We start from the raw sequence: 56,858 nt of genomic DNA, 5'->3' as shown, positions 1-56,858 counted from the left end.
CCGTCTCCCGCGCTATCGGCGAGACGATGATCGTCGTCGTCGCGATGGGCGCGCAGGCGCGGATGCCGGAGGTCCAGCAGGCGATCCTCGGCATCCCGTTCGTCAACCCCGCCGACGTCCTCTTCGAGTCGGGCATGACGATCACCGTCGCGATGGTGCAGATCACCGGCGGCGACCTCACCGGCGGGACGCTCCCGTACAACTCGATGTTCGCGCTCGGCCTCGCGCTGTTCGCGGTGACGCTCGTTATGAACGTGATTAGTGACATTATCGCGGAACGCTACCGGGAGGAGTACTGATGGCGACCGACAACGCCAACGCGGACGGCTTCGGCGAGGTCAGCCGAGTCCGTGGGATCATCTTTGAGTACCTCTCGTTCGGTGCGAGCGTGTTCGGCCTCGTCGCGCTCGGCGTGCTGCTAGTGTACGTCGCGATCGACGCCTTCGACCTGGCGAACGCCAGCCCCGAGTGGCTGTTGACCTACTTCCTCACGCTTGTCGTCCCGTTCCTCGCGTTCTGCCTGTACAGCGCGAGCGACCCCGAGGTCACCCGGCGAGCGCTCGGCGCGCTCGGCGGCGGGCTCGTCGCCGTCGCCGCACTGTTCACCGCGATCGAAACGTTCGTCGCGCCGATACCGCGTCTCAACTGGCAGCTCGCGTACCTCTTCGTCGTCGCCGCTCCCGTCACGGCGTACCTCGCGTACGTCGGGAGCGCCGGTCGCGTCGGCGCGGTCGGCTTCGGGCTCCTCGGGCGGCTCGTCGGCGGGGTCGCCATCGGCCTCGCGGTCGGCACGCTGTTCCTGGTGTTCGATCCGCTGCTGTGGTTCCTCGCGTACACGATCGGTGTCCTCCCCGCCGCGGGGCTGTACGTGTTCGGACGGCGTCGGGCGTCGTCCCGGGCGCAGACGGCGGCGGCCCCGGCCGGCCTTGTCGGACTGGTCGCCGCGGTGTTTCTCCGCAACGTGGTCACGACGTACCCGTCGGACCTCATCATCTACCTCTGGACGATCGCAGTCCCGGTCTCGGCCGCCGGGGCGCTTCTCGTCGCCGACCGCAGCGGGCGAACTGCCGGAGCCCTCGTCGGGGGACTTCCGCTCGCCGTCGCGACCGCGGGGGGATTCCTGGCTGCGGGAGCCGGGCTGCCGGCTCCCACCGTCCTCCTCGTGCTCGTTTTGACCGGCGTGCCGACCGCAGCGTACGTCTCCCGCGTGGTCGACGTCGGCGAGGGCGTCGTCGGACTCGCGCTCCCGTTCCTCATCGCCGCGGGCGTGATAGTCGGGGCGCTGATCGTCGAGGCGTGGGGCGTCCCGGCACCCGATCCGTGGCTCGACGCGTCGTTCCTCACCGAAGCGCCCTCTCGAACCCCGTCGGAAGCCGGACTCTACCCGGCCATCGTCGGGTCCGTGATCATCATCGCGATGGTCGCGGTGCTGTCGTTCGCGCTCGGCGTCGGCACGTCGGTCTTCTTGGAGGAGTACACGCCGGAGACCGGTCCTCTCGGCACGCTGACTCGGATCCTTCAGGTAAACGTCGCGAACCTCGCGGCGGTCCCGTCGGTCGTCTACGGCCTCCTCGGCTTGGGGCTGTTCGCGAACCTCCTCGGGCTCGGGATCGGGACGGCGGTGACCGCGGCGCTGACGCTGTCGCTTCTAATCTTGCCGATCACGATCATCTCCGCGCAGGAGGCGATCCGGTCGGTACCGGACGACCTCCGGCGGGGCTCCGACGCCATGGGCGCGACGCGCTGGCAGACGACGAAGAACGTCGTGCTTCCCGAGGCGATGCCGGGCGTCCTCACCGGGACGATCCTCGCGCTCGGCCGCGCCATCGGCGAGACGGCGCCGCTGATCATGATCGGCGCCGCGACGACGGTGTTCAGAGCGCCGGACAGCCTGTTCAGTCGGTTCGGCGCCATGCCGATGCAGATCTACACGTGGGCCGGCTTCCCGCAGGCCGACTTCCGGTACGGCGTGGTCGCCGCAGGCGTTATCACGCTGCTTATCATCCTCGTCGGCATGAACGGGACGGCCATTCTACTGCGGAACCGCGCGGAACGGGGGAGCTAACATGAGTAACACGACAACAGACGACTCACTGATCACGACGGAGGTACAGGCGGACTCGAACGACGACCGCGCGGCGCCCGCCGCCGGAACCGCGGTGGCGGCCCGAGACCTGAACGTCTTCTACGGCGACGAACAGGCCATCGACGACGTGACGATAGAGATTCCCGAAAAGCGTGTGACCGCGCTGATCGGTCCCTCCGGCTGCGGCAAGTCGACGTTCCTCCGGTGTATCAACCGGATGAACGACATGATCGAGATCTGCCGCGTCGAGGGCGACGTGGAGTTCGGCGGGAAGAACGTATACGGTCCCAACGTGGACCCGGTCGCCTTACGCCGCAAGATCGGGATGGTGTTCCAGAAGCCGAACCCGTTCCCGAAGTCGATCCGCGACAACGTCGCGTACGGCCTGAAGATCCAGGGATACGACGGCGACGTCGACGAGCGCGTCGAGGAATCGCTGAAGGGGGCCGCGCTGTGGGACGAGGTGAAAGACCAACTCGACTCCTCCGGACTCGAACTGTCCGGCGGCCAGCAACAGCGGCTCTGTATCGCTCGCGCGCTCGCGCCGGATCCGGAGGTCATCCTGATGGACGAGCCGACCTCGGCGCTCGACCCCGTCGCGGCCTCGAAGATCGAGGACCTCATCGACGACTTGGCAGAGGAGTACACCGTGATCATCGTCACCCACAACATGCAGCAGGCGGCCCGGATATCCGATAGGACCGCGGTGTTCCTCACCGGCGGTCGGCTCGTCGAGTACGACGACACGACGAAGATATTCGAGGACCCCGAGGAACAGCGCGTCGAGGACTACATCACCGGCAAGTTCGGATAGACGCCCCGCGAGAGCTACCAAGGGCGGCTTGACGACGCGATGAGTCGGACGCCCGCGCCGACGAAGCGTCTCTTCTGTCTCTCCCTGACGACCCGACGGGACGGTCGAGCGGACCGTCCTTCGCCTCGACACCTCCGGAAGCCCTAATCGACTCCGGGCCCAGTGGCGAGACGTGACTGTACTGCAGGAACTCATCGGAGACCAGTCGCTCGCCGTCTGGATCGCGCTGGGCGTGATCGGGTTCCTGCTAACGTGGAAGGGAGCGAACGTCGTCGAGTCGACGACCTCGAAGATCAGCGATCACTTCGGCGTCTCGCAGGCCGTCCAAGGGGGACTCATCGTCGCGGCCGCGACGTCGTTCCCCGAACTCGCGATCATCATTATCTCGGTGCTCGTCCTCGGCGACTTCGGCGTCGGCGCCGGGGCGCTCATCGGGACGGCGGTGTTCAACATTCTCGTCATCCCGGCCGCCGTCGCGGTCACGAGCGGCGACACGACGACGACGCAGGGGATCGTCTACCGCGACGCCATCTTCTACATGGTCGCCGTCCTCGCCCTCTTCGGCGTGATCGCGCTCGGCGTCCTCGGGACCGACGGGCGGGACCTGGCGCGGATCACCCCGCAGATGGGCGTCGGCCTGCTGGTGTTGTACGGCGTGTACGTCATCTTACTCGTCGGGGGGAAAAGCGGCGCGTCGGACCTGAAACGGACCGAATCGACGAACGTCCCGAAGCAGGTCGGACTGTTCGCGGCCGGGCTGGTCGTCGTGCTCGTCGGCGTCGAGTCGATGGTCAGCATGACGGTGCAGATATCGGACGCGCTCGACGCGCCGACGTTCCTCATCTCCGTGACGGTGCTGTCGATTCTGAGTTCGTTTCCCGACCTGCTCGTCGGCGTGAAGATGGGCAAGGCCGGCGACAAGCGGGCGGCGATCGCGAACGTCTTCGGGACGAACACGTTCAACCTCGTCGCGGCGCTGCCGATCGGGGTCATCCTCGCCGGCGGCGTCTCGATCGGCTTCCTCACGTCCGTGCCGCTGATGCTGTTCCTGTTTTACACCACCCTCGTCGTTGTGGTACTCGCCGCGACGGACTTCGAGATCACAATCGAGGAGGGGTACGCCCTCCTCGCGATGTACCTCCTCTTTATCGTCTGGATGACGACCGAGGCGCTCGGGATCACCACGTTCCTGACTGAGTCGACGCTCCGGACGATCGTCGGGTGACTGTTCCGCGCGCCACCCCCTGAACCGCTCCAACCTGAACCGTCTCGCGGAGATCGGCTACGGCGTCCGAACGCGAACCTCGATGCCGTCGGCGTCGGTGATCGCGATCCCGTCGTTCCGGTCGTCGACGGCGAACTCGACCTCGCCGTTGGCCGCGACCGCGTCGAGTCGATCTCGAACCGCGGCGAGCGCGGTCGCGTCGGGGACGACCACCTCGAACCAGTCGAGCCCGCGGCCCGACGCGGGGGCCGTCCGCCCGCGCCACGTGTTCGCGCCCACGTGGTGGTGGTACCCGTCGGCCGCGACGAACCGCACGTCCGGGTCCGACTGTCGGACCTCGAAGCCGATCCCGTCGACGTACACGGACTCGAAGGCGGAGAGCGCGGTGACTTCGAGGTGGACGTGCCCCACGTCGGTCCCCGGCGGAACGCGGTCGGCGACGCCGGCAGCCCCATTCCCCGCCGCCGCGGCGACCGCGTCGAGGTCGAGCGGGTCCGTCGTCATCGCCACCGAGCCGTCCGCCGCGGTCGGCCACTCCTCGCGCGGGCGGTCGCGGTAGATCTCGACGCCGTTCCCCTCGGGGTCCGCGAGGTACAGCGCCTCGCTCACGAGGTGGTCCGAGGCGCCGTCCAGCCGCCATCGGTCTCGCACCCGCGCCAGCGCCTCGCCGAGCGCGGCCCGGCTCGGGACGCGGAACGCGGCGTGGAACAGTCCGGCGTCGGTCGGACTCCGGTCCGGACTGTCGGGGTCGTACCGGAGGACGAGCAACGGCGTTCCGTCGACGCCGAGCACGGCCTCGTCGCCGTCGCGATTGAGCACCGCGAGTCCGACCACGTCGCGGTAGAACGCGGTCGTCTCGCCGAGGTCGGCCACGCGAAGCGAGACACGACCGATCCGGGCACCGTTTCGGCGTCTGTCGCTGCCGCTCTCTCTATCGCCGTCGTCCTCGCGATCGCCGTAGCCGCTCCGATCGCCGTCGTCGTCTGGATCCATGCCCGTTGTGAGGACCGCTCGCGCGATCAATGCGTCGATACCCCTCACGGCGCCGACGTCGCTATATCCCGAACTTCCGTTAGAGTCAAACCGGCACGCGACGCAGTGGTGGACATGAGCGTCGAACAGGAGGAGCGGGCCATCCGCTGTCTGGTGGCGAAGGTCGGGCTCGACGGCCACGACCGTGGTGCACACGTGATCGCGCGGGCGTTCCGCGACGCCGGGTTCGAAGTCGTTTACTCCGGGCTCCATCGCGCGCCGGAAGACATCGTACAGGCGGCGGTTCAGGAGGACGTCGACGTGCTCGGCATATCCATTCTCTCGGGCGCGCACAACACCCTCGTCCCGAAGGTGATAGATGGGCTCAAAGAGTACGACGCGTTCGACGACACCCTCGTGTTGGTCGGCGGGATCATCCCCGACGACGACGAGGCGGACCTCAAGGAACTGGGCGTCGCGGAGGTGTTCGGCCCCGGAACACCGATGGAGGAGACGATCGAGTTCATCCGGAGCAACGTCTCGGAGCGAGCGTAGATGGACGGGTCCGCAGCCACCGCGCTCAGTGACGCCGACGCCGATCTCGTCGCCGAACTCCTCTCCGGGAGTCACCGCGCGCTCGCCCGCGTCATCACGCGCATCGAGAACCGCTCGCCGGGCCACCGCGGGATCGTCTCGCGACTCCACGAACACACCGGCGGTGCGGACGTGATCGGGGTCACGGGCTCGCCCGGCGCGGGCAAGTCGACGCTCGTGGACAAGCTCGCGGCCACCTACCGCGACCGCGGCGACACGGTCGGCGTCGTGGCGGTCGACCCCTCTTCGCCGTACACCGGCGGCGCGGTGCTCGGCGATCGGATCCGGATGGGGTCGAACGTCGGCGACATGGACGTGTTCTTCCGATCGATGAGCGCCCGCGGCCAGCTCGGCGGCCTCTCGATGGCGACTGCGGACGCGGTGAAGGCGCTCGACGCCTTCGGCAAGGACGTGGTGATAATCGAGACGGTCGGGGCCGGCCAAAACGAGATCGACGTGGTCCGCACCGCAGACACCGTCGCCGTGCTCGTCCAGCCCGGCTCCGGCGACGACATCCAGACGCTCAAGGCGGGCATCTTGGAGATCGGTGACGTCTTCGTCGTCAACAAAGCCGACATGGACGGGGCGGAACGCACGCTCGCGGAGCTAGAGGAGATGGTTCACAGGCGCGAGAGCCCGACCGCCGGGCTGGACACGGGCCACCACGGGGTCGACGCGCCGGGCCGTTCGGACGCGCCGGGCCGTTCGGACGCGGCGGGTGAGAACGGCGGAGACGACGCCGATGGGGACGACGCCGACGGCGACGACGGAGGGTGGACGCCCGACGTGACCCGGACCGTCGCGAGCACGGGCGAGGGTGTCGACGACCTGATCGCGGCGTTCGACGCCCACGCGCGGCACCTTCGCGAGTCCGGCGAGATCGAGGAGACGAAACGCCTGCGCTACGCCGAGGAGATCCGGACGCTGGTTCGAGCCGACGTGGGCGCGCTCGCCAGTGCGGAGATCGACCGACACGGCGGAGTCGACGCGCTCGCGGAGTCGGTCAGGCGACGCGAGACCGATCCGTACACCGTCGCGGCCGAGATCGTCGCCCCGATCGAAGCGTGCGTGGAGCGCGCGGAACGCGACGCGGACGAGGCCGAGTGAGCCCCCGCGAACCCCGATCCGTCGCTCGGCCACCGGGTATAAGTCGCCCGCGAACCAACAGTTTTCCATGAGACTCAGGAACCTCGCCGGCGGTCTCCTCCTCGGCACCGGTGCGCTCGCCGCGCTCAACACCGGCCTCCGCTACGAGGGCGAACTGGAGTCCCCGCTCGACGGCGACGACGGGACGTTCCGCTGGCGCGGGATGGACGTGGCGTACACCGAGGCCGGCGACCCCGACGACCCGGATCTGGTCCTGCTCCACGGCGTCAACGCCGCGGGCTCGTCGGGCGAGTGGCGCGCGGTGTTCGACGACCTCGCCGCCGACTACCACGTCGTCGCCCCGGACCTCCCCGGGTTCGGGCGATCCGACCGACCGCCGCTGCGCTACTCCGCCGCGCTGTACGAGGATTTCGTCCGTGACTTCCTCGCTGATTTCGCGGACCCCGCCGTCGTCGCCTCGTCGCTGTCGGCGGCGTACGCGGCCGCCGTGATCGACGCGGACGACCCGACCGCCGACGTGTCGATCCGCGGGTTCGTCGGCGTCTGCCCGACGACGGTGGCCGGGCCGAGCCCGCCGAAGTCGTGGCTACGCGAGCTGTTGCGGTCGCCGGTTCTCGGGGACGCCCTGTTCAACCTCATCGTCTCGAAGCCGTCGATCCGGTATTTCAACGCCGACCACGGGTACGACGACCCGACGAGCCCGAGCGAGGAGTGGACCGACTACGAGTGGCGGACGAGCCACGTCGAGAACGCCCGGTTCGCGCCGGCGTCGTTCGTCTCCGGATACCTCAACAGCGACCTCGACCTGGCGGCCGCGTTCGGCGCGATGGAGACGCCGCCGACGATCGTCTGGGGTCGCGAGGCCGAGGTGAGCCCGCTGTCGGACGGCCGCGAACTCGCCGACGCCGCGGACGCTCGCCTCGTCGTCTTCGACCGGGCCAAGCTGCTCCCGCACGTGGAACACCCGGAGCGGTTCGTCGAGACGGTCGAGGAGGCGTTCGTCGCGGGGGCGACGGCGTAGCACTCGTTCCCGCCCGAAACGGGTATCCGCGCGCGTCCGCAAGCCGACACCGATGGAGTGTGACAAGTGCGGGGCGGACGCGATCCACCACGCCGCCTACTCCGGGGCGCATCTCTGTGGCGAGCACCTCCGCCAGTCGGTCGAAAAGCGCGTGAAACGTCGGATCCGCGAGGACGGGCTGCTCGATCCCGACGCCACGCCCGACGACCCTGACCGGTGGGTGATCGGCCTCTCGGGCGGGAAAGACAGCGTCGCGCTCACGCGGATTCTGGACGACGTGTTCGGCCGGGACCCGCGCGTCGAGATGCTCGCGCTGACGATCCACGAGGGGATCGAGGGGTACCGCGACGCCAGCCTCGACGCCTGCGTCGAACTCGCCGCCGACCTCTCGCTGCGTCACGAGGTCGTCTCCTACGAGGAGGAGTTCGATGTGCGGATGGACGACGTCGTCGAGAGCGATCCGGAGAACATGGCCGCCTGCGCGTACTGCGGCGTGTTCCGTCGCGACCTCCTCGAAACCTACGCCGCCGAGTTCGACGCCGACAAACTGCTCACCGGTCACAACCTCGATGACGAGGCCCAGACGGCGATGATGAACTTCCTCGAAGGCGACGTGCGACAGGTGGCGAAACACTTCGACGCCTCGCTCGGGCCGTTCGACGAGCGCGGAGGGACAGCGGAGTTCGTCCCGCGCGCAAAGCCCCTGCGCGACGTGCCCGAAAAGGAGATCGCGCTGTACTGTCACGTCCGTGACCTCCCGACGCACATGGCGGAGTGTCCCCACTCCGAGGAGGCGTACCGCGGCGAGATCCAGTCGACGATCCACGAGTTGGAGGAGAACCACCCCGGTGCGCGCCACTCGATCATGGCTGGCTACGAGGAGCTGTCGGCGCTCGCGGCCGAGACGTACCGCGGAAGCGGGGAGTCGGCCGGCGACGACGAGAGCGACGCGGACGACGGCGTCGCCGACGTCGCGTCTCCCGACCTCTCCGAGTGCGAGCGTTGCGGCTCGAAGACGAGCCGAGACGTGTGCCGGAAGTGTCGGCTGCTGGCGTCCATCAAGGCGGCGACCTGACTCTCTCCCCTCCGTCGCCTAGATCGGTCCGCGCCCCGGTCACGTCCTGCCGTCGACGCGGCCGAGCAGATCGAGTTGGTGCGTGAGGTAGACGAGTTCGGCCACGTCGACCTGCTGACGACGCTCGCGGAGCCACGCGTCGAGGTCGGCCGTCGAGAGGTTCCCTGCCGCGTCAGACCGCGTCCGTTCCGCTTCGGCGAGCACCTCTCCGACCGCGTCCTCGACGGTGTCGAGGATGTGCCGGAGGAAGTACGCCTCGTCGCCGGGGTATCCGTCCCCGCTATCGCCGGGCCGCACGACCCAGTCCGAGCCGCCGACTCCGAGGAGCGTCGAGTCGTCCGCCTCCCGCAGCCGCGCGAGCGCGTCGCCGCCGGCGCGGCTGGTACCCCCCGGCTTCTCGTCCATGTGTCGGTGGTACAGCCGCTCGATCGCTCGATCGTCCGAACGCGCCGGACGGAAGCGCGTCCCGCCGTCGAAGGTGATCGGAAAGTAGTACGTGCCGCCCGGCGCGAGCGCACCGAGCAGCGGACCGAGCCGATCGAGCCCGAACACGTCGAGTAGCGCCATGCCGATCAGCGCGTCCCACTCGCCCGCGGTCGATTCGGCGTACGCCGCGGCGTCGGCGACGACGGGCTCGACTTCGACGGTGCGCGTCGGCGACTCGACGACGAGCGCCTCACCGTTCGCAGACGACCCCGCGTCCGCGGACGGACCGACGTCGGCGACCGACACGTCGGACCGGTCGGCCGCCCACCCGCGGAGGAAGGGACCGAGCCCGTCGAGCGTGTCGCTATCGCGGTCGACGGCGACATATCGGGTCCGTCCCGGCGGGAGCACGTCCCAGTCGAGGAGCCGAGCGACCATCGTTCCGACGCCGGCACCGACCTCCAGCACGCGGAGGGGGTCGGACGCGGTCGCGCTCTCGAACCGCTCCGTTCCCGACGCCCGCTCGGCCAGCCGCTCGCGGAGCAGTCCGACGAGCCGCCGGTCGAGCGCCCGGTCGTCGACGGTGCGTTTCGCTCGGAGGTACCGCCGGAACGACTCCGTCACGTCGCCACCTCCGCGTCTGGCGGGTGCGGCGCGTCCGGAGCCTCACCGTCGGCGACGGCCGCGAGCAGTTGCCTGACCCGCGCCGTCGTCTCCGTCCAGTCGGGGTGGCTCTCGTACCGTCGTCTGGCGGCTCGACTCATCGCCGCGAGCCGGTCCGGGTCGGTCGCGAGCGTCTCCAGCGCCTCTGCGACCGCGGACGGGTCGTCGGGATCGACGAGCACGCCCGTCTCCCCGTCGGTGACGGCGTCTCTCGCACCGCCGGCGCGCGACGCGATCGCCGGCAGGCCGAACGCCATCCCCTCCAAGTAGACGATCCCGAACCCCTCGTACCGAGAGGGGACGGCGAGGGCGTGGCTCTCGCGGAGCGTCGCGGCGAGGTCGTCGTCCGACAGCCGGCCGGCGAACCGTATCCGGTCGGCGAGCCCGCGCCGATCGACGAGCCGCCTCACGTCGAGGACGTGGGACTCCTCGACCGGTCTTCCGACGACGGTGACCTCGACGTCCGCGTCCGCGGCGGCGACGCCCTCGATCAGCGTGTCGAGCCCTTTCCGCGGCGCGAGGTTGCCGACGAACGCGACCCGAAGGGGGTCGGCCGCGCAGTCGCCGAACCGGTCACCTGGAGTCCACGCTCCGTCGGCGACGCTCTCTGCGGTGTCGCCACCCCCGGAGCCGTCGGGCCCCTCGTGTACATGCCCGTCGAACCGATCGCCTGCGGGCGGTGCGACCACCGTGGCGTCGGGGTCGACGCCGAGGTCCGTCACCGCGTCGCGGGTGACGGTGCTGTTGCAGACGACGCCGTCGAGCGTGTCGAGGTACCGCCGTTCGACGGTTCGGTAGAACCGAGAGAGTCGCCGTGGCTCGCTGGCGCGTAGGTGGTGAACGACGCCCACGATCGGGTACGGCAACGCGGGATTGTGTCGCCACAGCGACGGGTGTGCCAACTCGTCTTGGAGCATCACGTCGACGTCGACGCGGAGTCGGTCACGGAACCGAGGAGAGAGCCCGTCGAGCAGTCCGCGGGGATACGACCGCCACGGGAGTTCGATCACCTCGACGGTGTCGCCCGCGCGCCGGAGCCCCTCGACGAGCTTCCGGTCGTAGCGGAACCCCCCCTGACTGCCCGTCGAGGCTCCCGTACAGCGTGAATCCGATCTTCATACGGGCGCGTCGTACGTCGCCGCGGCGTCGGCGTCCTCCCACACGGTCACCGAAAGCTCGCGCACGGTGTCGTCGGTCACGGCGCCGGTCACGCGCTCGAAGACGACGCGAGCGAAGCGCTCGACGCTCGGGTTGTGCCCCTCGAACTCGGGGAGGTCGTTGAGCAGGGCGTCGCGGTAGCGGTCGGCGAGCGCGTCGAGTGCGGCCTCGGCGTCGTCGATGTCGACGAGGTAATCGTGCTCGTTCAACGCCGGGCCGCGGAACGTGAGTTCCACCTCGAAGCGGTGTGAGTGCGGGACGCTCTCCGGCCCGTCGTCGACGACCGTGAGGTAGTGCTGGGCCACGAAGTCCCCCGTGACCGTCGTCGCGTACATGCACCGATCCACGGACGCGACCCACCTAAATCCGGAGGGCGACGGACGGCCCCGATCGGCTCCGCTCACAGGTACCCGAGCGCGCGCAGCCGGTCCCGGTCCGTCTCACCCTCCCCGTGGACTCGCGACACCGGCAGCGGTTCGGGCGGCGAGAGCGTCGGCTCGCGGGTCTCGCGGTCCTCGCCGTCGATCGTCGCCCACGGGACCGAGAGCAGCGCGGGGACGGGGGTGTACATCGGGTGGCCGTACAGCCCCCACTCGCCGAAGCAGTTCCCGTGGTCGGCGGTGATCGCGATCCGCCCGTCGACGTTCGACGCGAGCGATTCGACCTCGCTCAGGACGTGTCGGAGGTTCGCCTCGTAGGCGTCCCACACGCGGTCGGGATCCACCTCACCGCGCCGCAACAGCACCCACGGGTTTCCGTCGTTGCTGTGGTCGCCGGTCCGGGCCAGCCCATCGTCGCCGGCGAGCGGGTCCGGGACGAACGGGTGGTGCGGCTGCATGTAGTGGACGACGAGCCGGTCGGGGTCCCGCTCCCGCGCGAGCGCGATCGCCCGGTCGGTCACGGCCGCGGCCGGCACCGTCCCGAGCCCGTCGTCCCACGCGTACTTCCAGACCTCGTCGAGCGCGGCGAACGCGTCGGCCTCTAGGTACCGTTCCGTCCACGTGTTGCCGGTGACCATCGCCGTCTGCGCCGTCTCCGGGGCTCCCTCGAACGTCTTCTCTAACCACTCCGAGGAGGAACTCGCCACCGACCGGACCGTCTCGACGGGGCCGAGGAAGTTGTAGTCCGGCGCGACCGCCCGGAGCAGGTCGGCCCGGCAGGCGTCGAGCACGACCAGCACGTCCCACTCGCGCTCGAAGACGCTCGTCCCGTAGGGCACTCGCCGCCCCAGCGCCTGCAGCGCGCGGAGGTAGGCGGTGCCGAGTCGGCTCATCCCGGGCTCTCGTTGCACGCCCGTCGTTCGGGTCGCGCCGACAAAACCGCTCCGCCGGGACACCTATGTGACTCGCCCGCTCGATACGATCGTGAACTGTCTGTTCGTGGGTGCGGGCGCGATCGCCGACGAGTACGCCGCCGGGCTGTCGGCAAGCGACCTGACGCTCGCCGGCGTCGTCGATCTCGACGGCGACCGCGCCGCCGCGCTCGCGGCAGCGGTCGGCGAGGACGGCGCGGCCGTCCCCTCGTTCACCGACGTCGACGCGGCGCTCGCGGCGCTCGACGCGCCGCTCGTCGTGAACCTGACGAGCCACGCCGCACACGCGTCGGTGACGCGGACGGCTCTCGCGGCCGACCGCCACGTCTACTCGCAGAAGCCGCTCGCGCTCGACGCGGACGAGGCCGGCGACCTCCTCGCGCTCGCCCGACGGCGCGGGCTCGCGCTCGGTTGTGCCCCGGACACGCCGCGAGCGCCCTCCCAGCGTCGCGCCGGACGGCTGCTCGCCGACGGGAGGCTCGGCCCCGTCCAACTGGGGTACGCCCACGCGCACGTCGGGCGCGTCACCGACTGGCACGACCGCCCCGACTCGTTCCTGGAGATCGGTCCGCTGTACGACGGGGCGGTGTACCCGCTGACGCTTCTCGTCTCGTGGTTCGGACCCGTCGACCGCGTGCGGGTCGCCGACGCGCTCGACGCTTGGCCCGCACGGGAGATGCGCCGCCCGTCGGTACCGAGCCACGTCGAGGCGACGCTGTCGTTCGCGGCGGGCCCGACGGTGCGGCTCACCGCGAGCTTCTACGCGCCGCACCGCGCCCGCGAGTTCTACGGGCTGGAGCTACACGGCGACGACGGCTCGCTGTACCTCCGGGGAACGGGCGCGATGACGACCGACCGCGACGACGTCCGGTTCGGACGCGTCGGCCGCGAGTACGCGAGCGCGCCGCCGCAGTCACCCCCGGAACCGTACGCGTACGTGGACGCAGTCGAGCGGCTCGCCGCGAGCGCCGCGGCCGGATCGCCCTCGCGCGAGACCGGCCGGCGGGGCGCGCACGTCGTCGCCGTCTGCAACGCGATCGAGACCGCCGCCGACGATGGCGGGCCGGTCCCCGTCGACGACTACGGCGCGACCGCGGATCCGCCCGCAGCGCCGGTCGTCTCGCCGCCGCGAGAGGACGGGTCTGCAGGAACGGTCGGCGGCGCGAGCGCCCTGCGACTCCCGCCGATCGCGTCGTCGAGCGCGCTCGGCTGGCCGGACAGCTCGATCGCGAGGTCCGCGTCGTCTGTGCGGTCGGCGACGGTCTCCGGAGTCGCCGTGCGGTCTGCGCCCATCGCGGCCGCGAGTTCCCGCCGGCGCTCGACGGGATCGACGACGACGAGCGACGACAGCGGGAACGACGCGAGCAGTCGAGTGACACACAGTCCGATGACGCCCGCTCCGAAGACGACCGCCCGTTCGCCGAGTAGCGGGGCCGCATCGAGGACGAGGTTCGTCGCCGTCTCGACGGAGGGCAGGAGCGCGCCGACCGCTGGGGCGGTTCCCTCGGGAAGTGCGACCACGTCGTCGGGCGCGGCCACGAACCGCGTCTGGTGCGGGACGAACCCGAACACCGACCGACCGAGCCAGTCGGAATCGACGCGCTCGCCGACCGCGTCGACGACGCCGCTCGCGGCGTAGCCGTATCGGAGCGGATACGAGAACTCCCCGTCGAGCGCGTCGAGCGTCTTGTCGACGGGTACGTCTGCGGGCGTCTGGTCGCGATAGACGAGCAGCTCCGTGCCGGCGCTTATCGCCGACGCGCGCGTGCTGACGCGGAATTCGTCGGCGTCCGGTGACCCGACGTCGATCTCCCGGCGTTCAACCGTCTCGGGTGCGGTAAAGGAGAGCGCGACGTCGGTCATCGGAACAGACGGAGCGGATCACGGCCGGCGTTCGGTCGAACCCGAACCGGCCGAGGTGGCTGGGTGGGTGACACGTGGATCCGCTAGGCTTGCGCGATGTTAAGTCCTCGCGCCGGGCGAGACGATGCCGGTCAAAAAGCGAGAGCGGTGGTCGAGTGAGGCGGGTCTCAGCGAATGACGTCGAGGCCGTTGTTCTGTTCAACGGGCTCGCTGCCGCCGTCGGACTCCCACGCGCCACGGGTACCGTTGCCGGAGGCAGCCGCGCTGCCCGCGCTGCCGTTCGCCTCGGCCGCCCGAGAGCGTGAGTCGCCGAGGTCGTCGCCGTCGACCGCGGCGCGGGACTTGTCGGCCTGCTTCTGCGTGGAGGGGCCGAGCACCTGTGCGCTCTGGACACCCGTCATGATAGCCATGACACGGACCTTCCCCTTGTACTCGTCCTGGATGCGCGCGCCCCAGATCACGTTGGCGCTCGCCTCCAGCCGCTCGGTGATGTTGTTCGCGATCCCCTCGGCCTCCTTCAACGTGAGGTCCGGGCCGCCCGTGATGTGGACGAGCCCGCCGCTCGCGCCGCGGTAGTCCACGTCCAAGAGCGGGTGGTTCATCGCGTCGTTGACTACCTCCTGGGTCTTGTTCTTGTCTTGGGTCTCGCCCACGAGCATCACCGCGACGCCGCCCTGATTCATGATCGTGGACATGTCGGCGTAGTCGAGGTTGATGAGCGAGGGCTGGGTGATCGTCTCGGAGATCCCCTTCACGGTCTCGGCGATGATCTGGTCCATCACCGAGAACGCCTTCCCGATCGGCAGGTTCGGGACGTAATCGAGCAGCCGGTTGTTGTCGAGGACGATGATCGAGTCGGCCTCGTTGCGGAGGTCCTCTAGCCCCTCCTCGGCTTTCACCGTGCGCGCGCGCTCGACGTTGAACGGCGTCGAGACCATCCCGACGACGATAGCGCCCTGGTCTTTCGCGATCTTCGAGACGACGGGGGCCGCACCGGTACCGGTGCCGCCGCCCATCCCTGCCGTGACGAAGACGAGGTCGGCGTCGCCGAGCACCTCTTTGATCGTTCCCTGGGCCATTTCGGTCGCGCGTTCGCCCATCTTGGGGTCGCCGCCGGCACCGAGTCCCTGCGTGAGCGACTTGCCCACGAGGATCTTGGTGTCGGCCTCGATCATCTTGAGGTGTTGTTTATCGGTGTTGATCGCGACCGTGTCGGCACCGTCGACGCCGATGTTGTACAGACGGTTGATCGTGTTGTTTCCGGCGCCGCCGGCACCGACGATGACGATCCGGGGGTCCCCGAACTCGTCGTCGTCGTCCATGCTGGCGTCCATCTCACGCTTCTCCGCCTCCGCGTTGTCGAGGGCTTCTTGAACGAGATCTTGCATCAGTTTACACCTTCGCCCAGTTGCGGTTGCGGCTGCGCTCTTCGTGCTCGCCGTCCTGTTCGTTTAGCATGTCGCGGACGGCAGAGCGAATCGCCTCGCTCCGGTTCGGGAACTCACCCGTCTCGACCATCTGTTCAACCTCGTCGATCTGCTGTTTCGGGATTCGTAGTGTCACACGCTCCATTGGTATTCCCCCGGTAAGACGGGATATCACGCGACGCGTGTGTCTTACAGCGGAGAATCGCCCGACAGCGGGGATATCCCCGCTTCGGACGGCCTCTGTAAGACGGTCGTCTTACGCAGTCGTATCCACCGAGGCTATCTTTATAAAACTATCGGCCGTTGTAAGACACACCGCGAAAACGCCCGAATTCGGGCGTATACGTCGGTCGATACGGCTGTTATCGATCGTTCAGGACGTCCGCGGCGGGGGTGCGACGACCACATCCGGGGCAAAACGCCCAGTCCGTCCGGAGCTCATCACCACATTCACAGAACGCTCGGTGCGACTGTTTCTCTCCACAATTCGGGCAGTATACGTGGTCAGAAGGGACGTTTTCGCCACATCCGCCACAGAGGTTTTCTCGCGTTTGCACGTCGGTGTCGGCGGGCGTCTTACGTCCCTCCGTTTCGGCGTCAGTCGTCGCCTCCCGTGTCGCTCGCGCGTCGCCGTCGTCGGAACCGAGGGCGTCGAGTGTGACGTTTACGTTGATTTCACCGCCGTTTCCGGGCGTATACACGCGGTTCGTGTGTCCTCTCTCTGCAAGTCGATCGTCCAGCGCGGCGTCGAGTCGATCGGCGATGAGGTCGTCGATCCGGTCGGCTACCGCCGCGCCCAACGTGGCGTCCGACGCGTCAGACCCGGTGCCAGCGTCCCCGAGATGCGTTCGGAGGGCCTCGCGCATCACCTCGCTTTTGGAGGCGTCACACGCTTCCAGCCGCTCGACGAGGTCGTCGTCGGCTCGGAAGGTGATCTTGCTCATGTTCCGGAGATGTCTGTCAGGGTATAAGTATCTTCCCCTCCTGTCAGCCCCGTGGCAGACACGTTTCAGCCGCTCGAAACGTCTTCTGGCGGTGATTTTCGATCATGTACGCAGTCGGGTGATCGCGGTCGACAGTCGCCGAAAGATACGGAATCGGACATGTGTCTCACCGCGTGAGACAGCGAACTGCGGCGGCGACCGAGACGTCGGTGTCACCAGTCCCATTCGTTCGACTCATGGTAACACGTACCTCGGTGTATGATCACACGTGTGTCTGACGCAGATTTATACGGCCCGCGTGGGCATACGTGAGTATATGAGCAATCGCGTCGAAGATCTCGAACGGCAGGTCTCGGAACTACAGGCAGCGGTCAACGGACTCACCGAAGAGCTCGTTGAGATGAAAGAGCGCGTCCGACAGTTGGAAGACGCACAGACGATGGACGCGGAGGCGTCTGAGACGCCGCCCGAGCCGGCCGACTCGGAGCCGCAGCCCGACGAACCGAACCCGGACGCGGACGCCGCCAACGGAGAGCGCCGGACCCACTCGGACGACCACGTCGAGGTCGTCGAGCGGACCGACGACGAGACCGCCTCCTCGGACGCGAACGGCGCGGACGACGCGGGTGACGACGAGGTTCTCGTCCCCGAACAGGAGACGACGACGCCGGATGCAGCGAGCGACGCGGAGACCGAGACGGACGACGACGCGGAGTCGGACAGCGACATCATCGTCGCGTAAGCCGACGACACATCCCCGCGATACATGCACATCACTGAAGTCGTTTTGGACGGGTTCAAGAGCTTCGGGCGGACGACGAGGATCCCCTTTTACGACGACTTCACCGTCGTCACGGGGCCGAACGGCTCCGGGAAGTCGAACATCATCGACGGCGTCCTCTTCGCGCTCGGACTGGCGCGCACCCGCGGGATCAGAGCCCAGAAGCTCACCGACCTGATATACAACCCCGGCCACGACGGCGGCGACGACGCCGACGGACCGAGCGAGGCTTCGGTGACGGTGGTGTTGTCGAACGAGGACGGGACGCTCAACCGCTCGCAGGTCGTCTCCGCGGCGGGCACGGAGAACGTCGGCGACGTCTCCGAGATCACGATCAAACGGCGCGTCAAGGAGACGGAGGACAACTACTACTCGTACTACTACCTCAACGGCCGGTCGGTGAACCTCTCCGACGTACAGGACCTGCTCGCGGCCGCCGGCGTCACGCCGGAGGGATACAACGTCGTGATGCAGGGCGACGTGACGGAGATCATCAACATGACCCCCTACCAGCGGCGGGGGATCATCGACGAGATCGCGGGCGTCGCCGAGTTCGACGAGAAGAAAGACGCCGCCTACGAGGAGCTCGACACGGTCGAAGACCGGATCGGCGAGGCGGACCTCCGGATCGGCGAGAAGGAGGACCGGCTCGATCAACTCGCCGACGAGCGCGAGACGGCGCTCCGGTACCAGGAGTTCCGCGACGAACTGGAGGAGTACCGCGGCTTCCTCAAGGCCTCCGAGTTGGAGGAGAAACGCGAGACGCTCGCGGGCGTGGAAGCCGACATCGACGACGCCGAAGCCGACATCGACGACCTCCGTGACGACCTCGACGCCAAACAGGGGAGGCTGACGCGGCTGGAAGGCGAACTCGCAGATCTCAATCGCGAGATCGAGACCAAAGGCGAGGACGAACAGATCGAGATCCGCTCCGAGATAGAGGAGATCAAAGGCGAGATATCGCGGCTCGAAGACAAGATCGAGGCGGCAGAAGAGCGCGCGGCCGAAGCTGAGACGGAGCGTCGCGACGCGTTCATCCAGATCGATCGAAAAGAGGAGACGATCGACGACCTCGACGCCGAGATCCGCGAGGTGAAAGTCGAGAAGGCGTCGGTCAAATCGGAGATCGCGACGAAGCGCTCCGAGCTGGCGGACGTGGAGGCCGAAATCGAGGGTGCGGACACAGAGTTCGACGAGCTGAAAGCCGATCTCACGGAGAAAAAAGAGCGAGTCGAGTCGCTCCGCGAGGAGAAAAACGAGTTACAGCGCGAGAAGGACCGGCTTCTCGACGAGGCGCGCCGACGCTCGAACGCGGTCAGCGAGACCCGTGAGGAACTGGAGGCGGCCCGCGGGTCGATACCGGATCAGAAGGCTCGCATCTCGGAGCTTCACAGCGAACTGGACAAAGCACAAAAGAATCAGTCGACCATCGAAGACGGCGTCGCGGACCTGTTCGCCGAGAAGGCCGAGGCCGCAGAGCGGTTGGAAGACGTGGAAGACGACCTCCGCGAGAAGCAGAACGAGTACGCGAAACTGGAGGCGGCGGCCGACGAGCGCGGTGACGCCTCGTGGCCCCGCGCGGTGACCGAAGTGAAAAACGGCGGTATCGACGGCGTTCACGGGGCGGTCGGCGAACTCGGCTCCGTCGACGCGGAGTACGCCGAAGCCTGCGAGACGGCCGCCGGCGGACGGCTCGCGAACGTCGTCGTCGACGACGACGGCGTCGGATCGACGTGTATCGACTATCTGAAGCGGCGCAACGCCGGCCGCGCGACGTTCCTGCCGATCACGAAGATGGACGACCGGAGCCTCCCCCGGAAACCCTCACAGCCGGGCGTCGTCGACTTCGCGCGCGACCTCGTCGAGTACGACGCGGCGTACGAGTCGATCTTCTCGTACGTGCTTGGCTCGACGCTCGTCGTCGAGGACATGGCGACTGCCCGCGAGTTGATGGGCGACTACCGGATGGTCACCCTCGACGGCGACCTCGTCGAGAAGTCCGGCGCGATGACCGGCGGCTCCGGCGGCGGCTCCCGATACTCCTTTACCAAGTCTGGCGGCGGCAAGCTCGAACGGCTCGCGGCGGAGATATCGGAGCTGGAAGACGAGCGACAGTCGCTGCAGACCGAGATCGACGAGCTGGAGAGCGATATCGACGACGCCCGCGACCGGAAGGCCGATGCCGCGGAGCGCGTTCGGTCGCTCGAAGCCGACGTGGAACGCGCCGAAGACGAACTCGCGGAGACGAACGCCCGGATCGACGACTTGGAGGCGGAACTCGACGACTTGGAGGCGGAACGCGAGTCGGTCGACGAGCAGATGAGCGACCTTGATGCCGATATCGACGACCTCGACGCCGATATCGCCGAGGTGGAATCCGCGATCGCGGAGATCGAGGCCGAGCTCGCCGACTCGAAGATACCGGAACTCTCCGAGCGCGCCGACGAGATACGCGCCGATATCGACGATCTCGAAGACCGGATGGGATCGCTCGACGGCCGACAGAACGAACTGGAGTTGGAGAAGGGGTACGCCGAGGACGCGCTCTCTGACCTCCACGACACGGTCGAGACGGCGCAGAACCGGAAGGCGGACGCGGAAGACGCGATCGCCGACCACGAGGCGGCCATCGAAGAGAAGGAGGCAGTGCTCGAAACGAAGCGTGAGGCGATCGCGGACCTCGAAGCGGAGCTGACCGAACTGAAGGCGGAGCGCGAGAACCTCCGCGAGACGATCACGGAGGCGACCCGGGAGCGCGACGAACAGCAGTCCCGCGTCGCGGACGCGGAGTCGACCCTGGAGAACCTCACAGACCGCCGGGACCGGCTGGAGTGGGAGATCGACGAACTGGAGTCACAGGTGGGCGCGTACGACCCCGAGGAGATACCCGAACTCGACGCGGTCGAATCGCGGATCGACGAGCTGGAGGCCGAGATGGAGGCGTTAGAGCCGGTGAACATGCTCGCGATCGACGAGTACGACGAGGTCGAGGAGGCGCTCGACCGGCTCCAAGAGCGCCGCGACGTGCTCGTCGAGGAGCGCGACGGGATCGAAGAGCGCATCGAGGGGTACGAGGCGGAGAAAAAGCGAACCTTCATGGAGACGTTCGAGTCGATCAACGACCACTTCGAGGACATCTTCGCGCGCCTGTCGGCCGGCAGTGGTGAGCTCCTCTTAGAGAACCCCGAGGACCCGTTCGAGGAGGGACTGACGATGAAAGCGCAACCGGCGGACAAGCCGGTCCAGCGGCTCGACGCGATGAGCGGCGGCGAGAAGTCGCTGACCGCCCTCTCGTTCATCTTCGCTATCCAGCGGCACAACCCCGCCCCCTTCTACGCGCTCGACGAGATCGACGCGTTCCTCGACGCGGTCAACGCCGAGCGTGTCGGCGAGATGATCGAGGAACTGGCCGCGGACGCGCAGTTCGTCGTCGTCGGTCACCGCTCCGCGCTCTTGGAGCGTTCCGATCGGGCCATCGGCGTCACCATGCAGGGCGACAACCTCTCGGCGGTCACCGGAATGCAGTTCGGTGACGACGGTGACGGAGAGGTGACCGCGGATGACTGACGACGGGTCGGCCGACGCCGGAGCGAGCGGCGGCGTCCCCGACCTCGATCTGACGACCGAGCGCGACGCCGGAGACGATGTCGGCAGTGTCGAGTTCGGCGGCGGAGGCGATACCCCGGACGCGGCGGGCGCGAACGGTGCCGCGGCGGCGTCGGACGACGACGAGGTAGAGCCCGTCGAACTCCTCGTCCAACTCGCCGAGGAAGGCGAGATCGAGCCGTGGGACATCGACATCGTGCAGGTGACAGACGCGTTCTTAGACCGGCTCGACGAGACGGACCTTCGGACCACCGGTCGGGCGCTGTTCTACGCCAGCGTCCTCCTGCGGATGAAAAGCGATGGGATGTTGTCCGACGACGACGCGGACGACGACGCGGAGCCCGAGCCGGAGCCGTGGGAACTCGTGATGGAGGGCGGCGCGCCGGATCCTGCCGCCGGCGACTTCGATCCGGTGGACGAGTTGGAGGCGGAGATGGACCGACGGCTCGACCGGAAGAGCACTCGTGGGTCACCGGAGACGCTCGACGAGCTTGTCCGAGAGCTTCGGGAGGCCGAGCGCGGTTCGTGGTGGAAAGAGTCTCGCGAGTACGACACCTCCGAGTCGCCGAGCGGCTACGCCCGCGGCACGCAGACTCTCGACTACCACACCGGCGACGAGTTCCGCCGGGACGGCGAGCCGACCGCGGGCGAGGCGACCGACCGCACCCACGACGAGGACATCGAAGAGGTCATCGTCGAGATCGACAACGCCCTCCGCACCCACTTCGACCGCGGCCGCACGGAGGTGCTGTTCGCGGAGATCGAGACGGCCGGCGGCCGCCCGTTCATGACGTACCTCGCGCTGCTGTTCATGGCACACCGCGGCACCGTCCGGCTCCAACAGGACGAGCTGTTCGGCGACCTGTGGGTGAAAGACCCCGCGGCCGCGACCGCCGACTCCGAGGCGGTCGCGGACTGAGCGGTCGTTCCGCGGCGCGTCTACCGAGAAATTTTAACACGTTGATGTCGGTTCCGCCAGAGAGGGTCGACAGTGATCGAGTTCTCCGCCGCCAACCTCGCGTTCGCTGCCGTCGTCGCGGCACTGTGGATCGCACTCGTCCTGTACGGGGCGTCGGCGCTCTGGTGGCTCGTCGAGGCGACGGTGCTCGCGCGCGGACTGGATACCTCGGGTCACCTCCGTCAGCCGAGGTCGCCGCTCACTCGCCGTCGGTCCACGCCGAGAACCCGCCGTCGATGAGCGTCTCCGACTGTCGGTCGATGTACTCCCGCTGCGTGTCGGTGACGGCGGTCGCGAAGTCGTCGCCGTCGTCGAGTCGCTCTCGGACGCGGTCGCGCTTCCAGCTCGCGGGCGTGGTGCGGTTCGCGACGCGCCACCGTAGCGGCGCGATCCACTCGGCGGCCTCGTCGTCGGCACAGCCCGCGGTTCGAAGGCCGGCCTCCGCGTGATCGAGAATGTCGGCGAACAGCGCGTCGGTGTCCGTCGTCGGCTCGCCGTCGGGGCCGATCCACTCGATGTCGGCGTCGAGCCCGTCGGCGACCGCGGCGTAGAAGTTGTCGCGCGCGGTCTCCCACTCCAGTCCGATCACCGGATGTTCGCGCTGCGGGAGCGCCTGCATCAGCCCGGCGAACGCCCCCTGAAACGCGATCGAGTCGCGGACCGTCGGCTGGCCGGGGATCGGTCTGAACTCGATGCGAGCGTTCGCGCTCGACCGGCTCGCCCCCTCGAAGACAGGGCGGACCCACCGCCAGTAGCTCCCGTGTTTCGTCCGGAACGTCGCGAACGCGTCGTCGAACCGGTCCGTCCCCTCGGACTCCGGCATCGGGATCAGCGTCTCGTCGCCGGCGATCCGATCGACCGCGGTCTCCACGTCGTGGAACTCCCGCGGGAACCGGACCTTGTCCGCGTCGGTCCGTGCGTTGAGTACGGACTCGAACACGTGGATCCGGTTCTCGGTCGCGCCCTCCGCGAGCACGCGCTCGCCGTCCCAATCGTCGTCGTACAGCTCTGGCGGGAAAAACGGCGAGTTGACGCCGAGCGCGAGCAGCGGCCCGGCGATACGGAGCGCGTATCGGAAGTGCCGCGGCAGCGTCGTCGCCTGCGCGACCTGGAAGTGCGGCTGGATCGAGGTGATGAGGCTCTCCGGCATCACCGTGTCCGCCGACAGCGACACGCCCGGCGCGTCCACTGACACGTCTGCCGCCCCCGCGCCCTCGGTGTTGGCCATCGCGTGGTACCGGACCGAATCGCTCATGTTGACCGCGACAGTCACCCCGTCGACGTCGACGCTGTCGGTGAGGTACCCCGCCGCCGTCTCGCCGGCGGGCGGAATGGTCCAGATCCCGTCGGAGACGAGTCGCATCCCCTCGACGCCCGCGGTGTTCTCCGCGGCCTCCAGTCGCGCTCGGACCTCCGCGAGCTGGGCCATCAGCCCGTGGTCCGAGAGCGGCTGCGGGCTCGTCGACATCTCGGCGTTGTGGAGGCCGAGTTCCTTCTCGAAGCCCATGAGTTCCAGCATCCGCCGGGGGACGCGCATCAGCGCGTAGTCGCCCGCTCGAGACTCCTCGCTCCACCGACCGTCGGCGACGGCGTAGAACTCGTACTCGAAACCGACGATCGACTGGTGGTTGTCGAATGACCCGTCTCGAAGCTCCTGTTTGACGATCTCCGCCTCCTCCTCGGTGCGGGCGGCGAACTCGTCGGGGTCGACGGCGAGCGCCTCGCGGACGCCATCGGCGAGGGCGGACTCGGTGCTCATGCGACGGTCGACGGACCGCCCACGTAAAAAGGGCAACGGCCGATCGGTGGCGTGCGAGCGGTCACCACGCGTCTCCGTCGGCCGTATCGGCGCGCTTTTGCCCGTCGATCGCCGACTCGGCGCATGGAGTTCGCCGCGTTCGCGGAGCGGGCCGAGCGGCTGGCCGACGAGCCGGGAGACATCGAGACCACTCTCGACGTCGCCGACCTGTTCACCGCCGCGAGCGGAGACGATGACGGCGGCGACGACCTCCCGACTGCCGTCCGCTTCCTGCTCGGCCGGGTCTTCCCGGCCCACGACACCCGGACGCTGGACGTCGGACCCGCGCTGTGTCGCGAGGCGATGGCCCGCGCGGCAGGTCCGAACGTCACCGCCGCCGACGTAGAAGACCGGCTCGCGGCCGAAGGCGAGATCGGCGCGGTCGCTGCCGACCTCGACTTCGGGGGACAGCGCGGACTCGCCGCGTTCGGCGGCGGGAAACGCACGGGCGGGTCCGACGGTCGCGACGTGCTCACCGTCAGCGAGGTCGACTCGGCGCTGCGATCGCTCGCCGCGGCGACGGGCGACGGGAGCGAGTCGCGCAAGCTGGACGCGCTGTTCGGGCTGTTCAACCGCTGTGCCCCGGCCGAGGCGAAGCTGCTCGCCCGTCTCGTGCTCGGCGAGATGCGGCTCGGTGCGGGCGAGGGGACCGTCCGCGACGCGATCGCGGAGGCGTTTCTCGCGGACGAGGTCGACACAGCGAGCGATGGCAGCGACGCAGAGAGCGATGGCAGCGACGCAGAGAGCGCTGACGGCGGGGACAGCGACGGTCCGGTCCTCCGAGCCGACGGCGAGGCCGTCGCGGCCGTCGAGCGCGCGCTCCAGGTCACGAACGATTACGGGCACGTTGCCGGGCTCGCGCGCGACGACGGAGTCGCGGGACTCCGCGAGGAGCGCCTCGACGTCGGCCGCCCGGTCCAAGCGATGCTCGCGCAGGCGGGGACCGCGACCGACGCGATCGAGTCGTTCGACGAGGTCGCCGTCGAGACGAAGTTCGACGGGGCGCGTGTGCAGATCCATTACGCGCCCGGAGCCGCGAACGAGGCCGGTGTAGCCGCCGGGGCTGGAGAGCCCACCGGAACCGTCCCCGACGCCGCCGGCCTCGGCCCGCGGATCTACTCGCGCAACATGGACGACGTGACGGACGCGCTCCCGGAGGTCGCGGAGTACGTCGAAGCGCGGGTCGACGCGCCGATCATCGTCGACGGCGAGGTCGTCGCGGTCGACGACGACGGGGATCCCCTCCCGTTTCAGGAGGTGCTCCGACGCTTCCGGCGGAAACACGACGTGGACCGGATGCGCGAGGAGGTGCGGCTCCGCCTGCACGCGTTCGACTGCCTCCACGCCGACGGCACCGACCTCCTCGACGAGCCCCTCCGCGTCCGCCACGAGTGCCTCGTCGAGACGCTCCCGGACGCGGCCGCCGACCTGGAGGTCGCAACCGACGCCGAGGCGATCGCGGCGGCCGAGCGCGCGGCGCTGGATGCGGGCCACGAGGGCGTCATGCTGAAAGACCCTGAGTCGGCGTATACGCCCGGAAACCGCGGGCGCGACTGGCTGAAGCGCAAGCCCGACGTGGAGACGTTCGACGCGGTCGTCGTCGGCGCGGAGTGGGGAGAGGGGCGGCGCGCGGAGCTGTTCGGGACGTTCCTGCTCGGAGTGCGGGAGGCGTCGGACGGCTCCGGGGTCCCCGACTCCGGAGTTGCCCACTCGGGAGACGCCGACTCGGGAGACGCTGACACCGCCGACACCGCCAGTGCCGACCCTCCCGACGGCTACGCGACCGTGGGGAAGGTCGCCACGGGCGTCACCGACGCGGAGCTCGCCGACCTCACGGAGCGGTTGGAGCCGTACGTCGTCCGCGAGGAGGGGACGACCGTCGCGTTCGACCCGGCGCTCGTCGTCGAGGTCGGATACGAGGAGATCCAGCCGTCGCCGACGTATTCGGCCGGCTACGCCCTTCGATTCCCGCGGTTCGTGGGCATCCGAGAGGACAAGGACGTGGCGGACGCCGACTCGCTTGAGCGGGTGGAGCGGCTGGCAGGCGCGGGGATCGATGGAGTCGACAGCGCGGACGACCACAGTGAGCCATAGCCACGCTCAAGGCGGTCGGATTCGGACTCCCCCCATGACCGTTCGATACGACGGGTTCACTGTCGAGTGGCTCGGCTACGCGACGGCGCGGCTGGAGCCCGCGGACGGCCCGGTCGCGTACACCGATCCCGGTCGGTACGGCGTCTTGGACGACTACTGGGCGCGCGACGGCGACCTCGTCGTCGTCACCCACGATCACCACTACGACCCCGCGGGGATCCGGTCGGTCGCCGCCGACCACGCGACGGTCGTGATCTACGACGCCGTCGACCCCGCCGGCATCGACCGAGAGGTGGAGACGATCGAGTCGCTCGCGGCCGACTACGACGTGGTCCGCGTCGACGACGAGGCGCGGGTCGACGTGAACACCCCCGCCGGTGCGGTCACCCTCTGGTCCGTTCCGGCGCACAACGACCCCGAGGGACCGAACGCCGATCCGGACGGATCGGTGGTCCATCCGCCGGGGTTCGGCTGCGGCTTCCTCCTCTCGCTCGGCGGCCGCACCGTGTTCTGGCCCGGCGACTCCGACGCGCTCGACGGGTTCGCCGAGCTCGACGTCTCGATATTCCTCGCGAACATCGCCGGTGGCGGGCTCGCCTCCGATCGCCACGCCGCTGCCGACCTCGCCGAGGAGCTGGATCCCGACTTGGTCGTGCCGATCCACTACGACACCTTCGAGCGGCTGGAGGCCGACGGCGAGGCGTTCGCTGGCGACGTGGCCGCGCGGTCGATCCCGGTCGCGCTCGACGCGCGCTCGGCGAATCAGTAGGCCGCGTCGCCGGCTCTCGGCGTCGGTTCGGGTCCTCAGCGCCGTCTCGCCCGCACCGCGACCGCGAGCGTCGCGAGCACGGCAGCGACGACGCCGAAGCCTGGCGCGGCAGCGCCGGTCTCGTCCCCGTCAGCCGCGTCCGTTCCGCTCGCGTTGTCACCGGATTCGGTCTGCGCCCCCCGGTCCGCGATCGCTGTCGAAAGCGTCGTCGTCGTCTCGATCACGCTGCGCGGCGCCGGCTGATTGAGGTAGTTCCGTTCCAATACGACGTAGTTTCCCTTGACGCCCGCGGTCGTGCTCGCGTACGGCTCCTCGTCGAGGATCGGTGCGTCGGGATCGGTGACGATAATCAGGTCGGGGTCGGTCTGGAGGATCACCTCGTTCGACAGTTGCGGGTAGCCGTCCTCCTCGTCGGCGGCAACGTTGTCGACGCCGCCGACGCGCATGATCTCGGTGATAAAGGTGTCGCCCCCGGCGACGAACCCGTCACCGAGCGGGTACAACGCGGTCGGCCGTTCGATGTCCGCGGTCCGCGCTTCTGCGTCCGCGACGGCCGCGGCCATCTCCTCGTTGGTCGCCGCGGCGGCCTCGCAGTCACCGACTAATCGACCGGTCGTCGTCGTCTTCTCGGCGATATCGTCGACGTTCGTCGCCGCGGAGAAGTGATAGACGGTGAGCCCCTGCTCGCGGAGGTCCGCGACCTGATCGGCGGAGGCGTTCGGGGCGAGCACGAGGTCCGGATCCGCGTTTACGACCCTCTCGACGCTGACTCCGAGTCCCTCGGCCGAGACGTCCGTCTTCTCGTCGGCTCCGTCGAGGTACGCCGCGAACTGCGTCACGCCGACGACGCGGTCGCGTGCGCCGATCTCCCAGAGGGTCTGCGCGGACGAGGGATTCACCGTCACGATCCGCTCGGGACGCTCGTCGAGCGTGACCGTCGTTCCCGTCGCGTCCGTCAGTTCGACCGGGAATCCGCACGCGTCGGGGTCCGCGTCGGTGGCCTGTGGCTCGGTAGCCTGTGGCGTCGTTCCGCCCGGGGAGGCGGCGGTAGCAGAGTGGACGACGGCGGCGTGGCCGGCGTGCGCTGCCGCTGGCTGTGCGTTCGCAGGCACGGCGGTGACGCCGCCGGCGAGGGCGCTCGTCACGAGCAGGGCCGCGACGAAGACGGATCTGAGTCGCATTGGATCGACGACGGCACGCATCCAATAAGTACTTACCTACCACAAGTCTCCTTGGTGAACAGATGCACACGTGGACGCGATCGATGGCGTGGTCCGCGGCGCTCGCGGCGACGCTCGTCGCCGTGATGGTGGTGAGCGCCGCGATCGGCCCGGTCACCGTTCCGCCCACCGAGGTCGTGAAGGCGGTGGTGAACGCGCTTGTGGTCCCGGTCGGCGTCGAGTTCACCTCGCTCGGGAGCGGACCGCTGCTGTTGCCGGGAGTCGACGTTGCATACCGGTCGATATTCGCCTTTCCCGTCGACGACATCCACCGCCAGATCGTCGTCGGCGTCCGACTCCCCCGGATCCTGTTGGCCGCGCTCGTCGGGTTCGCGCTCGCGGCCGCCGGCACGGTCATGCAGGGATTCTTCCGTAACCCGATGGCCGACCCGTCGATCATCGGTGTCTCGTCCGGTGCGGCTGCCGGCGCGGTCGCGTTCATCGTGTTCCCCGTCGCGCTGTCCGTCACCCTCTCCGTCCCGTTCGTCGGCGCGGTCGACGTGGGTATTCCGAACGGCGCGGGTCTGAGTCTCTTCGCGTTCGTCGGCGCGCTCGCGGCCGCCTTCGGCGTCTACGCAATCGCGACCACACACGGTCGGACGCCGGTTGCAACCCTGCTCCTCGCCGGCGTGGCCGTCCAGACGTTCCTCGGTGCGATGATATCGTACCTCCAACTGCAGGCCGGCGAGTCGCTCCGCCGGGTCGTCGCGTGGCTGATGGGCCACCTCTCGGGGGCCGCGTGGAGCGACGTGGCAGTCACCGCGGCCGTCGTACCGCCGCTTTTCCTCCTCCTGCTCGCGTACGCCCGCGACCTCAACGTCCTGCTGCTCGGCGAGGAGGAGGCGCGCGGGCTCGGCATCGCCGTCGAACGCACGAAGCGAATCTTACTCTGCGCCTCCGCGCTGATCACCGCTGCGGGGGTCGCCTTCGCGGGAGTCATCGGCTTCGTCGGGCTGATCGTCCCCCACATGCTCCGACTGGTTGTCGGCCCGGACCACCGCGTCCTGCTGCCGACTGCGGCGCTCGCCGGCGGGTCGTTCCTCGTCGCCGCCGACACGGTGGCTCGCTCCGGGAGCACGGAGCTTCCCGTCGGGATCGTCACCGCCGCCGTCGGCGCGCCCTTCTTCGTCTATCTGCTCGTGAGCCGGGAGGTGCACGAGCTGTGAGCGATCCTCCGGACGCGGCCGACCGCGACGCTCCGCTCGTCGCCGTCGAGGGGCTCGCGGTCGCCTTCGGCGACGTCCCCGTCGTCTCGGGCGTCGACCTCCGCGTCGACCGCGGCGACCTGGTCGGGCTGGTCGGCCCGAACGGAGCGGGAAAGACCACCGTCCTCCGGGCGATCAAGGGGACGATAGCGCCGGACGCGGGGTCGGTCCGGATCGACGGCGATCCGGTCGCGGACCTCTCCGCGCGCGAGACCGGTCGGCGCGTCGCGAGCGTCCCCCAAGAGACGAGCCTCGCGTTCGACTTTCGGGTGCGCCACGTCGTGGAGATGGGGCGAACCCCACACCTCGGGCGGTTCGACGGCCACGGGGCCGACGACGAGCGCGCGGTCCGCGAAGCGATGGACGCCGCGGGAGTGACTCGCTTCGCCGACCGACCGATCACCGAGGTGTCGGGCGGCGAGCGCCAGCGCGTCCTCCTCGCTCGGGCGCTGACACAGGAGACGCCAGCGTTGCTGCTCGACGAGCCCACGGCGAGCCTCGACGTGAATCACGCCGCGGGAACGCTCGAACTCGTCCGCGACCTCGTCGACGACGGGCGCGGCGCGCTCGCGGCGATCCACGACCTCGACATGGCCGCCCGGTACTGCGACGAACTCGTCGTCCTCGCGAACGGCGGGGTCCACGCCGCCGGCCCGCCGGAAGACGTGTTGACCGCTGACACGCTGCGCGCCGCCTTCGACGCCGAGGCCTTCGTCGGACGGAGTCCGGCGACCGGGTCGCCCGCGGTGACGGCGTTCGACGCTGTCGACGCGCCCGGCGTATCCGGCGGTCACGGCTCGTCGGATCCGAGTGACGCGTCCGGTTCGGCGGCGAGCCGGCGCGTCCACGTCGTCGGGGGCGGCCGAGACGCGGCGCGGGTGCTCGCCCGGCTCGCCGCCGCTGGCCACGAACTCTCAGTCGGCGTCGTTCCGGAGGGCGACGCGGCCGCCGCGGTCGCCGAGGACGCGGGTGCGGCAGTCGTCGTCGCCCCGCCGTTCGAGCCTGTGGACGACAAGCGGCGAGACGCCGCGAGCGCTCTCGCGCGAGAGGCCGACGTGACGATCGCGGTCGGCGAATCTCCGCCCGGAGGGCCGAACGCGACGGTCCTCGACACCGCCGACCGCGTCGTCTACGTCGACGGGAACGAGAGCGACGAGGCGCTCTTGGCGTCGGTTCGCGAGTCTGAACTCGACGGCGACGGCAGACCGGAGACGGCGGACGACGAGGACCGCCGGTCGAACACGGCGTGAGAGGATCGATCGGGTGACGCGCTACAGAAAGTGCTCGCGGGCGAAAGTGGCCAAAAGCTGGATATCGTCGAGGTGAAGAAGCTTCGACATCGCGGCGATGTCGCCCTGATTCGCCTTATCCAGCGTGTTCTCGTCGGCCGCGCGGAGGTCGCGCATGAAGCGATCGTATCGCTCGTTCGGCGCGAGGTACAGCAGTCGCGTGAGCATCAGCCGCGATTTCATCCGCGGCGCGACGTCGCGGTGCCAGAGCCGCTCGTAGACGGAGAGACTCTCCGCGTCGAGGCGGCGCTCGGAGTCGGTGAGACATCGGTCGATGGTCGCCGCCGCGGCGCGGGCCGACTTCATCCCCTTGTGGATCCCCTCGCCCCACAGCGGGTCGATCGAGGGGACCGTGTCACCGATGGCGAGGAAGCGGTCGGTGTGCATCCCGTCGGGCATCTGAATGTGTGCGGAGCCGCGGTGGACCTTCTCGCCGAGGCGCTCGGCGTCGGCGAACCTCGGATCTCGGTCGACCCACTCGTTCAGATAACCGTCGACGGTCTGCCCCTCGTCGGCGAACTCTCGGTGGCGGTCGTTCTGGATGTAACAGAGGCCGACCTTCGCCGTGTCCTCGCCGGTGGCGAAGATCCACGAGTAGCCGCCGGGAGCGATGTCGTGGTCGAGCCGGAGCATCATCGCGCGCCGGAGGTCGGCGTACTCCGGGTGGTTCATCTCTACGCCCTCCATCTCGTATTCGATGCCGATCGCCTGGTTCTCGCGCTCTAAGTCTACCACGTCGAGCGCGCTCGCGATCGGAGCGGCCGGGCCGGTGGCGTCGACCACGACCTCGCCGTACACCGTCTCGTCCCCGTTGTACCGCACCCCTTCGATGACGCCGTCGTCGTCGAGGATCGGTCTGGAGACGCGCGCGTCGAACCGGTACTCCGCACCGTTCTCGCGGCCGTCCTCGACGAGGAAGCGCTTGAATTCCGCGAACTCCAACACTGCGCCGGGCTGGTAGCTCTCGTAGTAGCTGTTCGGCGACTCCAACACCACGTCGTCGGTGTACGACATCACCACGTCGTCTGGGATACCGAACGCGGACATCATCGACGGGAAGGTGCCGGCTGTCGATTTGTTGCTCTGGCGGGGGAACTCCGTTTCCGGCTCCGTTTCGAGGACGACGACGTCGTAGCCGCGGGTCGCCAGATCGCGGGCGCACTGTGCCCCCGCCGGTCCGGCACCCGCGATCACGACGTCGTAGCGGTCAACCATATACCCGTGAATACGGACCCACGTAATTAGGCTTGCTGAAACTGGTTGCTATCGACCGCTGAGACCTCGCTACCGGCGTATTTTGGCCGATCGTCGAGGTCGGAATTCGACCGCGCGTCCACGCGGCTCACTCGAACGACACGCCGGTGATCTCGAAGCGCGCGCCGCCCGTGTTGCCCGCGGTCACCTCGATCTCCCACCCGTGAGCCTCGACGACTTCCCGCGCGATAGTGAGGCCGAAGCCGGTCCCGTCGGTATCGGTGGTGTAGCCGCTCTCGAACACCGATTCACGCCGATCCGCGGGAATTCCGATACCGTCGTCTTCGACGTAGAAGCCGGACCCGTCGTCGAGTTCGCCGACCGCGATCGTCAGCGGCGATCCGTCTCCGTCCCCGCCGCCCGCCGCGTCGTGTTCGACCGCGTCATCGGACCGCGTCCGGCCGCTCGGGGTCCCGTGTTCCACGCCGTTCCGAAAGAGGTTCTCGAAGAGCTGTCGGAGCCGGCTCTCGTCGCCTCGTACCGACGCGTCCGTCTCGATCGCGAGCGTCGCGTCGCCGGTCTCGACGTTGCGCCAGGAGGCCTCGACGGTGTCAGCGAGGTCGAGCGGTCCGGGATCGTCGACCGACGATCCCTCGCGAGCGACGGCGAGGAGGTCGTCGATGAGCGATCCCATCCGGTCCAAGGCGTCGGCCGCGTCGTCCAGTCGCGGGCTGTCACACGACTCTCGCGCGAGGTCGAGGTTTCCCGCCGCCACGCGAAGCGGGTTCCGCAGGTCGTGAGAGACGAGCCTCGTGAACGCGTCCAACCGCTCGTTCTGTCGTTCGAGTTCGCGCTCCCGCTCTTTCCGATCGGTGATATCGCGGATCACGCCGACGCGCGCGGCCCCGTCTTCGGACCCCGGAAGCGACGTGAATCGGAGTTCGACCGGGATCGTCTCGCCGTCTATCGTCCGGAAGTCGTACTCGATCCGGGCGATATCTCCGTCGCGCCGGTCCAGCGACTCGTACATCGCGGTCGTCTGTGCGATCACCTCGTCGTCGACGAGATCGCGTATCGGTCTCCCGAGCAGTTCCTCGCGACTCGCCCCCTTCATCTCCGCGTACGCGTCGTTGACGAAGTCGATCCGTCCCTCGTCGTCGAGCGTGTACACCGCGTCCGCGAGCGACTGGACGATCGTCTCGTACCGTTCGAGGTCGCGTTCGCGCGCCGCGCGCTCGCGGTTCCGAACCGCGCGGTGGACGACCTCCGCCACGTCGCTCGCGAACTCGACCTCGTCGTTGGTCCACTCGCGCGTCTCCCCGACGCACTCGTGACAGATCATTCCGATCACGTCGCCGCCGGACCGGAGCGTCCCGTCGAGCAGCGCACCGACGTCGTGCGTCGCGAGGTAGCCGTCCGCCAGCTCGGCCGTTCGCGGGTCGGCCTCGGCGTCGTCGACGGCGATCGCGCGGTTCGTTTCGAGCGCCTCTAAGTACGCGGGATGTTCGTCGATCCGCAGCCGGGCTCCCGCGCCGTGCTCGTCGGCCCGACGGTCGTAGTCGTCGACGCAGTGAAGCACCTCTCCGTCGGCGTGTTCCGTCTCGTCGCCGCCCGATTCGGGAGCGGTCAGCCAGACGTTGACGCGGTCGACGTCGAGCACCCGAGCGGTCGCCTCCGTGATCGTTCGGATCGCCGCTTCGAAGGAACCGTCGGCCACCGCATCGTCCGTGGCCAATCGGAGCAGCGTCTCCCGCTGGCGTTGTTGTCTCTGTCGCCGGCGCTGTGCGTCGGTCACGTCCACGCCGAACCCGGCAACCCGAACGACCGACCCCGTCTCGTCGCGGATCGGCTCGCCGCGGACCTCGATCCACCGCAGGGTGTCCTCACTCGGCGTGACGCGGAACGTCAGCTCGACCGGCTCGCCGGCGGCGAGCCGGTCCATCGCGTCTCGCACGCGCCCGCAGTCGTCGGGGTGCACGCCGTCGAGGAACGCGGTCGGATCGTCGTTCAACTCGGATATCGACCGCCCCCACAGTTCCTCGTAGGCGGCGCTCACGAACAGCAGCTCGCTCCAGTCGGCGTCGAAGACGAATATGAGCCGATCGGTGTTGTCCGCGACCTCGACGAGCCGCTGTTCAGCGCGCCGACCGCGAAACTGCCGCACGGCGTTCGTAACGCGGTTTGCGAGCAGTTCGTACTGTTCCGTACTCGATTCCTTCTGGAGGTAATCGGTCGCACCGGCACGGAGCGCCTCGCTCGCTACCGTCTCGGAGCCCTTCCCCGTGAACAGCACGAACGGGAGGTGCGGATGCTCCTCGCGAACGGTCCGGAGGAAGTCGATCCCCGACCGCTCCGGCATGTCGTAATCGGACACTATGCAGTCGACGGTCCGGTCCTCGTCCAACGCGCGGAGTCCCGACGCGACCGACGTGGCCGTCTCGACTACGAACCGCTCGTCGGCGCGTTCGAGAAACGCGGCCGTCAGATCGGCGAAGTCGGGCTCGTCGTCGACGTGGAGAACCCGGATCTCGTCCATGCTGTATCCCGGCCGTCGCGTCTCGGCCACATAGCTGTGACGGCCGCCGCGACGGCACACCCCCAACCGGTGAAAAGGCCCGGACTTCCGTCGACTCAGTAGAACTCGCGGACGAGGTCGGTCGCCTGTTCGGGCGCACCGTCCGGAATGACGGACATGTCCTCGTCGACGCCGTGTTGCTCGTGGTACGGCACCGAGTTCTCGTCTTGATAGATTACTCCCTGGTACTCCTTCTCGCTGTTTAAGATCGCGTCCTTGGCGTCCTCGCGGGAGGACGGGTCGTGGTCCGTCTCCTTGAGATCGACGAGCGAGTCGCGGAAGTAGTCGTACGTGTCGACGTCGTTGAACGTGACACACGGTGAGTAGACGTTCACGAAGCCGAACCCGTCGTGTTCGACCGCCCGCTGGACGATCTCCTGATGGCGGAGCGCGTCAGAGGAGAACGACTGCGCGATGAACGTCGCGCCCGACGCCAGCGCCAGTGCGTGCGGGTTGACTGGGGGCTGTTTGGGTCCCTCCGGACTGGTCGACGTCTCGAAGTCCTCGCGCGAGGTCGGCGAGGCCTGCCCCTTCGTCAGCCCGTAGATCCGGTTGTCCATCACGACGTACGTCATGTCGACGTTGCGCCGGACGGCGTGGACGAAGTGACCCGCGCCGATGGAGTAGCCGTCGCCGTCGCCGCCGGCGACCATCACTTCGATATCGGGGCGGGCCATCTTGACGCCGGTCCCGACTGGGAGCGCGCGTCCGTGCACGCCGTGGAGCGCGTAGCTATGCATGTACGTGCCGATCTTGCCGGAACAGCCGATGCCGGCGACGACGAAGGTGTTGTCGGGGTCGTTGCCCGTCTCCGCGAGCGCCTTCATCATGCCGTTCATCGTGCCGAAGTCGCCGCACCCCGGACACCACGTCGGCTGCTTATCGGACTTGAAGTCGGTGAATCGAATGTCTGAGCTCATTGGTTACGCCTCCACCTCCGCCGCGAGGGTGGCTTTGATTTCGTCTGCGAGTTCGTCGGCCTTGAACCGCACGCCGTTGTATTTGTTTATCCGGTCGACCCGTTCGAGCACGTCGTGCTCCACGAGGTCGGCGAACTGTCCCTGCTCGTTACACTCGACGACGATGACGTTCTCTGCCGCCGCCACGTCCTCGGAGAGGTCCGGTCGCGGGAAGATGTACGGGACCGAGAGGACCCGCACGTCGGGACCGTCCTCGGAGAGCAGATCGATCGCCTCGGCGAGCGCGCCCTCGTTCGATCCCCACGTGATCACGAGGGTGTCGGCGTCCTCGTCGCCGAACTCGCGCGGGCTCCAGTCCTCGCGCTTGCGGGCGGTCTCGACCTTCCGGTTGCGCTTGTCGACCTGATCGATGCGCATCTCGGTGTCCTCGGTTCGGCGGCCCTGCTCGTCGTGTTCGAGACCGGTGGACATGTGCGCGCCGTCGGCCGTGCCGGGGAACGCGCGCGGTGAGATCCCGTCGTCCGTGATCTCGTGGGGCTGGAAGCCGCCCGACTCGCTCATGTGATCGTCGATGTCGGCCTCGTCGACGACGAAGCCGCGGTCGACTTCGACCGCGTCCATGTCGAAGGTGTCCGGCGTGAACGTCTGCTCTGTGACCGCCATCGAGAGGTCGGCGGTGAGGTAGACGGGGAGCTGGTACTTCTCGGCGAGGTTGAACGCCTCGACGGTCTTCCAGAAGCACTCGGCGATCGTCGTGGGGGCGAGCACGAACCGCGGCACCTCGCCGTGGCCGCCGTACAGCATCTGATTCAAGTCGCCCTGCTCCTGTTTCGTCGGCATCCCCGTCGAAGGGCCCGAGCGCATCACGTTACAGATGACGAGCGGTGTCTCGCTCGTCGCGATGAGACCGAACGTCTCCGTCATCAAGTCGATTCCGGGACCGGACGTGGCGGTCATGGATCGCGCGCCCCCGCGGGCGGCCCCGAGCGCCATGTTGATCGCGGACAGCTCGTCTTCCGCCTGGACGACGTGGCCGCCGTACCGCTCGATGCGGCCGGTGAGGTACGTCATCACGTCGGTCGCGGGCGTGATCGGGTAGCCGGCGTAGAAGCGACAGCCGGCCGCGATGGCACCCATGCCGATCGCCTCGTCGCCGTTGAGGAGGACGTAGTCCTCGTCTGTCGTCTCCAGGTCGTAGTCGAACTCGTGATCGAACTCTTCGGAGACGTACGATCGGCCCGCGCGGGCGGCCTCCTTGTTGTTGTCGACGAGTTTCTGGCCCTTGTCCGCGAAGCGCTTTTCGAGCGCCGAGTCGAGGTTCTCGATGGGGAAGTCGGCGACCTCGCAGGCGGCACCGAGCGCGACGACGTTCCGCATGATCGCGCCGCCGGCCTCCTCGGCGAGCCGCTTGAGCGGAACGTCGATCCCGATCATCCCGTCGGGGATCTCGACGTCCTGCATCGTGGTCCGCTCGCCGTCGTAGATGATCACCGAACCCTCGTGGAGTTCTTCGAGGTTCTCCTCGATGGTCCGCGGGGTCAACGCGATGAGCACGTCCAGACGATCGACGACGCTCTGTACCTTGTCGACGGACGTTCGCACCTTGTAAGCGGTGTATCCGCCCCGGATCCGCGACGCGAAGTCCTTCGATGTGAACACGTGTCGCCCCGCCCGAGAGAGCGCTTGCGCGAAGATCTTCCCGGTCGAGTCGATGCCGTCGCCGGCCTCCCCGCCGACGGCCCAGTTGAAGTCCGCAGCCATGCTATGGACGGACTTTCACCGGACTCATCAAAAGACTTCTGGAAGGAGCCACCGAAGCAGATCTGCGCATACGATGTTTTATACGAAAATATTTCTGGTTTATAACCACGTATTGGAAAAATATAGAGTTATATTTGACGTACGTTCACCAGATCCCTCACGATCGACCCGTTCTGTCGCAGGTCTTTTCGACATGTGTCGAATTCTCAGCGGGTGGACGGCCGAAACGGCCGACGTTTCGACGGAGGCAGGACCGACGCCGACGGGAACACGTTTGTGTCCGCCGACCGGATCGAGGCCATGGAGACGACAGTCACGGTCAGTGCGGTCGAGACGGTCGGCCGCAACACGTACGCCCTCCGATTTCACGCACCGGACGATTTCGCCGCCGAACCGGGACAGTTCGTGAAGCTCGGCACCGAGATCGACGGCGAGTCGATCGCCCGCTTCTACACGCTCTCCTCGCCGACCGTCGGCGACAGCTTCGAGGTTACCGTCGGCATCGATCCGGACGACGGCGGCGACTTCTCCGCGTTCCTCGCGAACGCGGCGGCCGGGACGGAGATGACGCTCTCCGGGCCGTACGGCGATCAGCACTACGCCGGCGAGTCCCGTGCGGTGGTCGTCGCCGGTGGGCCCGGCGTCGGGCCGGCGGTCGCCATCGCGGAACGCGCGCTCGACGACGGCGGCGAGGCGGCGATCGTCTACCGCGACGACGACGTGGCACACGCCGACCGAATCGAGCGGCTGACGGATCGAGGCGCGACGGTTCACCTACTCGACGCCGATGCGGACCTGCGAGATGCCCTCGAAGACGTGGTGACGGGCGGAGCCGGCGAGGCGATTTTCGTCTACGGATTCGCCGACCTCGTCGACGACGCGACCGCGGCCATCGAGGCCGTCGGCGGGGACGCGGACGCCGCGAAGATCGAGAACTTCGGCTAGCGCCGTCCACGAACGCGGTCGAGCGAGCGTCGATCGGCGGTATCCGATCGAGTCAACGCTCGTCGACGGGAACGAACGAGACGTCGTCGGGGCCGGTGTACCGCGCGCGCGGTCGGATGAGGCGGTTGTCATCCTGATACTCGACGACGTGTGCTATCCACCCGCCGACGCGGCTCATCGCGAAGATGGGCGTGTACATGTCGACCGGGATGCCCATCGAGTCGTACACCGACCCGGAGTAGAAGTCGACGTTGGGCGCGATTCCCTTCTCCAAGAGCCCCTGATCGGTGAGGTACTCCTCGATCGCGGTGGTGTAGTCGAGCCACTTCGTGTCGCCGGACGACTCCGCGAGGTCACGCAGTTTCTCTTCGAGGATCTTCGCGCGCGGATCTTTCACCGCGTACACGCGGTGGCCGAACCCGGGGATGCGGCGGCCGCTGTCCCGGGCGTCTTTCACCCACTCGACGGGGTCCTTCTCAGACGCGTCGATCTCGTAGAGCACCTCCATGACGTCTTGGTTCGCCCCGCCGTGGAGTGACCCGGAGAGCGCGCCGATACCCCCGGTGACGCCGGAGTAGATGTCGGCCATCGTCGAGCCGATCACCATCGCCGTGAACGTCGAGGCGTTGAGCCCGTGGTCGGCGTGGAGCGTGAGCGCCATGTCGAACGTCTCCGCGCTGACGGCGTCGGGCTCGGTCCCCGTGAGCATGTAGAGGAAGTTCGCCGCGTGCGAGAGATCGGAGTCGGGCGCAATCGGATCCTCGCCTTGGCGCGCGCGCTCGAAGGCGGCGAGAACCGTCGGGATCTTCGCGGTGATCCGACGCCCCTGTCGGAGCGTCGCGTCGAGGTCCTCGGGGTCCGCGTCGGGCTCGGGCTCGTACGCCGAGAGCATCGATGTCGCGGTCCGTAGCGCGGCCATCGGACGCTCGCCGGCGTCAGCGAGCGTGCGGACGGTTTCGAGCACGCTGTCGTCGACGTCTCGTTCGGCGGCGAGTTCCGCGGCGAACGTTTCGAGCTCCTCCCGTGTCGGCAGCGAGCCGTACCAGAGGAGGTACAACACCTCCTCGTAGCTCGCGCCGCGCGCGAGGTCCTCGATGTCGTATCCGCGGTACACGAGCTTGCCAACCTCGCCGTCGACGTAACTCAGATCCGACTCCGCGACGAGGACGCCTTCGAGCCCGCGCTTTAACTCGTCTGACATGGAGGAGAGTTCCTTCCACCACCAAAAAAGCGTTATCTTTCAGGAGGGATACGATTCGACGATCGTGGTAGTCGATGTCGATCGAACGACGGACACACACACGGAGGCGGTTTCGGCCGTCAGAAGACGACACCGCGCGTCAGCGCGCCGGAACGACAGTCACCGTCCGCTTGCGGTCGATCGCGTCTTCCAGCTCCTCGGCGATCGCGGAACCGCGAGAGACCTGGACCTCGCCGCCGCGGCCGACGGTAGCCGTGAAGAGATACTCACCGTCGGCGCGCACCTCGACGGTCTCGCCGACGCCGTCGTCGACGTCGATGACGACGTGTCGGGAGGTGATCTCCGGTTCGACGACGGTGCCGCGCTCCTCGCCGACCTGCCCGCCGGGTTCGCCCGCGCCGCCGGAGCCGCCACTGCCCGGGGACTCGCTCGCCCCGCCGGGCTTGTCCGCGTGCGTCCGGACGTCGATCTCGATGCCGAGTCGGTTCTCGATGTCGCTGATTCGCCCGCCGCCCTTGCCGATGACGGTGCCGATGTCGCCCTCGGTGACGTACACGATCGCCGTGTCGGTGCCCTTCAGCTCGACGTCGACGTGTCCGTGGGCGACCGACCGGATCTCCCGTTCGATCTCCTGTTTGGCGATCCGGCCGACGCCGGTGTCCGCGTCGTCGCCGTCCGCGTCGTCGAGCGGGACCGTGACGACTTGCCGGTTGAACGTGTATATCTCGTACTCGGGGCGACCGGTCTCGAAGTTCGACACCTGAATGACCGGACGCGCGAGGTCCTCGGCGGTGAGCCCCGCCGGAACCTTCACTTCGGTTTCGACGTCGTAGACGGTGTGGATCTCGCCGGCCTCGATGTAGATGACCGTGTCGACGATCTGCGGGATCATCCCGAGTTCGACGCGACCGACGAGCCGCTGGAGCGCGTCGATCGCTCGGGAGGCGTGGACGACGCCAACCATCCCGACGCCGGCCATCCGCATGTCCGAGAACACCTCGAAGTCGTCGGTCTTGCGCACCTCGTCGTAGACGGTGTAGTCGGGCCGGACCAAGAGCAGCGAGTCGGCCGTGTTCGCCATGTCACCGCCGAGCGCGCCGTACTGGGTGATCTCCGGACCGACCTGCAGGTCCCGCGGCTTCTCCATCGTCTTCACGGCGTAGTCGGCGTCGTTGAGGAACTCCGCGACCGCCTGCGCGAACGTCGACTTCCCCGCTCCGGGCGACCCGGAGATGAGCACGCCGCGCTTCCGTTCGAGGAACCGCTCGCGGAGTTCGTCAGCGAACTCGTAGTCGTCGAGCGTCGTCTTCGCGATCGGCCTGACCGCCGTGATCTCGATCCCGTCGGCGAAGGGGGGCCGCGCGACCGCGATCCGGTAGTTCCGGAACTGTACGATGTCCATCCCGTCGTCAGAGAGTTCGATGAACCCCTCGTTCGACTGGCGCGCGAGGTCGACGATCGCGGTCGCCCACTCGCGCATCTGTTCTTCTTCGGTCGTCTCGTCGGCGATCTCGACGTACCGCATCTCGCCGAGCTGCCCCCGTTTGGCCTTCGGAACCGTCCCGGTCTTGAGGTGGACCGACATCGTCTCGTCGGTGAAGAAGTGCTGGATCGGCAGCTCGTCGACGACGCCGCGGGCGACCGGCTCGACGTACTCGACGTCGACCCCCTTCGCGCGGGCGACTTCGGCCTGCACGACGTCACTCGACAGGAGGGTGGCCCCGTGATCGGTCGCCAGATCGCGGATCAGCGCGTCGACGTCGCCCTCGTGGGCGTGCGATCTGGCGTCGCCGCTCGCGCGCTCGCCGACGTACCGCAGTTCGATCGTCCCCTCGTCGGCGAGGTCGGCGAGCCGCTTGAGTTCGCTCAGGCCGTCCCATCCCGACTCCAGACCGTCGTTGGCCTGCGACTCCAGTTCGCCCACGACGGCCTCGGGAACGAGGACCGTCACCGACTCGTAGATCCCGGAGGCGACGCGTTCGGACACGCGGCCGTCGACGACCGCACTGGTGTCCGGTACTACCTTCATACCGTGGCTCCGAGCGGGAGCGGTATAAGGGTGTTCGACCCGGACGCCCCCGAGCGGACGACGGTCAGTCGTCGGCGGCGGCCGCCGATTCCCGATCGGCCTTCAGCCGGCGAGCGTACGCGACGAAGTTGTCGAAGATCGGTTTTACCTCACAGGCGGCGTCGTAGGCGTCGGGCGTGATCGCATCTAAAACGGCGTCGACGCGGGCGTCAGTGAGCCGCTCGCGTTTGCCCTCCGTGACCTCGCGAGCGGTGTCGATGTCGTATTCCGGGTGGAACTGGACGCCCCAGCAGTGACCGTCGCGGAACGCGTGGACCCCGTGGTCGTTCTCGGCGAGCAGCGTTGCGTTCGGCGGGAGATCGATGACCGTGTCGCCGTGCGTCGTGAAGACGGTGAACTCCTCGTCGACGCCCTCGAACAGCGGGTCGTCCCCGCGGTGTCGCACCGTGTTGTAGCCGATCTCGAACCCGTCCATCCCGGCGACGCGTCCGCCGAGTGCCTCCGCGAGCACTTGGTGGCCGTAACAGACGCCGAGCACCGGTACGCCCGCGTCGGCGACGTCGGCGACGTACTCGATGAGCGGGGGGATCCACGCCTCGTCCCAGTAGACCGAGGACCGAGACCCGGTGACCACGACGCCGTCGAAGTCGGTGTGGTCGGGGAGGTGGCCGTTCGCGGCGTCGAACTCCACGAGGTCGGCGTCGAGTTCGCGACGGAAGTTCCGCCGGGTGTTCCCGTCTGTTTGTGCCGCGTTCAAGAGCGCAAACCGGAGGCGTGTCATTGCCCGTATCGAGGCGCGAGAAACTGAAAACGGTTGTGGCGCGTCGATCACTCCGCGAACGGATCGTCGGCGTGTTCCGCGAGCCAACCGGCCAGCGCGTCGTTGACCGCGGCGGACGCCTCCACCCCGACGAGGTGGCGCGCGTCTTCGACCACGAGCGACTCGCCGCGCGGGAGCCCGTCGGTGAGCGTCTCCGCGGCGGTGAGCGGACAGACCGCGTCAGCCGCGCCGTGGACGACGAGCGTCGGCGTCGTGATCTCGTACAGCCGACCCGATACGTCGAATCCCTCCACGGCCGCGCGGTGGGCCTCGAACGTCTCGCGGTCGGCGTCCTCTCCGAGCCGCCAGTCCGTGATCCGCGAGAGCACGTCCGGGTGCGTCTCGCGGAACGACTCGGAGAGGAGCCCCCTCAGCGATCCCTCGACCGCCGCCGGCGCCGACGGATCGGCCCACACTCCCTCGGAGTTGTAGGAAGCGCCCGACGGCGGCGTTCCGACGACGGTCAGGCTCGCGGGGCGCGACGAGGCGAGTGCGTACGCGAGCCCGACCATCCCACCCAGTCCGTAGCCGACGACGTGAGCGTTCCGTATCCCCGCATCGGCGCAGACGGCGTCGATGTCGCTCGCGAGCGCTTCGACCGCGTACGGGCCGGGCGGCGCGTCGGACCGACCGACCCCCCGCGTCTCAGGCGTGACGACCGTATGTGGCCCCGCGAGCGCGGCGTGTTGCCAGCCGAACTGCCACGCGCCGAGGCCGACGTCCCCGCAGAACACGACCGCCTCGTCGGCGTCGCCCGCGTCAGGCGCGTCGACTTCGTACCGGATCGAGACGCCGGCGTTATCGGCTCTCGGCATCGGTGAGATCCCCGCGAGTCACGCCTCTTGGACGCTGCGCACTATCTCCGGTGCCGCCTCCAGGGCCTCGTCGAGCGCGTCGACATCCGGCCCGCCGCCCTGTGCGAAGTCCGGCGGACCGCCGCCCCCGCCGCCGACCCGGTCGGCGAGCGCCGCGACGACCTGCCCGGCGTTGACCCCGACGCCGTCGGGGACGCCGACGACGAAGCTCGCGGAGCCGCCGGCACCGCTTCCGACGACGGCGATCTTCCCGTCATCGACGTGGGCGTTCGCCGTCGCGCGCAGCTCGTCGGCGTCGCCGTCGAGACGCTGGATGACGGCCGTCGTTCCGGCGACCTCGACCTCCTCGGCGTCGGCACCGCCGGACGCCCGCGCAGCCGCGAGTTCCTCTTTGAGCGACTCGATCTCTTTGCCCCGCGCCTTCCACTCCTCGAAGAACCGCTCGGCCGTCTCGGGCACGTCGAGCGGGTCGACGTCGAGGGCGTCGGCGGCGTCGTACAGCGCGTCCTCGGTTCGCTGGGTCGCCTCGACCGCCGCGCCGGCGGCGGCGAAGACGATCCGTTCGACGCCGTCTTGAACCGGCTCCGTCTTCAGCACCTTCACCGCGCCGATCTGTCCGGTGCGGTCGACGTGCGTGCCGGCGCACGCCTGCACGTCGGCGTCGCCGACGTGGATGAGCCGAACGTTGGTTCCCGGCGGGACGCCGCCTTGGTACAGGTCGAAGCCGTGTTCGGCTTCCGCCTCGTTTCGGTCCGGCCACTCCTGACTGACCGCCACGTCCTCGCGAACGAGATCGTTCGCGACCCGTTCGATCGCTTTGACCTGATCGCGGGTGATCCGGTCGTAGTGGCGCACGTCGAGCCGCGAGGAGTCGATCCCCTTCTGTGCGCCCGCCTGCCGGACGTGGTCGCCGAGCACCTCGCGGGCCGCGTGCCCGATGAGGTGGGTCGCGGTGTGGTGTGCGCGGAGCCGGTCGCGGCGGTCGCCGTCGACCTGCCCGCGAACGAACTCGCCCTTTCCGGGATCGGCGTCCGCGTGATGGAGCACGACCCCGTCCACCTCCTGTACATCGGTCACGTCGACCGTGGTCTCTCCCGCCGTGAGCTGTCCTCGGTCCGCGGGCTGGCCGCCCCCTTCGGGGTAGAACATCGTCTGGTCCAACACGACGTCGTACCCCTCTTCGCGCTCGAACACGTCGAGGACGACCGCCTCGAACTCGGTGCGTCCCTGATCGTCATAAAAGAGCTTCTCCGTCTCGGGGAGATCGGCGAACCGCTCGTCGTGTTCGGCCGCCGCGTCGTCGCCGTCGGCCTCCTCGTGGCGGTCGGCGACGAGCGCGTAGAAGTCGTCGGGAACGTCGACGGTCGCGCCGCGCTCCGCCGCGATCTCGGCGACCATGTCCGGCTGGATCCCGTGTGAGTCGTACAGCTCCAGTAGCGTCTCGGTCGGGATCGGATCGCCGGTCCCCGCGTACTCGTCGGCGAGCTGTTCGACCTTTCGAGAGCCGCGCTCCAGCGTCTTGCGATACTTCCGCTCCTCGCTGCGGACGATCTCGCGGATCGTATCGCGGTTCTCGTAGCCGAGCCGATCGGCTTGCATGTCTACCAGCTCGTCGAGCGGGGCGTCGACGCCGACCTCGTCGACCAGCCGTTTCATCCGGCGGAGCACCATCCGCGCGAGGTATCCGGTGCCGACGTTCGAGGGAACGATGCCGTCGCCGAACATGTACGCGAGCGTCCGCGAGTGGTCCGCGATCGCGTAGATCGATTCGAGCGGCTCGACCAGCTCGCGGAGCCGGTCGACGTCGACGTCGAGCCGTTCGGCGATGTCGCCACGGGCGGCCTCCACGTCGTCGACGTCGTCGATGTCGAGCCGCCCGGAGAGCTTCGCCGCGCGATGGACGATATCGCGCTCCTCGGCCGTGTGTTCGATGCCGGCGTTTTCCTTGAGGAAGTCTATAGCGTCCGGATAGATGGCCTCGTAGACGGTGGCGGTCCCCTGACTCATCCACGTCCACCGCTCGAGCCCGTACCCGGTGTCGACGATGTAGGTGTCCATGAACGAGTACGTGTGCCCGTCTTTCATCTCGTAGTCGCCGTCGGGGTCCCGTTCCATGCACATGAACACGAGCGTCGCCAGCTCCGCGCCCTTGTAGATGACCTCGATGGCGGGACCGGCGTTGCCGCCGCCGACCCACGGGTCCTCGATGTAGGTGATCTCATCTAGGTCGGCACCCAGACTCTCGAACAACTCGTCGCAGTACCGGACGGTCTCGTCTTTCCAGTACACCTCGCCCTCGTAGGCGTACTCCTCGTCGGCGTCCTCACGCGTGTTGAACGCGTGATGGGCCATCATCTCGAACGCCATGGTGTGCCGACCGGTCTTCCCGACGTTATCGATGTCCTGCATCCGGATGCAGGGCTGTGAGATGGTGAGCGGATTCGCCGGCGGCGGCGTCTGTCCGGACGTGACAAGCGGCTGGAAGTCGTAGATAGACGCCTGTGTCAGGAGTACGTCGTCGCGCCAGCGGTTCGCCGCCACCGGGTAGGGGTCGATCCGCTCGTGGTCGTGCTCTTCGAAGAAGGAGAGGAACGCTTCACGCATCTCAGACAGCGAGTGCGGCTCCGGGAACCCCGGATCGTCGATGAAGCTGTAGTCCGCACAGGGCGGCTCGCCGCAGTGTTCTCGCTCGTGGTCGCGGGTCCAGAAGTGCGCGCCACAGGAGGGGCACTCCTTACGCTCGAACCCTTCCTCTTCGAAGTACTCGAGCCGGTACTCCGCTTCGAGATCGCTCATTACAGCAACGTGGCCCGTGTTGGTGCAAAAGGGTTCCGGGGTGGCTGCGGGCTGTCTCCGAGTCCGAAACGGCCTTACGCCGCGGGCCCGCCTCTCCGGCATATGGTCGAGAACGTCGTCTATCCCGCGTACTTCGACGCCGAACGGTCGCGGTCGGCGGGCCGTCGCGTCCCGATGGATCTGGCGGTCGAAGATCCGACCGTCGACGAGATCGCGAAGGCAGTCCAGCAGATCGGCTACGACGCGGCGATCGAACGCGATAAGACCTACTCCCGCGAGTTCGAACCCCGCGGAATGGTGATCGTTCGTGGGACCGAGGACACGGCCAAAAACGACCTCGTGCAGGCGATCGCCGCCTACCTCGGGGTCATCCGAGAGTAGCGATGCGACGAGTGGGCACCGTCGTCCGTACCGCCGGCGGGCTGGCGATAGCTCGCGCCGAGGCGGGCGAAGAGCCGCCGCGGATCGGCTCGTCCGTCGTCGACGAGTCGCTCTCGACGGTCGGCCGCGTGGTCGACGTGTTCGGACCCGTCGACCGCCCCTACGTGGCGGTGACGCCGAACGACGGCGTCGGACTCGCGTCGCTCGTCGGCGGGAAGATGTACGCACGCTGAAGCGGACCGCGGCCGAACACGCCGGCTACGCCGGGTTCGGATCGTCCGATCGTTCCTCGTCGCCCCGGAGCACGTCGAAGTCGGCGAGCGTCTTCGTCGTGCGGGCGAGCCGCTCCGCGACGAGCAGCTTCTCCGTCCGCTCCAGCCGCGCCCAGTCGAATCCCTCGGGCGGCGACTCCTCGAAGGCCCGGAACTGCCGGAAGGCCGCCTCGTTGACGAACCGCTCGAAGGAGCCGCAGTTCGGACACGTCACGGAGAGGTGGGAGGTGTCGAACGCGCGGTCCACCGTGTGGTCGAGACAGGAGAGACAGCGGTATGCGCGAGATCGGCTCACACGTCACCTGTGGGGCCGCGGGCGCTAATACCTGCGGGTAGCGGAGCGATCTGAGGGGAAGACACAAAAAGAGAAAAGCGAATAAAGCGGTCTCGCGTCCGTCAGAAGACGGCCGACGCCGCCGCCTCGGCGGTCTCGATGACCGGACCGAAGCCGGGAAGCAGAAGCACCGTCGCGACCGCGGCGAACACGACCGCGGCGTACAGCGCCGTCGGCCGCACGTCGATCGCGTCGAGCGCGCTCTGTGAGTCCGGATCGTCGATGAACAGCGCCTTCACGACCCGACTGTAGTAGTACAGCGAGATCACGCTGTTCACCGCACCGAGCGCCGCGAGCCACAGGAAGCCGTTGTCGATGGCGGCCTGGAACAGGAAGTACTTCGAGAAGAACCCGGCGAACGGCGGGAGCCCCGCGAGCGAGAACATGAACACGGCCATCGCGGTCGACGCGACGGGCGCGCGCTGCGCGAGCCCCGCGTAGTCCGCGAACGTCCGACCGACGCCCCACCGCTCCGCCATCGCGACGAAGAGGAACGCGCCGGTGTTCATGAACCCGTAGACGAGCAGGTGCGCCATCGCCGCGCCCATCACGGTCCCGTTGGCCGGGCCGCCGGCCGAGAGTGCCGCGAGACCGATGAGCGCGTATCCGGCGTGGCCGATGGAGGAGTACGCCAGCATCCGTTTGACCTCCTCTTGAACGGCCGCCGCGAAGTTCCCGAGCGTCATCGTCACGGCCGCGAGAATCCCGAACGCGAGCACCCAGTCGATGTTCGCGGCGACGGACGCGCCGATCGGGAACGCCTCCGTGAACAGCTGGAACGCCACCACGAAGCCGGCGGCCTTCGAGGCCGACGAGAGGAACGCGCTCACGGGTGCGGGCGCGCCCTCGTACGCCTCGGGTGCCCAGAAGTGGAACGGGACCGAGGCGGTCTTGAACGCCACGCCGCCGATGATCATCACGATCCCGATGCCGGCGACCCCGGCGAGTTCGTCGATCGAGCCGAACGCTTCGGCCACGTCACCGAACAGCAGCGACCCGGTCGCCGCGTACACGAGCGAGATGCCGAACAGGAATATCGCCGACGAGAGCGCACCTACGAGGAAGTACTTCATCCCCGCTTCGACACTCCCGCGGTTCTGTTTCAGGAACGCCACGAGTACGTACGACGGCAGCGACACCATCTCCAAGGCGACGAAGACGACCGCGAGCGAGTTGGCGACCGCGAGAAGCGCCATCCCCGTCGTCGCGAACAGCGCGAGCGAGTAGAACGCCGCGGGGTTCGAGTGGTCGTGGAAGTAGTCGTGGGCGGCGACGACGACGAGCGCCGTCACCGACGTGAAGATGGCGATGAAAAACAGCGCCATCGTGTCCACCGCTATCGTGTCTGCGAACAGGTGAACCGCGCCCGTGTCGACGCCAACCGTCCCGGAGACGACGAGCCACGCGGTCGCCGCGAGCGCGCCCAGCGAACCGAGCGCGCTGACGACCGCCATCGAGGTGTTCGACCGATCGTCCGGCCGAACAGTATCGACCAACAGCAGCACGAGTCCGGTGAGTGCCAACAGCAGCACCGGGAGCAGTGCCGTCACCGCAGTCGGCGCGTTAACCATCGACCGTCACCCCCTCGACCACGGGCAGCGCAGCGTCACGGATCATCTCGAAGAAGATGTCGGGTGCGACACCGAGCACGATGATCGCCACCAGCAGCACCGCGAGGGGGGCGACGTCGTGGAACGGTGCAGGGCCGACCTCGTAGTCGGTCTCGAGGTGGAACGGCCCGAACAGCGTGCTCTGCATCGCCGACAGCAGGTAGCCGGCGACGATGACGATACCGAACATCGCGAGCGCGGTGAACACGGGTGCGTACGGGAGCGCTGGCGCGGCAAAGGAGCCCACGAAGATGAAGAACTCACCGGCGAAGCCGGCCATCAGAGGCAGTCCCATGTAGCCGAACGCCCCGGCGACCAGGATGCCGACCGTGATCGGCATCCGGTCGGCCATCCCGGCCATGTCGCCGACCATCCGCGTGTGCGTCGCGTTGTACACGACCCCGACGGCCATGAACATCAATCCGGAGATGAGGCCGTGCGCGACCATCTGGAAGGTCGCGCCGCCCACACCGTACTCCGTGAACACGACGAGCCCGAGGATGACGTACCCCATCGACGAGACGGAGGAGTACGCGACGATGCGCTTGAGATCCTTCTGTGCCAGCGCCAGCATCGCGCCGTAGATGACGCTGATGACGGCGATGGCGGCGATCGGGACCGCCAAGGCGGACGCCTGCTCCGGAAGCATCGTGAAGTTGAACCGGAGCAGCGCGTACGTCCCCATCTTCAGGAGGACGCCGGCGAGCAGCACCGACACCGGCGTCGGCGCTTCGACGTGGGCGTCCGGGAGCCACGTGTGCACCGGGACGATGGGAACTTTCACCGCGAACCCGAGGAACATCGCGAGGAACGCGACTAGTGCCATCCGTTCGGGCGAGATGCCGAACCACGTGGAGAGATCACCGGCCGCGATGGCCTGCGTGATCTCCGGGAGAGCGAACGAGCCCACCGAGTCGCCGAGCGCGAACACCAGCGACATGAACCCGATGAACATCAGGAGCGACGCCGCGTTCGTGTACACGAAGAACTTGATCGCGGCGTACTTCCGGCGCGGACCGCCCCAGATGCCGATGAGGAAGTACATCGGCACGAGGACGGCCTCCCAGAAGATGAACCACAGGAAGAAGTCCAGCGCCGTGAACACGCCGAGGAGGTTGGCCTCCATGAACAGCATGAGCCCGTAAAACTGACTCTGTCGGGAGTCGATCGGTGTCCACGCGCTCACGATCGCGAGCGGCACGAGGAACGTGGTGAGGACCACGAGCGGGAGGCTGATCCCGTCGAGGCCGACGAACCACGAGACCGACCGACCGCCCACTTCGAGCCACTCGACCTGCGTCTGGAAGGCGATATCTCCGCCTGTGAGCGCGTTTCCGGAGCCGTCGAATTCGGACCAGAGGTACAGCGATCCCGCGAACGGGAGCAGACTGAGCGCGAACGCCAGCTTGCCGGCCCACTCGTTAGGTGCGAGGAGGACGACGAGCGCGCTCACGAACGCGACCGCGATGAGCGCTTCGAGTATCACAGGAACCACCCCCCGGTCACGCCGAGGACCAGAACGAGAGCGACCAGCCCCAGCGTCAACAGCGCCGCGTACTGAGAGACGACGCCGCTCTGGAGCCGACGGATCCGGTTCCCGCCGAAGAGGCTCACCGACGAGACGCCGTTGACGACGCCGTCGACGATCCCCTGATCGAAGACGTTGGCCGCGCCGGCCACGTCTTCGGTACGATACGCGAGCCATACCTGCAGTTCGTCGAGGTAGTAGTTGTTGTACAGCACGTCTTTGATCCCGCCGAGCTTCGCCGTGTGTTCCGTCGGCGACGGAACGCCGTAGAGCCGCCACGCGAGCCCGAGGCCGGTCAGCGCCAGCCCGAGGGAGACCGCCGCGCCGACGAGGACCGTGCCGACTTCCCCACCGACGATGTACTGGCTACTGTACGGGCCGAGGTCGGCGTAGTGGTGCGAGGAGAGCCCCTCGATACCTCCCCACTCGTTGTCGAGCCACCGGTGAAGGACGTCGATCCCCTCGATGCCGAGCACCTTCTGGACCGGTACCATGTTGATGACGCCGGTGACGACCGCGAGCGACCCGAGCACCGTCAGGGGGCCCTTCACGTTCCAGCGGACGGATTCGGGGTCGCGAGCGGTGTCGCTGCGCGGCTCGCCGTGGAAGGTCAAAAAGACCATCCGGAACGTGTAGAAGGCGGTGACGGGGACCGCGAGCAGCCCCATCAGGTAGCCGCCGAACAACAGCGGCTCGCCGGGCGCGTGGACGAGCGCCTCGTAGAGGATCTCGTCTTTCGACCAGAAGCCGGCGAACGGGAAGATCCCCGCGAGCGCCAGCGAGCCGGCTAGGAAGGTGTAGTAGGTAACGGGGAGCTTCGATTTCAGCCCGCCCATGTCCCACATGTCCTCGTTGTGGTGCATCGCGATGATGACCGAGCCCGCGCCCAAGAAGAGCAGGGCCTTGAAGAACGCGTGAGTGGTCAGGTGGAAGACGGCGGCCACGTACCCGCCCGCGCCGAGCGCGAGCATCATGTACCCGTACTGCGAGATGGTGGAGTACGCGAGCACCTGCTTCAGTTCGTCTTTCACCACGCCCATCGTCGCCGCGAACAGCGCGGTGAAGCCGCCGATGAAGGCGATGACCGCGAGCGCGGTCGGCGACAGCGCGTAGAAGCCGTACATGCGGGCGACGAGATAGACGCCGGCCGCGACCATCGTCGCGGCGTGGATCAGCGCGGAGACGGGCGTCGGGCCCTCCATCGCATCGGGGAGCCACGTGTGCAGCGGGAACTGCGCCGACTTCCCGACGACCCCACCTAACACGAGCAGCCCGACGATCGTGAACCACGTGTCGAGCGCGAGCCCGCCGGGCGTCCACGCGACCTCACCGGCCTCCGCGAGCGCCGGGAACGATTCCGGTCCGGCGAACTGGGCGGTGCCGAACGTCGCGAGCACCGCCACGACGCCGATCAGGAAGAAGTAGTCGCCGAAGCGGGTGACTAAGAACGCCTTCTTCGCCGCCGAGGGCGGCCCCGGCTCCCGGAAGTGGAAGCCGATGAGCAGGTACGAGCAGAGTCCGACCAGCTCGAAGAACATGAACGCCATGAGCAGGTTGTCGGCGACGACGAATCCGAGCATCGACGCCGTGAACAGCCCGAGCCCCGCGTAGTACCGGGGGAGGCCCGTCTCGCCTTCGTCGTTCATGTAGCCGAGCGAGAACACGTGGACCAGAAGCGCCACGAGCGTCACGATGACGAGCATGAGCGCCGACAGCGGGTCGATCAGGATACCGAACGAGAGTTCGATGTCCGTCGGACCGATACCGCCCGCATCAGCCCACGTGTAGAGCGTGCGGTTCGCCGCCTGTCCTCCCGCCACGGTAGCGAGCACCCACAGCGAGAGCAGGAACGACCCCGCCGTCGCCGCGATGCCGCCGAAGGCACCGCCCTTCGGGAGGTACCTGCCCGCCCCGAGCGCGACGAGGAACGAGAAGAACGGGAGGAGCACGATCGCCGGAACGTATGAGAACACGTCTATCATGTTACCACCTCATCTCCGTTGGAACGGTGACGTCTGTGACGCCGAAGTTGCGGTACAACACCAGGATGATGCCGATGCCGATGGCGACCTCGGCGGCGGCGAGCGCGATGACGAACAGCGCGAACACCTGTCCGGTGAGGTCACCGTAGTACAGCGCGAACGCGACGAAGTTGATGTTCGCGGCGTTCATCATGAGCTCGACGCTCATGAGGAAATACAGCGCGGACCGACGTGTGAGCACGCCGAACAGCCCGATACAGAACACCGTGGCCGCCAGCAACAGGTACCACGACGGCGGGATGGACGCGGCGACGGCGGTCACTGCCGGTCACCTCCGTCGCGGCCGCCGTCGGTGAACGCCTGTCCGACCGCTGCGACGATCGAGCCGTCTTCCTCGCGTTTCGCCAGATACACCGCACCGTCGACGGCGACGTCGAGGGCGACGGCGGCGATCAGGAAGGTGGCGAGGAACCCCTCCGCGGGGACCGTCGCCACGTCGTACTCGCCGAGGTCGAACAGGGCGTATCCGATGTTGTGAACGATCGACGCGTCGGCGGGGAACCCGGAAACCGCCCCGAACTCGGCCGAGAGGGCCGTGATGGCCATCAGGACGAACAGGGATCCGACCGCGACGACGGGGACGATCCGGCTTCCGTCTCCGGAACTCGAATCGCTCACGCGCTATTCACCTCCGTTTCCGTGTCCGATCGCGTGAGCATCACGGCGAACGTGACCAATATCAGAACCCCGCCCACGTAGACGAGGATCTGCATGGCGGCGATGAACTCCGCCTGTAACATCACGTAGTGCACCGCGACGCTCGTCAGGGCACCGCCCAGAAGCAACGCGGCGTGGAACACGTCGCGCGCCAGGACGACCCCGAGACTGAACGCCAGCGTGACCGCGGCGAACAGCCCGAACGCGATGGTAGCATAAACCATTGTGTGTGTCTCCTATGAGAGTGCCTTTGAAGATTTCGAGACGCGCCCGTTACTGGTAGTCGACCTCGCCGTCTCCCTCCCCGATCCACGCGCCGCGATCGGGGTTGCGGGATTCCAGCGGGTCGATCCCCTTGTACCACGGGACGTTCTTGAGCTGTTCTTTGTTGAACACGAAGTCATCTTTCGTGTCTGCGGTGAACTCGAAGTTCTGGGTCAACAGGATGGCGTCGACGGGACAGACCTCCTCACAGAGCCGGCAGTAGATACACTGCCCGATGTGGAGGTTGTACTGCTCGCCGTTACGCTGGTCGTCCTGAACGATCTGGATCGTATCGTTCGGACAGACGTTCTCGCACTGCCGACACCAGATACACCGCTCTTGGCTGAACTTGTGAACGCCGCGGAACCGCGGGCTCACCTCGGGAGCGTCCTCCGGGTATTCCACCGTGAAGGTCGTCCCGTCCAGCGCGTGTTTCATCGTCGTCGCCATGGATTTCATGAGTCCGATCATATCAGGCGATCACCCCCACGATTACGGCCGTGAGCACCAAGTTCGCGAACGACAGCACCAGCATTCCCTTCCAGCCGATCTCTATCAGCTGGTCGATACGGACGCGCGGCAGCGCCGCGCGGGCCCACTGCGTGAACAGGAAGAAGCCCCAGATCTTCACCACGAACCAGATGAAGCCGATGCTCTCCGGACCGGGCCCGGAGGCACCACCGAGGAACGTCACGGCGAGGATCGCCCCGCCGAGGAAGATGTGGACGAACTCTCCAAGGTAGAAGAGGACGAAGTACGCCGAGGAGTACTCGGTCTGGTATCCGGCGACGATCTCGGTGGGTGCCTCCGGAATGTCGAACGGGTTCCGCCCGATCTCCGCCATGTTCGCCGTGAGGAACAGCACGAACGCGAACGGGTTCACGAACGCGTACCACGACGGGATCGAGACCCCGGCTATCGTGACGAGCGTTTCCGTCTGCGCGCCGACGATACCGCTCATCTGGAGCGTGCCGGCGAAGATCACGACCGACATCGCCGTGACGATGAGCGGGATCTCGTACGCGAGGTTCTGTGCGACCGCCCGGAGTCCGCCGAGCAGCGAGTACTTGTTATTCGACGCGTAGCCGGCCATCACCAGCGATATCGATGCGATAGATGCGAACGCGAACACCAGCGCGAACCCGACTTCGGGGTCGGCGAGGTGGAAGTTGATCGGGCCGAGCCGTCCCATCGGGATCACGGCGAACCCGAGCAGCGCGGACGCCGGCAGGATGATCGGCGCGATGTCCCACGACGGGCGGTCGACGCCCTCGGGAACGATCAGCTCCTTCGCGAGCAGCTGGACCGCGGACGCCGGGATGATGAGAAGCCCGAACGGCCCGACGCGGTTGACCGCGATCCGGTCGGTGAACGCCGCCGTGATCTTCCGTTTCGCCCACGGGCCCGCGACGCCCGTGAACGCGAGGACGATGTTCCCGACGACCGCCGCGGCGATGAGCGCCGCGACGACCTCGCCGAGCACGCCCGGTAGCCCGAACGTCTCTACGAGCCACTCGGGGAACAGCTGTGCGGGTGCCGTCCCCATCAGCGGTCCACCTCCCCGAGCACGATATCGAGGCTCCCGAGCGCCGCGATGACGTCGGGGATGTACTCGCCGTTCGCCATCTCAGGCAGCGTCTGCAGGTTCGAGAAGCACGGCGACCGGATCTTGAACCGCGCTGGCTTGTCTGTCCCGTCGGCGCGGATGTAGATGCCGAGTTCGCCCTTCGCGCCCTCTACGGAGCGGTAGATCTCGGTGTCGTCGTCGGGACGCAGCGTGCGCGGTACGTTCGCTTGGATGTTCCGTTCGTCTTCCGGCCAGTCCTCGAGCAGGTCGACGCACTGCTCGATGATCTTCGCCGACTCCTCGACTTCACGCATCCGGACGAGCAGGCGGCTGAAGTTGTCACAGCCGTCCTCGGTCACGACGTCCCAGTCGAGTTCGTCGTAGTAGCCGTACGGGTCGTCGCGCCGCAGGTCGTAGTCGATCCCGGACCCGCGAGCGACCGGCCCGGTCGCGCCGTAGTTCTTCGCGACCTCGGGCGGCAGAATCCCCGTGTCGATCGTCCGCATCTGGAAGATCTCGTTCGACGTGACGAGGTTGTGGTACTCCTCGACAGACTCGGGGAGCTGGTCGAGGAAGTCGCGCGTCTTCGAGAAGAACTCCTCGCGCGGCTCCGGCAGGTCCCAGACGACCCCGCCGAGCCGGAAGTAGTTGAACATCAGCCGCTGGCCCGTCAGGTCCTCCAAGAGGTCCTGCACGCGCTCGCGGTCGTTGATGGCGTACATGAACGTCGCCGTGAAGTCGCCGTTCACGTCGAGTGCGAACGTGGCGAGCGCGAGCATGTGCGCCGCGATGCGGCACATCTCCGCGCCCATCGTCCGGATCACCTGCGCGTACTCTGGTACCTCGATGTCCGCGAGGTCTTCGGCCGCGCGCGCGTACGCCCACTCGTTGAGCAGCCCCGCCGAGATGTAGTCCCAGCGGTCCGGGTACGGCATGATCTGGTGACGATAGGTCCCCGACTGGGCCATCTGCTCTTCGCTGCGGTGGAGGTAGCCGATATCGGGCTCGACGTCGACGACCTGCTCGCCGTCGAGCACCGTCTTCAGATGGAGCACGCCGTGCGTCGCCGGGTGATGCGGCCCGATGTTGAGGAACATCGTGTCGGACTCGTCGTCCCTGTGGTGTTCCTGGAGCGGGTTCGCGTGTTCCGGGAGCGTGGCTATCTGGGGACGGTCCCTGTCGTAGTCCATCGACAGCGGGTGTCCCTGCCACGTCTCGGGCAGCAGGATCCGCCGGAGATCGGGGTGCTCGTCGTACTCGATGCCGATCAGGTCGTACGCCTCCCGCTCGTGCCAGTCGGCGGTGCGGAAGACTGGTTCGCCCGTCTCCGAGACGGGATCGTCTTTGTCGGCGGGCACGACGACGCTCACCTCTTGGGTGGGGTCATCGAACTTCTTCAGGTGATATATCGACTCGTAGCGGTTCTCGTACTCCTGGGCGGTGACCACGGAGAGGTGATCGTACCCGGCCTGCTCTTTCAGGATCGAAAGCGTTTCCTGGACCGTGTCCGGGCGAATGACGAACCCGGGCGCGTTCAGGTGGTCGTCTCGGTCGACGACGAGGTCGCCGAGCAGGGCTTCGAGTTCGTCCGGCGTCTGCGCCGGGACTCCGTCGTCGACGGTGTCTGGTCGTTCGAGGCTCATGGCGAATCAGCGAAGTTGTACCGCATGACGAGTTCGTCGTCGTCGATCTGGTCGGCGAGCTTGTCGACGAGCTCGTCGCGTTCGAGGTCCGAGAACTCCTCCAGCTCGTACGGCTTGACCGTCACCGGCGAGGCCTCGCCGTTGGCGACGCGCTCTTGCAGCTTCACGACCCCGTAGACGAGCGCCTCGGGGCGAGGCGGACAGCCCGGGACGTGGATGTCGATCGGGATGACCTCCTCTGCGCCCTTGATCACGTTGTACCCCTCCTGGAACGGGCCGCCGGAGATGGTACACGAGCCCATGCCGACGACGAACTTCGGCTCGGGCATCTGGTCGTAGACGCGTTTCATCCGCGGAGCGAACTTCGAGACGATCGTCCCGGGGACGATCATCACGTCGGCCTGTCGCGGGGAGGCGCGGGGAACGCCCGAGCCGAACCGGTCGAGGTCGTGTTTCACCGCGTAGGTGTGCATCATCTCGATGCTACAGCAGGCGATCCCGAACTGTAGCATGAACATCGAGGATCCCCGACACCAGTTCAGGAACTTGTCGAACTTGGTGAGGATGAAAGGCGAGGAGCCGAACGCCTCCCGGAGTCGGGAGTTGAACCGGTCGCCCTGCCCGGTCATTCGTGCGTCGCGGGTCTCGGTTACGACTTGCGATTCGTCGGTGATGAAAGGTTGATCGCTGCTCATTTGGTGAGGTCACGCTCCGTCTTTCTGCTGGTCGCGCGCGGGCTCCGGGCCCAACTGATGGCCCCGGACCGCCACGCCCAGACGAGCCCGATGGCGAGGATGCCGACGAACGCCAGCATCGGCCACAGGAGGGCGGTCATCGGGACGCCGGCCTGTATCGCCGGACGGTAGATGACGGCCCACGGGAACAGCAACACGGTCTCGATGTCGAACACGACGAACAACAACGCAACCATGTAATACTGGATGTTGAACCGGATCCGCGTCGTGCCCGTCGGCGTCTCGCCGGACTCGTAGGTGGTACTTTTACCGGTCTCAGGCACGCTCGGACGGAGCAACGCCGACACGCTCATCATCCCGAGTGGGATGAGCAGGCCGACGGCCGCCAAGGCGCCGATCGCT

The 56,858-nt window shown here is 67.9% G+C and carries 51 protein-coding genes (2 of these 51 cut by a window edge); 20 read left to right on the top strand and 31 right to left on the bottom strand.

Annotated features, from left to right (window positions below; translation table 11 throughout):
* The 4 genes from pstC to ACZ45C_RS13240 all read left to right on the top strand — a co-directional run.
* On the top strand, positions 1-299 hold the 3' portion of the coding sequence (gene pstC, locus ACZ45C_RS13255) for a phosphate ABC transporter permease subunit PstC (RefSeq protein ID WP_460561167.1). It extends 676 nt beyond the left edge of the window; the window shows 299 of its 975 coding nt (coding positions 677-975); its start codon lies off the left edge, out of view; it ends in the stop codon at positions 297-299.
* Complete coding sequence (pstA, locus tag ACZ45C_RS13250; protein ID WP_460561169.1) at positions 299-2,065, top strand: phosphate ABC transporter permease PstA; 1,767 nt, start codon at positions 299-301, stop codon at positions 2,063-2,065. The genes pstC and pstA overlap by 1 nt, the downstream gene beginning before the upstream one ends.
* Position 2,066: 1 nt before the next feature.
* Entirely contained in the window at positions 2,067-2,900 is an 834-nt protein-coding gene (gene pstB, locus ACZ45C_RS13245) for a phosphate ABC transporter ATP-binding protein PstB (RefSeq protein WP_460561171.1), read from the top strand.
* Positions 2,901-3,072: 172 nt separating this feature from the next.
* Positions 3,073-4,125 (top strand): sodium:calcium antiporter, encoded by a 1,053-nt coding sequence (locus ACZ45C_RS13240; protein WP_460561173.1) that lies wholly within the window; start codon positions 3,073-3,075, stop codon positions 4,123-4,125.
* Positions 4,126-4,182: 57 nt separating this feature from the next.
* On the opposite strand, the gene ACZ45C_RS13235 is transcribed toward ACZ45C_RS13240, so the two are convergent.
* Entirely contained in the window at positions 4,183-5,118 is a 936-nt protein-coding gene (locus tag ACZ45C_RS13235) for a VOC family protein (protein ID WP_460561175.1), read from the bottom strand.
* A gap of 114 nt (positions 5,119-5,232) precedes the next feature.
* Here ACZ45C_RS13235 and ACZ45C_RS13230 point away from each other — a divergent pair, with 114 nt between their 5' ends.
* The 4 genes from ACZ45C_RS13230 (at position 5,233) to ncsA (ending at position 8,894) form a co-directional block, all read left to right on the top strand.
* Complete coding sequence (locus ACZ45C_RS13230; RefSeq protein WP_460561177.1) at positions 5,233-5,652, top strand: cobalamin B12-binding domain-containing protein; 420 nt, start codon at positions 5,233-5,235, stop codon at positions 5,650-5,652.
* A complete protein-coding gene (gene meaB / locus ACZ45C_RS13225) occupies positions 5,653-6,798 on the top strand; it encodes a methylmalonyl Co-A mutase-associated GTPase MeaB (protein WP_460561179.1) in 1,146 nt (381 codons plus the stop codon).
* Positions 6,799-6,865: 67 nt separating this feature from the next.
* The gene (locus ACZ45C_RS13220) at positions 6,866-7,819 is read left to right on the top strand and encodes an alpha/beta fold hydrolase (protein WP_460561181.1); all 954 of its coding nucleotides are present in this window, start codon (positions 6,866-6,868) and stop codon (positions 7,817-7,819) included.
* A 52-nt stretch (positions 7,820-7,871) separates the two neighbouring features.
* Positions 7,872-8,894, top strand: a complete 1,023-nt coding sequence (gene ncsA, locus ACZ45C_RS13215) for a tRNA 2-thiolation protein NcsA (RefSeq protein WP_460561183.1) — start codon at positions 7,872-7,874, stop codon at positions 8,892-8,894.
* Between the two features lie 39 nt (positions 8,895-8,933).
* Here the strand turns inward: ncsA and ACZ45C_RS13210 are convergent, their stop codons facing one another.
* The 4 genes from ACZ45C_RS13210 to ACZ45C_RS13195 form a co-directional block, all read right to left on the bottom strand.
* Entirely contained in the window at positions 8,934-9,944 is a 1,011-nt protein-coding gene (locus tag ACZ45C_RS13210) for a hypothetical protein (protein ID WP_460561185.1), read from the bottom strand.
* Positions 9,941-10,993 (bottom strand): glycosyltransferase family 4 protein, encoded by a 1,053-nt coding sequence (locus tag ACZ45C_RS13205; protein ID WP_460561187.1) that lies wholly within the window; start codon positions 10,991-10,993, stop codon positions 9,941-9,943. The genes ACZ45C_RS13210 and ACZ45C_RS13205 overlap by 4 nt, the downstream gene beginning before the upstream one ends.
* 105 nt (positions 10,994-11,098) lie before the next feature.
* Positions 11,099-11,476, bottom strand: coding sequence for a 6-pyruvoyl trahydropterin synthase family protein (locus tag ACZ45C_RS13200; RefSeq protein WP_460561189.1), 378 nt, complete (start codon positions 11,474-11,476; stop codon positions 11,099-11,101).
* Positions 11,477-11,541: 65 nt separating this feature from the next.
* A complete protein-coding gene (locus ACZ45C_RS13195) occupies positions 11,542-12,414 on the bottom strand; it encodes an alkaline phosphatase family protein (protein ID WP_460561327.1) in 873 nt (290 codons plus the stop codon).
* Between the two features lie 91 nt (positions 12,415-12,505).
* Here ACZ45C_RS13195 and ACZ45C_RS13190 point away from each other — a divergent pair, with 91 nt between their 5' ends.
* The gene (locus ACZ45C_RS13190; protein ID WP_460561191.1) at positions 12,506-14,092 is read left to right on the top strand and encodes a Gfo/Idh/MocA family protein; all 1,587 of its coding nucleotides are present in this window, start codon (positions 12,506-12,508) and stop codon (positions 14,090-14,092) included.
* Between the two features lie 391 nt (positions 14,093-14,483).
* Here the strand turns inward: ACZ45C_RS13190 and ftsZ are convergent, their stop codons facing one another.
* From ftsZ to ACZ45C_RS13175, 3 genes are all read right to left on the bottom strand, one after another.
* The gene (gene ftsZ, locus ACZ45C_RS13185; protein WP_460561193.1) at positions 14,484-15,704 is read right to left on the bottom strand and encodes a cell division protein FtsZ; all 1,221 of its coding nucleotides are present in this window, start codon (positions 15,702-15,704) and stop codon (positions 14,484-14,486) included.
* Between the two features lie 4 nt (positions 15,705-15,708).
* Positions 15,709-15,888, bottom strand: coding sequence for a ribbon-helix-helix domain-containing protein (locus ACZ45C_RS13180; protein ID WP_049984220.1), 180 nt, complete (start codon positions 15,886-15,888; stop codon positions 15,709-15,711).
* Positions 15,889-16,105: 217 nt separating this feature from the next.
* Complete coding sequence (locus tag ACZ45C_RS13175) at positions 16,106-16,687, bottom strand: double zinc ribbon domain-containing protein (protein WP_460561195.1); 582 nt, start codon at positions 16,685-16,687, stop codon at positions 16,106-16,108.
* 316 nt (positions 16,688-17,003) lie between these two features.
* Here ACZ45C_RS13175 and ACZ45C_RS13170 point away from each other — a divergent pair, with 316 nt between their 5' ends.
* From ACZ45C_RS13170 to ACZ45C_RS13155, 4 genes are all read left to right on the top strand, one after another.
* Positions 17,004-17,429: a DUF7518 family protein gene (locus ACZ45C_RS13170; RefSeq protein ID WP_460561197.1), complete on the top strand. Its 426-nt coding sequence runs from the start codon at positions 17,004-17,006 to the stop codon at positions 17,427-17,429.
* Positions 17,430-17,453: 24 nt separating this feature from the next.
* Positions 17,454-21,035 carry a chromosome segregation protein SMC gene (gene smc / locus ACZ45C_RS13165; protein ID WP_460561199.1) on the top strand — a complete coding sequence of 1,194 codons (3,582 nt, stop codon included), beginning with the start codon at positions 17,454-17,456 and terminating at the stop codon, positions 21,033-21,035.
* Positions 21,028-21,993: a segregation/condensation protein A gene (locus ACZ45C_RS13160; RefSeq protein WP_460561201.1), complete on the top strand. Its 966-nt coding sequence runs from the start codon at positions 21,028-21,030 to the stop codon at positions 21,991-21,993. Before smc ends, ACZ45C_RS13160 begins: the two co-directional genes overlap by 8 nt.
* Before the next feature lie 72 nt (positions 21,994-22,065).
* Complete coding sequence (locus ACZ45C_RS13155) at positions 22,066-22,272, top strand: hypothetical protein (protein ID WP_460561202.1); 207 nt, start codon at positions 22,066-22,068, stop codon at positions 22,270-22,272.
* On the opposite strand, the gene ACZ45C_RS13150 is transcribed toward ACZ45C_RS13155, so the two are convergent.
* Positions 22,232-23,791, bottom strand: coding sequence for a hypothetical protein (locus ACZ45C_RS13150; protein ID WP_460561204.1), 1,560 nt, complete (start codon positions 23,789-23,791; stop codon positions 22,232-22,234). The two genes, ACZ45C_RS13155 and ACZ45C_RS13150, sit on opposite strands and share 41 nt — an antisense overlap.
* Positions 23,792-23,914: 123 nt before the next feature.
* On the opposite strand from ACZ45C_RS13150, the gene ACZ45C_RS13145 reads away from it, so the two are divergent.
* Entirely contained in the window at positions 23,915-25,924 is a 2,010-nt protein-coding gene (locus ACZ45C_RS13145) for an ATP-dependent DNA ligase (protein WP_460561206.1), read from the top strand.
* Between the two features lie 34 nt (positions 25,925-25,958).
* The gene (locus ACZ45C_RS13140) at positions 25,959-26,693 is read left to right on the top strand and encodes an MBL fold metallo-hydrolase (RefSeq protein WP_460561208.1); all 735 of its coding nucleotides are present in this window, start codon (positions 25,959-25,961) and stop codon (positions 26,691-26,693) included.
* 35 nt (positions 26,694-26,728) lie between these two features.
* Here ACZ45C_RS13140 and ACZ45C_RS13135 read toward each other — a convergent pair whose 3' ends face one another.
* Positions 26,729-27,874 carry a PGF-CTERM-anchored ABC transporter substrate-binding protein gene (locus ACZ45C_RS13135; RefSeq protein ID WP_460561210.1) on the bottom strand — a complete coding sequence of 382 codons (1,146 nt, stop codon included), beginning with the start codon at positions 27,872-27,874 and terminating at the stop codon, positions 26,729-26,731.
* Between the two features lie 62 nt (positions 27,875-27,936).
* On the opposite strand from ACZ45C_RS13135, the gene btuC reads away from it, so the two are divergent.
* Complete coding sequence (gene btuC, locus ACZ45C_RS13130; RefSeq protein WP_460561212.1) at positions 27,937-29,079, top strand: vitamin B12 ABC transporter permease BtuC; 1,143 nt, start codon at positions 27,937-27,939, stop codon at positions 29,077-29,079.
* Positions 29,076-30,368 carry an ATP-binding cassette domain-containing protein gene (locus tag ACZ45C_RS13125; RefSeq protein ID WP_460561213.1) on the top strand — a complete coding sequence of 431 codons (1,293 nt, stop codon included), beginning with the start codon at positions 29,076-29,078 and terminating at the stop codon, positions 30,366-30,368. Before btuC ends, ACZ45C_RS13125 begins: the two co-directional genes overlap by 4 nt.
* Positions 30,369-30,389: 21 nt before the next feature.
* Here the strand turns inward: ACZ45C_RS13125 and ACZ45C_RS13120 are convergent, their stop codons facing one another.
* The 4 genes from ACZ45C_RS13120 to ACZ45C_RS13105 all read right to left on the bottom strand — a co-directional run bounded on the left by ACZ45C_RS13120 (position 30,390) and on the right by ACZ45C_RS13105 (position 36,857).
* Entirely contained in the window at positions 30,390-31,622 is a 1,233-nt protein-coding gene (locus ACZ45C_RS13120) for a digeranylgeranylglycerophospholipid reductase (protein ID WP_460561215.1), read from the bottom strand.
* 127 nt (positions 31,623-31,749) lie between these two features.
* On the bottom strand, positions 31,750-34,167 hold the full coding sequence (locus tag ACZ45C_RS13115; RefSeq protein WP_464374327.1) for a PAS domain S-box protein: 2,418 nt from the start codon (positions 34,165-34,167) through the stop codon (positions 31,750-31,752).
* Between the two features lie 65 nt (positions 34,168-34,232).
* Positions 34,233-35,096 (bottom strand): 2-oxoacid:ferredoxin oxidoreductase subunit beta, encoded by an 864-nt coding sequence (locus ACZ45C_RS13110; RefSeq protein WP_460561218.1) that lies wholly within the window; start codon positions 35,094-35,096, stop codon positions 34,233-34,235.
* A gap of 3 nt (positions 35,097-35,099) precedes the next feature.
* Positions 35,100-36,857, bottom strand: a complete 1,758-nt coding sequence (locus ACZ45C_RS13105) for a 2-oxoacid:acceptor oxidoreductase subunit alpha (protein ID WP_460561220.1) — start codon at positions 36,855-36,857, stop codon at positions 35,100-35,102.
* 300 nt (positions 36,858-37,157) lie between these two features.
* Between ACZ45C_RS13105 and ACZ45C_RS13100 the strand changes: the two genes are divergently transcribed.
* Positions 37,158-37,802 (top strand): FAD-dependent oxidoreductase, encoded by a 645-nt coding sequence (locus tag ACZ45C_RS13100; protein WP_460561222.1) that lies wholly within the window; start codon positions 37,158-37,160, stop codon positions 37,800-37,802.
* A 52-nt stretch (positions 37,803-37,854) separates the two neighbouring features.
* On the opposite strand, the gene citZ is transcribed toward ACZ45C_RS13100, so the two are convergent.
* The 5 genes from citZ to alaS all read right to left on the bottom strand — a co-directional run bounded on the left by citZ (position 37,855) and on the right by alaS (position 45,463).
* A complete protein-coding gene (citZ, locus tag ACZ45C_RS13095) occupies positions 37,855-39,003 on the bottom strand; it encodes a citrate synthase (protein ID WP_460561224.1) in 1,149 nt (382 codons plus the stop codon).
* Positions 39,004-39,142: 139 nt separating this feature from the next.
* The gene (locus ACZ45C_RS13090) at positions 39,143-41,032 is read right to left on the bottom strand and encodes a PINc/VapC family ATPase (protein WP_460561226.1); all 1,890 of its coding nucleotides are present in this window, start codon (positions 41,030-41,032) and stop codon (positions 39,143-39,145) included.
* Positions 41,033-41,096: 64 nt separating this feature from the next.
* Entirely contained in the window at positions 41,097-41,813 is a 717-nt protein-coding gene (locus ACZ45C_RS13085; protein WP_460561228.1) for a type 1 glutamine amidotransferase, read from the bottom strand.
* Between the two features lie 47 nt (positions 41,814-41,860).
* Entirely contained in the window at positions 41,861-42,667 is an 807-nt protein-coding gene (locus ACZ45C_RS13080; RefSeq protein ID WP_460561230.1) for an alpha/beta fold hydrolase, read from the bottom strand.
* 18 nt (positions 42,668-42,685) lie between these two features.
* Positions 42,686-45,463 (bottom strand): alanine--tRNA ligase, encoded by a 2,778-nt coding sequence (gene alaS, locus ACZ45C_RS13075; RefSeq protein ID WP_460561232.1) that lies wholly within the window; start codon positions 45,461-45,463, stop codon positions 42,686-42,688.
* A gap of 102 nt (positions 45,464-45,565) precedes the next feature.
* Between alaS and srp19 the strand changes: the two genes are divergently transcribed.
* Both srp19 and ACZ45C_RS13065 read left to right on the top strand, forming a co-directional pair.
* Positions 45,566-45,844 carry a signal recognition particle subunit SRP19 gene (gene srp19 / locus ACZ45C_RS13070; RefSeq protein ID WP_460561234.1) on the top strand — a complete coding sequence of 93 codons (279 nt, stop codon included), beginning with the start codon at positions 45,566-45,568 and terminating at the stop codon, positions 45,842-45,844.
* 2 nt (positions 45,845-45,846) lie between these two features.
* Entirely contained in the window at positions 45,847-46,077 is a 231-nt protein-coding gene (locus ACZ45C_RS13065) for an H/ACA ribonucleoprotein complex subunit GAR1 (protein ID WP_460561236.1), read from the top strand.
* Between the two features lie 25 nt (positions 46,078-46,102).
* Here the strand turns inward: ACZ45C_RS13065 and ACZ45C_RS13060 are convergent, their stop codons facing one another.
* The 12 genes from ACZ45C_RS13060 to ACZ45C_RS13005 form a co-directional block, all read right to left on the bottom strand.
* The gene (locus tag ACZ45C_RS13060) at positions 46,103-46,411 is read right to left on the bottom strand and encodes a hypothetical protein (protein ID WP_460561238.1); all 309 of its coding nucleotides are present in this window, start codon (positions 46,409-46,411) and stop codon (positions 46,103-46,105) included.
* A gap of 101 nt (positions 46,412-46,512) precedes the next feature.
* A complete protein-coding gene (locus ACZ45C_RS13055; protein ID WP_460561240.1) occupies positions 46,513-48,021 on the bottom strand; it encodes an NADH-quinone oxidoreductase subunit N in 1,509 nt (502 codons plus the stop codon).
* The gene (locus ACZ45C_RS13050) at positions 48,014-49,546 is read right to left on the bottom strand and encodes a complex I subunit 4 family protein (RefSeq protein WP_460561242.1); all 1,533 of its coding nucleotides are present in this window, start codon (positions 49,544-49,546) and stop codon (positions 48,014-48,016) included. The genes ACZ45C_RS13055 and ACZ45C_RS13050 overlap by 8 nt, the downstream gene beginning before the upstream one ends.
* Positions 49,543-51,570, bottom strand: a complete 2,028-nt coding sequence (nuoL, locus tag ACZ45C_RS13045; protein WP_460561244.1) for an NADH-quinone oxidoreductase subunit L — start codon at positions 51,568-51,570, stop codon at positions 49,543-49,545. Before nuoL ends, ACZ45C_RS13050 begins: the two co-directional genes overlap by 4 nt.
* 1 nt (position 51,571) lies before the next feature.
* Positions 51,572-51,892 carry an NADH-quinone oxidoreductase subunit NuoK gene (nuoK, locus tag ACZ45C_RS13040; RefSeq protein ID WP_460561246.1) on the bottom strand — a complete coding sequence of 107 codons (321 nt, stop codon included), beginning with the start codon at positions 51,890-51,892 and terminating at the stop codon, positions 51,572-51,574.
* A complete protein-coding gene (locus ACZ45C_RS13035) occupies positions 51,889-52,176 on the bottom strand; it encodes a hypothetical protein (protein WP_460561329.1) in 288 nt (95 codons plus the stop codon). Before ACZ45C_RS13035 ends, nuoK begins: the two co-directional genes overlap by 4 nt.
* Positions 52,177-52,244: 68 nt before the next feature.
* On the bottom strand, positions 52,245-52,511 hold the full coding sequence (locus ACZ45C_RS13030) for an NADH-quinone oxidoreductase subunit J (protein ID WP_256416531.1): 267 nt from the start codon (positions 52,509-52,511) through the stop codon (positions 52,245-52,247).
* Between the two features lie 49 nt (positions 52,512-52,560).
* Positions 52,561-53,022 carry a NuoI/complex I 23 kDa subunit family protein gene (locus ACZ45C_RS13025; RefSeq protein ID WP_006113010.1) on the bottom strand — a complete coding sequence of 154 codons (462 nt, stop codon included), beginning with the start codon at positions 53,020-53,022 and terminating at the stop codon, positions 52,561-52,563.
* Position 53,023: 1 nt separating this feature from the next.
* The gene (locus ACZ45C_RS13020; RefSeq protein ID WP_460561249.1) at positions 53,024-54,097 is read right to left on the bottom strand and encodes a complex I subunit 1/NuoH family protein; all 1,074 of its coding nucleotides are present in this window, start codon (positions 54,095-54,097) and stop codon (positions 53,024-53,026) included.
* Entirely contained in the window at positions 54,097-55,761 is a 1,665-nt protein-coding gene (locus ACZ45C_RS13015; RefSeq protein ID WP_460561251.1) for an NADH-quinone oxidoreductase subunit D, read from the bottom strand. The genes ACZ45C_RS13020 and ACZ45C_RS13015 overlap by 1 nt, the downstream gene beginning before the upstream one ends.
* Positions 55,758-56,456, bottom strand: coding sequence for an NADH-quinone oxidoreductase subunit B (locus ACZ45C_RS13010; protein WP_137782834.1), 699 nt, complete (start codon positions 56,454-56,456; stop codon positions 55,758-55,760). The genes ACZ45C_RS13015 and ACZ45C_RS13010 overlap by 4 nt, the downstream gene beginning before the upstream one ends.
* On the bottom strand, positions 56,453-56,858 hold the 3' portion of the coding sequence (locus ACZ45C_RS13005; protein WP_460561253.1) for an NADH-quinone oxidoreductase subunit A. The gene runs 14 nt beyond the window's last position; only the last 406 of its 420 coding nucleotides appear in the window; its start codon lies beyond the right edge, outside the window; its stop codon occupies positions 56,453-56,455. Before ACZ45C_RS13005 ends, ACZ45C_RS13010 begins: the two co-directional genes overlap by 4 nt.

Source organism: Halorubrum pallidum, assembly GCF_055380345.1.
This window is presented reverse-complemented; position numbering and strand designations above follow the sequence as displayed.

What these genes read in the sequence shown, in the direction of transcription:
- pstA (WP_460561169.1), top strand. Translation starts at nt 299, where the DNA reads ATGGCGACCGACAACGCCAACGCGGACGGCTTCGGCGAGGTCAGCCGA.
- pstB (WP_460561171.1), top strand. Translation starts at nt 2,067, where the DNA reads ATGAGTAACACGACAACAGACGACTCACTGATCACGACGGAGGTACAG.
- ACZ45C_RS13235 (WP_460561175.1), bottom strand. Translation starts at nt 5,118, where the DNA reads ATGGATCCAGACGACGACGGCGATCGGAGCGGCTACGGCGATCGCGAG.
- ACZ45C_RS13230 (WP_460561177.1), top strand. Translation starts at nt 5,233, where the DNA reads ATGAGCGTCGAACAGGAGGAGCGGGCCATCCGCTGTCTGGTGGCGAAG.
- meaB (WP_460561179.1), top strand. Translation starts at nt 5,653, where the DNA reads ATGGACGGGTCCGCAGCCACCGCGCTCAGTGACGCCGACGCCGATCTC.
- ACZ45C_RS13220 (WP_460561181.1), top strand. Translation starts at nt 6,866, where the DNA reads ATGAGACTCAGGAACCTCGCCGGCGGTCTCCTCCTCGGCACCGGTGCG.
- ncsA (WP_460561183.1), top strand. Translation starts at nt 7,872, where the DNA reads ATGGAGTGTGACAAGTGCGGGGCGGACGCGATCCACCACGCCGCCTAC.
- ACZ45C_RS13200 (WP_460561189.1), bottom strand. Translation starts at nt 11,476, where the DNA reads ATGTACGCGACGACGGTCACGGGGGACTTCGTGGCCCAGCACTACCTC.
- ACZ45C_RS13195 (WP_460561327.1), bottom strand. Translation starts at nt 12,414, where the DNA reads ATGAGCCGACTCGGCACCGCCTACCTCCGCGCGCTGCAGGCGCTGGGG.
- ftsZ (WP_460561193.1), bottom strand. Translation starts at nt 15,704, where the DNA reads ATGCAAGATCTCGTTCAAGAAGCCCTCGACAACGCGGAGGCGGAGAAG.
- ACZ45C_RS13180 (WP_049984220.1), bottom strand. Translation starts at nt 15,888, where the DNA reads ATGGAGCGTGTGACACTACGAATCCCGAAACAGCAGATCGACGAGGTT.
- ACZ45C_RS13175 (WP_460561195.1), bottom strand. Translation starts at nt 16,687, where the DNA reads ATGAGCAAGATCACCTTCCGAGCCGACGACGACCTCGTCGAGCGGCTG.
- ACZ45C_RS13170 (WP_460561197.1), top strand. Translation starts at nt 17,004, where the DNA reads ATGAGCAATCGCGTCGAAGATCTCGAACGGCAGGTCTCGGAACTACAG.
- smc (WP_460561199.1), top strand. Translation starts at nt 17,454, where the DNA reads ATGCACATCACTGAAGTCGTTTTGGACGGGTTCAAGAGCTTCGGGCGG.
- ACZ45C_RS13160 (WP_460561201.1), top strand. Translation starts at nt 21,028, where the DNA reads ATGACTGACGACGGGTCGGCCGACGCCGGAGCGAGCGGCGGCGTCCCC.
- ACZ45C_RS13150 (WP_460561204.1), bottom strand. Translation starts at nt 23,791, where the DNA reads ATGAGCACCGAGTCCGCCCTCGCCGATGGCGTCCGCGAGGCGCTCGCC.
- ACZ45C_RS13145 (WP_460561206.1), top strand. Translation starts at nt 23,915, where the DNA reads ATGGAGTTCGCCGCGTTCGCGGAGCGGGCCGAGCGGCTGGCCGACGAG.
- ACZ45C_RS13140 (WP_460561208.1), top strand. Translation starts at nt 25,959, where the DNA reads ATGACCGTTCGATACGACGGGTTCACTGTCGAGTGGCTCGGCTACGCG.
- ACZ45C_RS13135 (WP_460561210.1), bottom strand. Translation starts at nt 27,874, where the DNA reads ATGCGACTCAGATCCGTCTTCGTCGCGGCCCTGCTCGTGACGAGCGCC.
- btuC (WP_460561212.1), top strand. Translation starts at nt 27,937, where the DNA reads ATGCACACGTGGACGCGATCGATGGCGTGGTCCGCGGCGCTCGCGGCG.
- ACZ45C_RS13120 (WP_460561215.1), bottom strand. Translation starts at nt 31,622, where the DNA reads ATGGTTGACCGCTACGACGTCGTGATCGCGGGTGCCGGACCGGCGGGG.
- ACZ45C_RS13110 (WP_460561218.1), bottom strand. Translation starts at nt 35,096, where the DNA reads ATGAGCTCAGACATTCGATTCACCGACTTCAAGTCCGATAAGCAGCCG.
- ACZ45C_RS13105 (WP_460561220.1), bottom strand. Translation starts at nt 36,857, where the DNA reads ATGGCTGCGGACTTCAACTGGGCCGTCGGCGGGGAGGCCGGCGACGGC.
- ACZ45C_RS13100 (WP_460561222.1), top strand. Translation starts at nt 37,158, where the DNA reads ATGGAGACGACAGTCACGGTCAGTGCGGTCGAGACGGTCGGCCGCAAC.
- citZ (WP_460561224.1), bottom strand. Translation starts at nt 39,003, where the DNA reads ATGTCAGACGAGTTAAAGCGCGGGCTCGAAGGCGTCCTCGTCGCGGAG.
- ACZ45C_RS13090 (WP_460561226.1), bottom strand. Translation starts at nt 41,032, where the DNA reads ATGAAGGTAGTACCGGACACCAGTGCGGTCGTCGACGGCCGCGTGTCC.
- ACZ45C_RS13085 (WP_460561228.1), bottom strand. Translation starts at nt 41,813, where the DNA reads ATGACACGCCTCCGGTTTGCGCTCTTGAACGCGGCACAAACAGACGGG.
- ACZ45C_RS13080 (WP_460561230.1), bottom strand. Translation starts at nt 42,667, where the DNA reads ATGCCGAGAGCCGATAACGCCGGCGTCTCGATCCGGTACGAAGTCGAC.
- alaS (WP_460561232.1), bottom strand. Translation starts at nt 45,463, where the DNA reads ATGAGCGATCTCGAAGCGGAGTACCGGCTCGAGTACTTCGAAGAGGAA.
- srp19 (WP_460561234.1), top strand. Translation starts at nt 45,566, where the DNA reads ATGGTCGAGAACGTCGTCTATCCCGCGTACTTCGACGCCGAACGGTCG.
- ACZ45C_RS13065 (WP_460561236.1), top strand. Translation starts at nt 45,847, where the DNA reads ATGCGACGAGTGGGCACCGTCGTCCGTACCGCCGGCGGGCTGGCGATA.
- ACZ45C_RS13055 (WP_460561240.1), bottom strand. Translation starts at nt 48,021, where the DNA reads ATGGTTAACGCGCCGACTGCGGTGACGGCACTGCTCCCGGTGCTGCTG.
- nuoL (WP_460561244.1), bottom strand. Translation starts at nt 51,570, where the DNA reads ATGATAGACGTGTTCTCATACGTTCCGGCGATCGTGCTCCTCCCGTTC.
- ACZ45C_RS13035 (WP_460561329.1), bottom strand. Translation starts at nt 52,176, where the DNA reads ATGGCCATCACGGCCCTCTCGGCCGAGTTCGGGGCGGTTTCCGGGTTC.
- ACZ45C_RS13030 (WP_256416531.1), bottom strand. Translation starts at nt 52,511, where the DNA reads ATGGTTTATGCTACCATCGCGTTCGGGCTGTTCGCCGCGGTCACGCTG.
- ACZ45C_RS13025 (WP_006113010.1), bottom strand. Translation starts at nt 53,022, where the DNA reads ATGATCGGACTCATGAAATCCATGGCGACGACGATGAAACACGCGCTG.
- ACZ45C_RS13020 (WP_460561249.1), bottom strand. Translation starts at nt 54,097, where the DNA reads ATGGGGACGGCACCCGCACAGCTGTTCCCCGAGTGGCTCGTAGAGACG.
- ACZ45C_RS13015 (WP_460561251.1), bottom strand. Translation starts at nt 55,761, where the DNA reads ATGAGCCTCGAACGACCAGACACCGTCGACGACGGAGTCCCGGCGCAG.
- ACZ45C_RS13010 (WP_137782834.1), bottom strand. Translation starts at nt 56,456, where the DNA reads ATGAGCAGCGATCAACCTTTCATCACCGACGAATCGCAAGTCGTAACC.